The organism is Geodermatophilus sp. SYSU D01176, from assembly GCF_054050015.1.
In genome coordinates this window covers 225,848-283,518 of sequence record NZ_JBJGYN010000001.1, presented here as the reverse complement: position 1 = coordinate 283,518, position 57,671 = coordinate 225,848, and the positions used below count along the sequence as shown (strand labels likewise).

The following is a 57,671-nucleotide window of genomic DNA, read 5'->3' as shown; positions in this document are numbered from 1 at the left end:
ACGGGGGACGAGCCTGCCCGCATCGCCGCCGACACGCCCGGACCGGGCGCGTGGGAGCCGACGCGGACCTCCCGACGGAGCCGGCGGCCCTGGGCCCGGACTCACCGGGAACCGTGCGACCCGATCGCACAGCGGTGCAGCAGGACAGCCACCCCGATGACCGACGGCGCCTGGCACACGGCCGGACGCCGTCTGCACGTCCACGAGAGGAGACCCGCGTGTCCGAGCTGAGCGTGAGCCAGTGGGCGTCGGTGACGCCGGCCGCCGGGTGGGTGTTCGACGCCGGGCCCTTCACCGACGGAGCCGGGAGTGACCTCTTCGGTTACCACCCGGGCAACGGGACGCTGTGGGTCGCGGAGAACCGCGGGGACCGGTTCGCGTTCTCGGACCCGTGGGCCACCGTGCACCCCCCGGACGGGTGGCAGTTCGTCGTCGCCGACGTCACGGGTGACGGCCGGGCGGACGTCGTCGGCTACCACCCGGGCAACGGTGCCGTGTGGGTCGGCGAGAACCGCGGGGGGAGCTTCGCCTTCGCCCGGTGGGCGGACCTGGCCCCGGCGGCCGGCTGGCGGATCCACGGCGGCCTGTTCACGGGCCGGGCGCGAGCCGACCTGCTCGCCCACCACCGCGACAGCGGCTCGCTGTGGGTCGGGGAGAACACCGGCTCCGCGTTCGCCTTCCGGGGCACCTGGGCCACGGTGACGCCGGGCGAGGACTGGCGGTTCGCGACCGCGGACGTCATCGGCAACGGGACGACCGACGTGGTGGGGTACCGGCCGGACGACGGATCGGTGTGGGTCGGGGAGAACCGCGGATCGTCGTTCACCCTCACCCGGAGGGAGTCCCTGACACCGGCGCAGGACTGGACCATCCGCACCGGCCTGTTCACCGGACGGGACAAGGCCGACCTGCTCGGCTACCACCCCGGCAACGGGACGCTGTGGATCGCGGAGAACACCGGCGTCGGGTTCGCCCTCCGGGAGCTGTCGCCGCCCCTGCGCCCGGCCGAGGGCTGGCAGGTCGTCACCGGCAGTGTCAACGGCGACCTGTGGGACGACGTCATCGCCTACCAGCCGGGCAACGGGTCGGTGTGGGTCGGGGTGCTCCCCACCCGGCCGATCGAGGGGTACTGCTGGCCGCTCTCGGCGCGCCCGGGCGAGTCCATCTCGTTCCACCTCTCGCACGAGGGCGAGGCGGTCGCCTCGATCCGGCGGCACACCTCCACGTCGGAGACGGTCGACTCCCCCGAGGTCCGGTCGACGGCGTTCACCGCGGAGCACCAGGTGGCCCCGGCGGCGGCGTGGCGCGACGGGTGCGGCTGGGACGAGACCTTCAGCCTGACCGTGCCGCCGGAGTGGAGCTCGGGCATCTACTCGGCCGCCTGCACCGACTCCACCGGTGGACGCTGCGACATCACCTTCGTGGTGAAGCCGGGCGAGGACCGGCGCTCCCGCATCGCGGTGCTCGCGAACGTGAACACCTGGCTGGCCTACAACGGGTGGGGCGGCCGGTCGAAGTACTCCGGCGCTGCCCGCACGAGCTTCCTGCGCCCCATGCCGCAGTCGGCTCCGAACGGGGACACCCACCTGACCCGCGGCGAGCTCTGGGTCCTCGGGTGGCTGGAGAGCCAGGGCCACTCCCCCGACGTCGTCACCGACATCGACTTCCACGACGCCGGGTGCGACCCCGGGCAGTACCCCCTGCTGGTGGTCGGCACCCACCCCGAGTACTGGACGCCGCAGATGTACGACCGGCTGGCGTCCTACCTCGATGCCGGCGGCAGCCTCGCCTACCTCGGTGGCAACGGCGTCTTCGAGGCCGGGGAGTACGACGACGACCGGACGGCGATGGTCTTCCGGCTCGGCGAGGAGGGCGGGCACCGCGAGCACGCCCTCTTCCGGGTGCTGGGCAAGCCGGAGCGCTCGCTCCTCGGCGTCGCCACCGAGCGCTGTGAGGTGCCCGGGTCGGCCTACGTGGTGCGGTCCGCCGGTCACCCGTTGTTCGAGGGGACGGGCCTGTCGAACGGCGACACCGTCGGCGCCGTCGGCCTCAGCCGGGGGCACAGCGGCGGCAGGGGCAACGGCGCGGCGAGCGGATGGGAGGTCGACACCAGCCGCGGCCCCGGCGCGACCGGCGTCCCGGGGGCCTGCGACCTCGACCAGGCGAAGCTCCCACGGACGGGAGTGCCGCCCTCGGCCCTGCCCGCCGGCCTCGTCGTCCTCGCCCAGGGCGTGCCGGACGGGACCAGCCCGGGAGCGGACATGACGTACTACGACCACCCCGGCGGCGGTTTCGTCTTCTCCGCCGGCTCGCTGACGTTCGGCGGCAGTCTCGTCGTCGACGAGGCACTCAGCACGCTGGTGCACAACGTGCTCCACCGGGCGGGCATCCCCTGAAGCGCGGGCACGGCACGTCCGAGACCTCGTCACCTCGCCGACCGGCGGTGCACCGGTGGGCAGGCCGAGCCCGGGCCTGAGGACTCTCGACGGCGGTCGGTCGCTCCACGCCGGTCGAGCGGCTGAGGGGGGCGGCCCGAGGCGGATCGTCCTCCCGCGGAGGGGAGGTCTTGTCGACCCACGACCACGAGAGGAGAATTCCGATCGGAGAGGAAAGGCGATGACCGCGGACGTGTGGAACTTCCGTGATTTTCGGCCCATCTCCGCCGGGGACGTGGATCTCTCCGGTTTCGAGGTGATGGGTCGCGATGGTTCGATCGGTGTCGTGGACAGGGCGACCAACACGGTGAGTGCCAGCTATCTGGTCGTCGACACAGGTGACTGGCACCCCGATCACCAGGTCATCCTCCCGGCCTTCACGGTCGAACGGGTGGATCCCGAGAAGAAGGTCGTCTTCGTGGACCGCACCCGCAAGGACATCGAGGACGCGCCGGACGTCACGCGCGCGGACATGCGGACGGCCCGCTTCCAGGACCGACTGTCGGGCTACTACCACGGGTTGTACGACACCGGACTCTGACCATTCCCCCGTCAGGATCGGGATCGCCGGCGGGTCGATTCCTGATGACGCACGCCGTGCGACACCAGGGCGCGGGACGAACGGCTTCTCCCCCTTCCGGTTCGCTCCTCGACCGGACCGGCGGATCGGCTCCCACAACACGCAGTCGTGAGCGTGTGCAGCGAGTCGCCCGTCGGACCCCAGGAGGGCCCCGCGGTCGCCGTGACCGCAGGACCCTCGTCCCATGAGAGCTGCAGGGGGATCCGGAGTGCAGTCCCTGGTGGCGCGGCGCGCGTCATCGCACGAGCGGCCGACGTGACAGCGGCGGAGGACGACGACCACCGCCGTCGGCCTGCCATCATGACTGCCGACGGAGCGACCGTCGCCCGTCGCGGTGGCCGTGAGGCGGAGCGGCCAGGGACACACCATGGATGGGGCCATGGACGGCGCCGCGGACCCGGCTGCGGCCCCGGCGTCGTCGCAGGATCCGGGGACGGGCGGCCTGCGCGTGCGGCTGTTCGGGAGCCTCGACCTGCGCCTGGGCGAGACGCCGATGCCCGCACTGGGATCGAACCGCGCCGAGTCCCTCCTGGCGTACCTGGTGCTCCACCGGGAGCACCCCCAGTCCCGCGAGCACCTGGCCTTCCTCCTGTGGCCCGACTCGACCCGCTCCCAGGCACGGACCAACCTGCGCCACGTCCTGCACCGGCTGTCGCACACGCTGCCCGAGCTGGAACGGTTCCTCGACATCGGTCCGCGGACACTCCGGTGGCGCCGGGAGGCGCCCTGGTGGTCGGACGTCGCCGAGTTCGAGCGATCACTCGCCGAGGGCCGACTGCGGGAGGCGGTCGAGCTCTACTCGGGAGACCTGCTGGAAGCCAGCGACGACGACTGGCTGGGCGCGGAGCGCGAGCGCCTGGCCCAGCTGCACCGGGACGCCGTCGACCGGCTGGCGCGGACGCTCGGGGCGGAGCGCCGCTGGGCCGAGGCCCTCCGATACGCCGAGCGCCTGGTGCGCCTGGACCCGCTGCGCGAGGAGTCCTACGGCCTGCTCATCCGGCTCTGCGACGCCGCCGGCGAGCGCACCCGGGGCCTGCGCGCCTACCACGCGTGCGAAGCCACCCTGCAGCAGGAGCTGGGCATCGCACCGTCGGCCGCCACCCGCCGGGCCTACGAGACGCTGCTGCTCGCCGGCGCCCAGCCGGCGACACCGGGAGGGCGGCCGGCATCGCCCACTCGGCCGCCGCTGGTCGGCCGCGCGACCGAGCGGGCCCGGCTGACCACGGTGTGGCGCTCGGCGTGCAGCGGGCGGGCGCAGCTGGCCCTGGTGACCGGTGAACCCGGCGTCGGCAAGACCCGGCTGGTCGAGGAGCTGAGCGCCTGGTGCGCCCGGACCGGCGCAGTCACGGCGGAGGCCCGGGCCTATCCGGCCGAGGGCACGCTCGCCTACGGCCCGGTCGCCGCCTGGCTCCGCGCGGAGGGGATCGCCGCAGGCCTGCCGGGGCTGGACCGGACCGACCTGACCGAGCTCGCGCGGCTGCTGCCCGAGCTCCTCGCGGAGATCCCCGGCCTGCCCGCCCCCGGACCGCTCCCCGAGGGCGAGCAACGCGCCCGGCTGTTCCGGGCTCTGACCCGCGCCGTCCTCCCTCCGGGGACCCCGGTGCTCCTCGTCGCCGACGACCTGCAGTGGTACGACCAGGAGACGCTGCAGTTCCTCCACTACCTGCTGCGCACCCAGCCGGACGGCCGGCTGCTGGTGGCCGCCACGGTGCGGCACGAGGACGTCGATCCCGGCGATCCGGTCCGCCGTCTCCTGGTCGCGGTGCAGGCCCTCGGGCGATCGGTGGAGATCCCGCTCGTCAGACTGGGCCCCGAGGAGACGGCGACGCTCGGCGAGCGCGTCGCCGGCCGCCCGATGGCCGCCGCCGAGGCCGAACGCCTCTACGCCGTCAGCGAGGGGAACCCGCTGTTCGTCGTCGAGGCCCTGCGCGCGGATCCCACGGGCAGGCACCCCCCGCCGCCTGGATCGCGGGCGCACGCGGTGATCGCGACCCGGCTGGCGCAGCTCTCCGAGCCGGCCGCCGCCCTCGTCGGTGTCGCGGCGACCATCGGCCGGGAGTTCACCGCCCCGCTGCTCGCCCGGGCCGGTGGGATGGAGGAGGCCCAGTTCGTGCGCGGGCTGGACGAGTTGTGGCGCCGGGGCCTGGTCCGGGCCTTCGGCCCCAACGCCTACGACTTCAGCCACGGGCAGATCCGCGCCGCCGCCTACCGCGCCCTCAGCCCTGCGCAGCTGCGCGGCCACCACCTCCGCGTGGCCCGCGCCCTCCAGCACACCGCCGGGGACGGCGACGTCCCCAGCGGCCGCATCGCCGTCCACCTGGACCGTGCGGGCGCCGCCGCCGAGGCCGTCGCGGCGTACGAGCGGGCCGCTGCCGACGCCCGCCGCCTGCACGCGAACGCCGAGGCGGTCCGCCTCCTCGAACGCGCCCTGGAGCTGGCCACCGACCTGCCCGCGCGCCCCTCCACCGACGCCCTCCGGCTCCGGTTGCTGGCGGCACTGCCGCCGCCGCTCATCGCCACCGAGGGCTACCTGTCGCCGCGGGTCACCGACGTCCACGCCCGCGCCCTCCCGCTCGCGCGGACCCTGGGCGCCGAGCCGATGGCGCCCCTGGTGTGGTCGCTGGCGATGGCGACGCTCACCCGGTGCGACTTCGCAGGGGCCCGGCCCCTCGGCGAGGAGCTCCGCCGGCGCGCCGAGCGCGACGGCGACGACGTCCTGTGGGTCCAGAGCGCCTACCTGCTGGGCGTGGCAGCCTTCTGGCAGGGCCGGCTGGAGACCGCGCGGGCGGAGTTCGAAGCGGCGGTCGACCGCTACCGGGCCGATCAGCGTGCGACGCACGTGCAGCGGTACGGCCAGGATCCGGACGTCTTCTGCCGGATGCGCCTGGCCTACACCCTCTGGCTGCTGGGACACCCGACTGGAGCGGAGCGGGCGCGGGAGACCGCGCTGGCCATGGCCGAGCGGACCGAGCACCCGTACACCCGCTGGGTCGCGCACATCTGGAGCGGCCTGCTCGCCCTGGACCAGCGGGACACCCTCCGACTGCGGCACCACCTGCACGCCCTCCAGCCGGACGGGAGCGTCGAGCAGCCGGGGCAGGTGCTCCTCCCGGCCGCCGCCTTCGCCGGCCTCCTCGCCGTGCTCGACGGCCGGCCCGAGGCAGGGCTGGACCGTCTCCGCCGCACCCTGGCCGAGGCACGCGGCGGGCCCCCGACCGCTCCCGGCGTGAACGGCATCCTCGGGCTCGTCCTGGTGCAGGCCCTGGACGCTGCCGGCGAACCGCGGGCCGGCCTGGCCGCCGCCGACGAGGCGCTCGCCCTCGGCGAGGGAGCCCAGCTCTGGGAGCCCGAGCTGCGCCGGCTGCGCGCCCGGTTCCACCGCGCTCTGGGTGCCGAGCGGCGGGCGGTCGAGGAGCTGGAGCAGGCCCTGGCCGTCGCCCGCCGTCAGGGCGCGCGCACCGTCGAGACGCGCATCGAGGCCGCTCTCGCCGGGCTCCGCACCGCGGGAACGCGCTGAGGAACGCTCCGGGAACGGGCCGCCCGACACTCTCCGTCCCGTACCACCTCGGGGAGGAGACCGGTGATGTCGGTGGACCAGGTCGTTCCGTCCGGTGCCGTGCACGCGACGGCGTGGGCCCGGCTGAGGGCGCGGTTCCGCGGGGCGCTGCTGCGCCCCGGCGAGGAGGGCTACGACGACGGGCGCCGGGTCTGGAACGGGGCGGTGGACCGCCGGCCGGCGGGAATCGCCCGCTGCGCGGGCGCTGATGACGTCACCACCGCGGTGCGCTTCGCGCGCGAGCACGACCTGCCCGTCGCCGTGCGCGGCGGCGGTCACTCGATCGCCGGCCACGGCGTCTGCGACGGCGGCCTGACGATCGACCTCTCCCCCATGAAGGGCCTCCGGGTCGACCCGGCTGCGAGGACCGCGCGGGCCGCCGGCGGTGTCCTGTGGGGAGAGTTCGACCGGGCGACCCAGCCGTTCGGCCTGGCCACGACCGGCGGGATCATCAGCTCGACCGGCATCGGGGGGCTGACCCTCGGCGGCGGCCTCGGCCACCTCATGCGCCGGCACGGCCTGACCGTGGACAACCTGCGCGCGGTCGACCTGGTCACGGCCGACGGCACCCGGCTGCACGTGGACGCCGACAGCGAGCCCGAGCTGTTCTGGGGACTGCGCGGCGGCGGCGGCAACTTCGGCGTCGTCACGGCCTTCGAGTACGACCTGCACCCGGTCGGTCCGATGCTGCTCGGGGGACCGCTCTTCTGGCCGCTGAGCGAGGCCGGACGGGTCCTGCGCGTCCTGCGCGACTACGCGCCCGAGGCGCCCGACGCGCTGGGGATCACCGTCGGGATGGCGTCCGCTCCCCCGACCCCGTTCACCCCTCCGGACCGCTTCGGCACGCCCGCCCTCGGGCTGGTCCTGGTCTGGGCCGGGGACCCCGCCGAGGGCGAGCAGGCGATCGCGCCGTTGCGCCGGATCGCCACCCCGTTCGCCGACGGCATCCGCCCGACCCCCTACCTCGCGCTCCAGTCGATGCTCGACGGCGGCGCGCCGCACGGCCGGCACTACTACTGGAAGGCCCACCGGCTGCCCGTACTGGCGGACGCGGTCATCGACGTCCTCCTCGAGCGCATGAACGCGATGACGACCCCGTTCGCGCAGATCAACGGCTGGGCCGTGGGCGGCGCGGTCGGCCGCGTCGATCCCTCCGCGACCGCGGTCGGCGACCGCGAGGTGGGTTTCGAGCTCAGCCTCACCGTCGGCTGGCCGCCCGCCGACCCGGACGGTGAGCGGCACCGGCAGTGGGTCCGCGACGGCTGGTCCGCCCTGCAGCCGTACAGCAGCGGTGTCTACGCCAACTTCGTCTCCGACGAGGGAGCCGCGGGCGTCCGCGCCGCGTACGGCGACCGCATCCCCCGCCTGACCGCGCTCAAGGACCGGTACGACCCGACCAACGTGTTCCGGCAGAACGCCAACATCCCGCCGACCGAGGGAGGTCTGCGATGACCACCGACTTCGACGCCGTCGTCGTCGGCGCCCGGTGCGCCGGCGCCCCCACCGCCATGCTGCTGGCCCGGGCCGGCCACCGGGTGCTGCTGGTGGACCGCGCCCGCTTCCCCAGCGACACCCTGTCGACCCACTACATCCACCAACCCGGCGTCGCCGCCCTCGCCCGTTGGGGTCTGCTGGACCGGGTCGCCGGCTCCGGCTGCCCGCCCATCCGCAGCCAGGTCCTCGACGTCGGCCCGCTCGCACTCACCGGCGCGCCGCCACCGGTGGACGCGATCTCGCAGAGCTACTGCGTGCGCAGACAGGTCCTGGACTCCATCCTGACCGCCGCGGCCGCGGAGGCCGGCGCCGAGGTGCACCAGGGGCTCTCCGTGCAGGAGGTCCTCGGTGACGGCGGACGGGTCACCGGCATCCGCGGCCGGGTGGACGGCGGTCCCACGGTCACCGGGACCGCGCGCATCGTCGTCGGTGCCGACGGCGTCCACTCCCTCGTCGCACGGGCCGTCGCGGCCCCCACGTACCGCGAGCACCCCACCCTGACCTGCGCCTACTACTCCTACTGGGCCGGTGTCGAGATGTCCGCCGCGGAGCTGTACCCCCGCCCCGGCCGGTCGGTCATCGCCGCGCCCACCAACGACGGCCAGGTGATGGTCATCGTCTACTGGCCACGGGCGGAGTTCCCTGTCGTCCGCGCCGACGTCGAGGGTCACGTCCAGGCCGCGCTCGACGCGGTCCCGCAGCTCGGCGACCGGCTGCGCGCCGGCCGGCGCACCGAGCCGTTCCGCGGCACGGGGCACCTGCCCAACCACTTCCGGCGACCGCACGGGGAGGGCTGGGCGCTGGTGGGCGACGCCGGATACCACAAGGACCCCATCCTGGCGCTCGGCATCAGCGACGCCTTCCGGGACGCCGAGTTCCTGGCCGAGGCCGTCGACGCCGGACTCACCGGCCGCATGCCGATGTCGGCAGCCCTGGCCACCTACCACCGGCGCCGCGACGAGGCCGCGGGGCAGGGCTACGACAACAGCGTCCAGCTCGCCGCCCTGCAGCCGCCGCCTCCGGACGTGCAGCGACTGATGGCGGCCCTGCAGCACGACCCCGAACAGACGGGCCGCTTCTTCGGCACCCTGATCGGCACCGTGCCGGCAGCGGAGTTCTTCGACCCCGCCAACCTGACCCGGATCCTGGGGCGGCTGCCGGCGTCGCCCCGGGTCGCCGCGCCGGTCCCCTGAGCGGAGCCCCACCGGCAGCGGCAGTACAGCCCCGGTCGGGTCGGATGCCGGGGCCGCTCAGGACGTGTCGTCCGCCAGGAACCCGAGCACCTCGGCGGCGAACAGCTCCGGTGCGGTCAACATCGCGACGTGGCCCTGCCCCGCCATGGTCACCAGGCGGGCACGGGGCAGCGCCGCGGCCAGCAGGGCTGTCGACCTCGCCTCCGACGGCGGGCTCTCCGAGCCCGCCAGCAGCAGGACCGGCACGCGCAACGAGCTGAACCGCTCGGGTCGCAGCCGGTAGGCCTCGAGCGCGCGTCCCTCCCGGACGACGGTGTGGGCCGCGGCCACCCGGTTCGGCCAGGACGGCAGCGTCTTCATTCGGGCCAGCTGGTCCGCGGTCACCCCGGCGGCCACGGTGAGCAGTTCGCTCACGACCTCCTCACGCCTGCCCTCGGCCAGCAGGTCCGCCAGCTCGTCGACCAGGCGGGGATCGATCGACCCACCCGCGTCCGCTTCGTACAGGACCGCCCGGCGGACCCGGTCGGTCAGCACCAGGGCTTCCAGCACGCACGTGCCGCCGTAGGAGTGGCCGAGCACGTCGACCGGACCGCCGGTGGCGTCGGCGATCGCGTCGACGACGGCCGCCACGTCGGCACCCTCGTCCTCGATCCGGTGGTCCGCGGCGTCACCGCTGCCGCCCCGTCCCCGCCGGTCCATGGCGTGGACGGTGCGGTGCGGCTCGAACAGCGGGAGCACCGTCTCCCACCGGGAGTGGTCGGCCGTCACCCCGTGCACGAGGAGCAGCGCCGGCCCCTGTCCGCTGCGCCACCAGGCGATGCGGACCCCGTCCCGCGACGTGGTCGTCAGCGGGGTCGCCGTGTGGACGTCCATCCTGTCCCCCTCCCACCGATCCGATCCCGTGGGTGCAGGATGCTCGGTCGGCCGGCGCCACGGCAGCGGGCGATCGCCTCCGCCCCGGCCATCCGCCGCCGGGCGCTGCCTCCCGTGCGACGACGACCGTTCCAGGTCACCGGAGGTCGTGGGTCAGCTCGGCGTGGCGCTACCAGACGCTCTCTGCGCCGGATCGACCGGCGGTCCCCGCGGTCGGCCAAGGCGCCGCGACCGCCTCGCCGACCGGCGTCGATCAGGTCGCCGGGACCTCTTCGCCGGCGCGCTGCATCTCCGCCATGGCCTTGATCATCTCCGCGAACTGCTCGGAGTCCGGCGGGACGAAACGTTCCGCGGTGGGGACCTGCTCCAGCACGCGCAGGAACTCCTCGAGCGCCGTCCCACTCGCTGCCGGCAGGTGCGAGGAGAAGATCCGCCGAGGCTGGAGCCGGCGCACCCGATCGAGGATCTGACCGAACTCGGCCGGGTCGGTCATGTGCACCCACGGCGAATCCGACGTGGCCCAGCCGATCATGCCGCCGGCGAGGGCCTCCGGAGCGACGTCCGAAGCATCCTGCGTGGGCTCCGGCAAGAGCGCCCCGAAGGCATCGACGGTGAACAGCGCCCCGGTGGAGCGGTCCAGCACGCCGATGGACATCGGATTGTCGAACAGCGGCGGGGCGACCGCGGTGAGGGTGCGGTCACCGACGTGGATGTCATCGCCAGACCGGATGGCGTGCACCCGGTCCATCGGGACGGGCCACCACGTCGACATGCGCAACGCAGCGAACCCGTGGGTCACGAGCTTCGCGTTCGGCGCCAGGTCCATGATCCGTTGGATGTTCCCGGTGTGGTCAGCGTCGTCGTGGGTGAGCCAGACCCACTTGAGGGTCCCCAGGTCGATGATCGAGCTGACCGCGTCGACGAACTGGTCAGCGTCGACGGCCACGCCGCTGTCGATGAGAACGGGCTCCTCGGCCAGGATCAGGTAGGCGTTGATCGGCAGGACACCTATCCCCGGAAGGGAGATGTTGGTGGGCAGGACGTGGACGTCGGCCGATCCTCGGTAGGGGTTGTCCATCGGGAGCCTCCGGTGGTCGCACTCGTTGGCGCGCCGAAGCTAGGCGCGATGCACGGCGCCCGACCAGGGCCTTTGTCCTCCGAGTCGCGGGGTCCCCGACGACCGCGGGCGCGCCGGTGACGTGGGGCCGCCAGGCCTGACCTGACCGTCTCCCGTCGTTCCCGGACCGGAGGACCGGACGTGACACGAGGTCCACTGCACGGCCACACTCCCCCTCCATGGACCGCCGGGACCTGGAGCTCCGCAACCGGAGCTACCGGCTGTTCGTGGCGCTCGGGCGAGCTCCGTCGGCCGAGGAGGTCGCCGTTGCGACGAGGTCGACCGCCGCCGAGGTCCGTCAGGGTTGGCGGCGGCTGCACGATGGCCACGCGCTGGTGCTCGACGCCACGGGCTCGGAGATCCGCATGGCCAATCCCTTCTCCGCCGTCCCGACCGCGTATCGGGTGCGGGCGGCCGGGCGCTGGTGGTACGGGAACTGCGCCTGGGACGCCTTCGGCATCTGCGCTGCCCTGCACACCGACGGCCGGATCGACACCACCTGTCCCGACTGCGGCACCCCGGTCTCGGTCGGCGTCCGCGGTGAGGAACCGGACGAGCCGTCCCTGCTCTTCCACTGCCTGGTGCCGGCGCGTCAGTGGTGGGACGACATCGTCTTCACCTAGAGCACGATGAACCTCTTCCGGTCGGAGGAACACATCACGCGCTGGCTCGGGATCCGGCCCCCGGGCGAGACCCTGACGGTGACGGCGCTGAGTGCGCTCGCACATGCCTGGTGGGGCGACCGGCTCTCGCCTCGGTGGACCCCGCACACCCGGGAGCAGAACCAGGCCATCCTGGGGAGCCTGGGACTGGTCGGCTCCTTCTGGCAGCTCGGGTGACGGGGAAGCGGACGCTGATCCGGCCCCGGAGCCTGCCCGAGGCCGGTCCCAGCCGGCGGCCCGAAGCGGTGATCGCTACGTCAGCGACCCCAGTTCGGCAGGCGTGTGCAGGAGCGTGTCGCCCCTCGGACACGGCCTCCCCCCGGGAACCTGACGGTCAGGATCCCGGGGCATCCCCAGGTCCGGGTGACCCCCGCAGCGCGTCGGTCAGCAAGGCGACCAGAGCCTCGAGCTGCACGTCGGCCGACGAGGAGACCTCCTCGTCCGACCCGTCGAGGGCCCGGGCGGCGAGCCCGGCCTTGCCGTCGATCAGCTCGGCGATCCGGGCGTCGATGGTCTGCGCGGCGATGATGCGCCACGCGGTGACCGGCTCGGTCTGCCCGATGCGGTGGCTGCGGTCGATGGCCTGGGTCTGCTCCGCGTCGGTCCAGGACAGCTCGGCCAGCACGATGTTCGAGGCGACCTGCAGGTTCAACCCGACACCCGCCGCGGTCAGCGAGCACACGGCGACGGCGACGTCCGGGTCGTCCACGAAGGCGTCGACGTTCGCCTGCCGCGCCGTGGGCGTCTGGTCGCCACGGATCGACGAGAAGCGCACCCCCTGCCGGGCGAAGAGCTCCTCGGCGGCGTCCATCACGTCGACGTGCTTGGCGAAGAAGACGACCTTGCCGGCGCTGCGGGCGAGCTGCGCCGCGTAGTCCGCGGCGAGCTCGGCCTTCGCGCGGCCGATGCGTCGCATCATGCTGAACACGTTCTCGCCGGACTGCGCGGCCGTCGCGTCCTTCAGCTCCGACCGGGCCACCCGGCGGACGAGGTCCGGGTCGATGCCGCCGTCGATGCCCTCGGCGACGGCGTCGGAGGACCGGTTCGCGAGCGCGGTCTCGTACCGGGCCACCATCCGGCGGGCCAGGTCCCGCTCGGCCGCCCGGATCGACCGGCCGACCGGTCCGTCCAGCTCGACGGGGAGGTCGGCGATGCGGCGGGCGGGGATGTCGGCGGCCACGTCGACCTTGCGGCGGCGCACGATGCCGAGGTCGATCACGCACTGGCGAGCCGCGGCGGAGAAACCCCGGTCGGCGGGCGTCAGACCGGCGTCCTCGAGCGCGTCCATCAGCTCGTCCGTGGGCGTGTCGTCGTCGATCCAGCCGAGGAACTGCCAGATCGCCCGGAAGTCCTCGATGTCGTTGATCAGCGGGGTGCCGGTCAGCGCCATCAGCAGGGGCCGCGGGGTGCGGAACCGGATGCGGTCGGAGAGCGCGAGGACGTGCTGGGAGCGCTGGGAGGTCTTGTTCTTGATGAAGTGGGCCTCGTCCACGACCATGCCGCGGAACCCGAAGTCGCCGAGCCAGCCCACGTGGCGGTCGAGCACGTCGTAGTTGACGACGACGACGTCGGCGAAGCCGTCGACCGTCTCGCCGTCGCCCTGCACCACGGTGGCCCGGCGCTGCGGCGTCCAGCGGGCCGCCTCACGGGCCCAGTTGGTCTTGACGACGTTCGGCACGACGACGAGCAGTGGATAGGCGTGCGCCGCCTCCGCGGCGAGCAGGGCCTGCGCCGTCTTGCCCAGACCCGGCTCGTCGGCGAGCAGGAAGGTCCGGTGGCCGGCGGCGGCCGCGGCGACCAGCCGCCCCTGGTGCGGCATCAGCTCCAGGCCCGCCGGGGTGAACCGCTCCGTCGCCGCCGGGAGCGCCATGCACGCCGGGGCTCCCGCACCGGCGCGCTCGAACGAGCTCAGCAGCGGGCCGAGCAGCTCCCAGCCGGCGAGGCGGCGCGGCCGGGACGTGGCCTGCGGAACGGCGGAGAAGTCCGGGGCGAGGAAGGGGTTGGCCAGCTGCCGGGAGACCACCGACTGCGGCACGACCCGCCGGTCCGGCCCGGCGGGAACGGCCGCGGGCGCTGCCTGCGGGACCTCGTCGGGCGTCGGCTCGATGCCGGCGTCCCGCAGCAGCTCCCGCTTGAGCGACCGGGCCGCGTCGGAGACGACGGCGTCCTCGGCGAGCAGGGCCAGCAGGCCGGCGTCCCGGACGGCGGTCGTCGCGAGGATGGTCGCGATGCCGTCCAGGCGCTTGAGCTGCTCGGCCCGCTGACCGTCGCTGCCGGCCGCCGCCTGGACGCGGGCGCGCTCCTCGCGCAGCAGCAGGGCGACGGCCTGGAAGGTCGTGCGCACGGTCGGCGTCACGCGGCCGTGCCGGGCGGCCGCCTCGACCTCACGGACGGTGCGGGCGAGCACCGAGACGACGTCGCCGCGGTGGCGGACACGTCGCTGCCTCCGCGGGGCGGTACGGCGAGCGCCCGTCTGGCGCTGGCCTGGTCGGACCACAGACTCCTCCTCTGGTGCCGGGCACGGTGGCCGCGGCCGCATGCTGCACGGTCCCGCGCACGGGGCGGGGAACGTCCCGGGCGTCCGGCCCGGTGCTCGGACGTCGAGCCGGCTCGCGGATCACCCGGGTCGACGTCGCCGGGCTCGGCACGACGCCCTCGGGGACCCCGAGCCGCCGGTGGACGGGCCGGTACACGGCAGTGGATGCCACGGTCCGAGGACCGGGCGCGGTTGCCGGGTCGGTGCCTCCCCTGTGTCAACGCGTCCGAGGCTGCACGATTCCCGGCCCGTTGCCCGCTCCGACGGAGCCGGCGCCGGGGGCGGTGAGGGCGACGCGACCCGGGCACTCCGGTGAGTCGAACGGATCGGCTCACACGGCGAACCCACGGCCGGGTGCGAATGTACCGGGTCGCTCCTCCGGACGTGGCCGTCGAGGAGCGCGGCGGGGCGGTCAGCCGCCCGACCGCCCCGTGCCGGGGCCGCGCGTGCTGGTGGGCGGCCGGCCGCACCGGCCTCCAGGTCACGGCACCGCGGCCCGACCGGTGCCCGGACGTGTGCCCCGCTGCAGGTCGGCCGTGATGGCACGCAGCGCTCCGCCCAGAGCGGCGATGTCCGCCGGCGAGGTGGCCGAGCTGCAGCTGACGCGCACTGCTCCGGGGAGCCGGTCGTGCAGGCCGGCCCGAGCGTCGCGGTGGAACTGCGCCACCTCGCCCGGGCCGAGTCCGAGCAGGCGGGTCATGTAGGGGTGGGCGCAGAAACACCCGCTCCGCACCCCGATGCCGTGCTCCTGGGCCAGCCGGGCGGCGACGACCCCGTGCGGCACCCCGCGGACGACGAAGGCGGCCACGGGGAGGCGGTCGCCGCACGCCGGCCCCAGGCGACGGAGTCCGGGGACGGTGGCCAGTTCGTCGTCCAGCGCGCGGACCAGCGCCGCTTCCCGGACCCGCTGCCGTCCCCGGTCGGTGCGGCGCAGCTCCTCGGCGGCGGCGGCGAGGGCGACGACACCGACGACGTTGGGCGAGCCGGCCTCGTCCCGGTCGGGGGTGTCGGCCCAGACGACCTCCTCGTAGGACACCGCCGCCACCGACCCGCCCCCGACGAGGAAGGGCTCACCCTCCGCGAGCAGGCGTCGGGGCGCGACCAGGCACCCCGCGCCGAAGGGCGCGTGCATCTTGTGGCCGGACCAGGCGAGCACGTCGATCCCGAGTGCCGCCATCTCCACCTGCCGGTGCGGCACCAGCTGCGCGCCGTCGACCACGACCTGCACCCCGCGTTCGCGGGCCGCGGCCGCGAGCGCCCGCAGGTCGGGCTGCCAGCCGGTGACGTTGGACGCACCGGTCACCGCCAGGACGCGCGGGACCGGTCGCTCGTCCAGGGCGGTGACCACCGCGGCGATGTCGAACGTGCCGGACTCGTCGACGTCGACGACACGCAGCCGGGCATGGCGCCGCCAGGGCAGCAGGTTGGCGTGGTGCTCGACCGCGGTGGTCACGACGACGTCGTCCCGGGTGAGACCCAGCCGGAAGGCGATGAGGTTGAGGGCCTCGGTGGTGTTCCTCGGGAACAGGGCCACGTGGGTCGCGGCGTCGGCTCCCACGAACCGGAGCAGGGTCTCGCGCGCCTCCTCGTACCGGGCGCTGGAGAACTGCGACTTGGCCCCGGCTCCCCGGTGGACGCTGGAGTACCACGGCAGGAACTCCTCCACGGCACGCAGCACGGCCTCCGACGCCGACGTGGTGGCCGCGGCGTCGAGGTCCACGTAACGGCGTGGCTGGCCGCCCACGGAGACGTGGAGGTCGGCGCCGATGAGGTGCTCCCGGCGAGGAGCGGGCACTGCCCCGCGTGACGACGTCATCGCCATCAGGCTCCAGTTCCGGCCCCGGTGCGGCGTCCGTCCGGCTGCTCCGGCTCCCGGCCGTTCCTCGGGAGGGGTTCGCGACCGGGTGGGGGTGGGGCTCCGTCGACTCAGAGGCCCGACTCGCGGGCCCTGATACCCCCGCGTGGCCGCCAGGGGATCCTGGGCGGGTGACCACCCTGCGTGTCCCCTCCCGTGCCCGGCTCGTCACCGAGGCGCCCCGGGCCGGACTGGACCTCGCCGCCCTCCTCGCCACCTGGCCGCTGCTGGCGACCGCACGCCGAGGCGACGGCCATCCCGTGCTCGTCCTGCCGGGGCTGCTCGCCGGTGATCCCGCCACGCTGCTGCTGCGCAACGTCCTGCGCGCCCTCGGGCACGACGTCTCCGGTTGGAGCCTCGGCACCAACCGGGGCAGCACGGTGCGGGTCGTCCGGGAACTGCGCTCGCGCGTGGACGAGTTGCACCGGGCCTCGGGGCGGCGGGTGAGCCTGGTGGGCTGGAGCCTCGGCGGCCTGTACGCCCAGCAACTGGCCAGGATGGCCCCAGGGAGCGTCCGCGGGATCGTCACCCTCGGGAGCCCGGTGGTCCGCGGGGCTGCGTGGCTGCGGGCCGCGTCGCGGATCGTCGACCGGGCGGCCCCCCTGGTGCCCAGCGTGGCGACGCTGCCACGGCCGTGGGCCGAGGCGGGTCCCCTCCGCGTGCCCGCGACCTCGGTGTACAGCCGGGCCGACGGCATCGTCCACTGGTCGTCGTGCACGTACGACCTCCGACCGCGACGGGAGAACGTCGAGGTGCGCGGCAGTCACCTGGGCCTGGCACACAACCCGGCGGTGCTGTGGCTGCTCGCCGACCGGCTCGGGATGCCCGAGACGGCGTGGCGCCCCTTCCGCCCGCCCCTGGCCCTGCGCCCCTTCTTCCCGGGCCGCCGCTAGCCCGCGGAGGTCGATGTCGACCGCACGACGGCGACCGGCCGGGCCGCCGAGCGGCGACCGGAGCCGAACCCCTGGTCAGGACTGTGACCCGGGTCACACCATGACGGGATGACTCAGCCCTCGCCCGCGGTGCCCGGCTGGGCGACCCGCGCGCTCTCCACGGTGTTCGACCCCTGCTGCCGGGAGAAGGGCATCTCCGTCGTCGACATGGGCCTGCTCCGGTCGGTCGCCGTCCACGACGGGCATGCCCGGGTCGAACTGCTCCTCACCTCGGGCTGGTGCCCGTTCGCCGCCCGGGTGGTCGCCGACGTCGAGACGGCGATCCGCCGGCAGCCCGGCGTCGAGACCTGCGAGGTCGAGGTCGTCTGGGACGAGGTCTGGACGACCGACCGCCTCTCGCCCTCGGCCGCCCGCCGGCTGCGGTTCCTCCCCGACCCCGTCGCCGTCCCCGACCGCGACGCGTTCCTCTCCGCCCACCGCCCCTAGCCGCTCCAGCTCCAGCCCAGGAGGACGACCATGATCGGCGACGCATTCGTGTTCGACGGGGTCGCACACCCGTTCAACTTCACGCCCAAGAACGCGTTCGGGTCAGCGGGGCAGATGTTCGCCAACCACCTGTACGCCTTCCACGCGACGCTGACCCCGGACGGCGAGCCGAAGCTCTCGGCGGAGGAGTTCCTCAAGGAGTGGACGCCGGCCGACATCCGGCAGATGGTCTACGACCAGTCCGACACCGACATGCTGGTCGCGATGCCGCTGCCGCTGACCGACCTCTTCCGCGACGGGCTCTCGCCGTGGGAGACGTGCGCGGAGCTGGCCCAGCGGGACCCGGACCGGACGGTGTTCTGGGGCTCGGTCAACCCGCTCGAGGGACGGCGCGCGCTGGACCTGATGGAGCGCCAGGTCGGCGAGTTCGGCGCCAGGGCGTTCAAGTTCTACAACGTCCGCTACGACTACGGCTCACCGTTCCCGTGGCGCATGGACGACCCCAAGGTGGCCTTCCCCGTCTTCGAGAAGGCGCAGGAACTCGGCGTGAACCTGATCGGCGTGCACAAGGGCGTGCCGCTGGGGCCGCAGCCGATCGAGGCCACCCAGACCTGGGACATGGACGGCGCGGCGGCGAACTTCCCCGACATCAACTTCGTGATCTTCCACGTCGGGCTGCCGTTCCTGGACGAGACCTGCTGGCAGCTGATCCGCTACCCGAACCTGTACGCATCGCTGGCCGCCACCATCAACTTCGTCGTCCGGGCGCCGCGGCTGTTCGCGGAGATCCTCGGCAAGCTGCTGTTCTGGTGCGGCGAGGACAAGATCGTCTACGGCTCGGAGGCGCCGATCTTCCACCCGCAGTGGGCGCTGCGGGCCTTCAGGGACTTCTCGATCCCGCAGGACCTGTGCGAGGGCTACGGCTATCCCCAGCTCACCGACGTCGCGAAGCGGAAGATCCTCGGCGAGAACCTGCTCGGCCTGCACGGGATGGACGTCCGGGAGACCACGGCGCGGCTGGGCCGCCCCCAGGCGCACTGACCCCGGACCGTGGCCAGGGCCGGCGGGTGGAGCACCCGCGCCGTCGGCACCCGCGGCGCTCCGGGCCCGCCGGTGGATCGTGCGGCGGGGGCGCGTCGTCACCCGCCCCCGACCGGGGTCCGCGGGCCGCACCGCCCGGCACGGCCGTCCGGGATCCTCGCGGTGAGGAGGCAGAGGTCCACCGGGCCGTCGAGTGGCCGGGTGCTCAGCTCACCGAAGCCGGCCGCCTGCGTCCACGCGCTGTAGTCCTCGGTCGAGTACACCCGGCCCCGCTCGGTCCGCAGCAGCAGCCCCAGCTCGTAGAGCGCCAGCCGGGCCCGGGCCGCCGGGTCCGCGGACGGGAGCACGTCGATGACCGCCAGCGTCCCGCCGGGCGTCAGGACGGGGCGGAGCCGCCGCAGCAGGGTCTCGTTCGTCGCGGGGTCGAACAGGTGGCACACGTTGCCGACGAGCACGAGGTCGTAGACCGATTCCGGGAGGGTCGCCGTGAAGACGTCCCCGGGGAGGTAGTCGAACCTCCCCGACAGCCCCGCGGCCGCGACCGACCGGCGCGTCTGCGCCAGCACCTGCGGCAGGTCGAGGCAGGTGACGCGCACCCCGGGCGCCGCTGCCGCCAGGGCGGTGCTCCACGGGGCCGCGCCGGCACCCACGTCCAGCACGCGTCCCGCGGACGGGGCGAGCAGCCGGGCGGCCGACGCGGCCGCCGTCGAGAACACGTCCGCGAGGCGGGGGACGACCGCGGGGTAGAGCTCGGCGGCTCCCGCGGCCGTGTCGGCACTGACCATCGGCCGACCGGTACGGAGGCAGACCTCCAGCGACGCCCACGGGGCCGCCATCGCCGTCGGCCACCGCGCCACGTCGGCGACGGGTCGGAAGCGATCGGGCGGGACCGGCGCGAGGACCCCCAGCTCCGCCAGGGCCGTGAGCAGCCGGCCGGTCGGTTCCGGCGCCAGCCCGCACGCGGTGGAGACCTCCTCGGCCGACGCAGCCCCGGTCCGGGCGAGGAACGCGGCCACGCCGGTCCGCTCGGCGGCGCGGACCACCTCGACGGTCGCGAAGGCCTCGAGGAGCCGGGCGATCACCGCCCCGGCGGAGGCCTGCGGCGAGCCGTCGTCCGCCGGAGCGGTCCCGGCGCCCGCGCGCGCGGCCGCGGTCACGACAGCACCCGCACGGTGCCGGTCCCGCCGTCCACCGTCACCAGCTGGCCGTCCCGGAGCAGCGAGGTCCCGTCGCCGGTGGCCACGACGGCCGGGACGCCGAACTCCCGGGCGATGATCGCCGGGTGGGACAGGGTCCCGCCGGCGTCGGTGACCAGGGCACCGACGAGCGGGAAGAGCACCGACCAGACCGGCGAGGTCATGGGGCAGACCAGCACGTCCCCGCCCCGCAGCCGGTCGAACTCCGCCTCCGTCCGGATCACCCGGACCGGCCCGGTGTAGGTCCCCGCGGACGCCGGGATGCCCTGGACAGCGGTGGCCGGGCCGCGCCGGGTCCACTCGCCGTCCTCGGTCCCCATGATGCGGTCCAGCGTCCACAGGAAGCGTTCCATCGTCCGCCGGGCCGGAGCGGGCAGGGCCGACAACGGCGGCGGTCCCGCCGGGGCCCGGCCGTAGCTCGGCGGTCCGGGATGGGCCAGCACCCACGCCCGCTCGCCACGCCGCCGGGCCACGAGGGCCCGCCGGTCGGTGCCCTCCCGCAGCGCCTCGAGCAGCTCGCCGGGCTCCAGGTGGAAGACGTGGTCCGGGCGGTCGAGGAGGCCGCGCCGCGCCAGCCGCGAACCGGCCTCGAGCACGGCCCGCCGCACCAGCGCGAAGGGGGCGCTGATCGTGAAGAACTCGTTGTCCTCGCGCACCGGGTAGGCCGCCAGCCCGCGCCGCAGCGCCGACTCGAAGCGGTCCCGGTCCGCCGGCAGGCGGCCGGTCAGCCGGGCGCGCGCCTCCTCGGCCGCCGCGGCCCGTCGCCGCGCCGCCGCCTCGTCGTGCCGGGCCGGGTCGTACCCGGTCGCGAGCTGGTCGCGGAGCAGCCCCAGCACGAGCTCGGGCCGCTCGTCGAGCGACTCCTCGGCCAGTTCGTAGCTGAGCGCCCGGCAGCCGAACTCGCGCTGGTAGTCCGCGAACCCGGCGGCGACCTCCGGATCGGCCGCGAGCAGCTGCGCACCGGCCGCTCCCCCGGTGATCGACCGGCACAGGTCCGGGTGCCCGGCCACGGTCGCGGCGAGCCGGGCCAACGCCCGCCCCGGGGCCGTCGAGGTGGCCGACGTCCCGGCGACCAGGTCGAGCCACCGCCCCTCGTCGGTCCAGCCGAGCAGCTCCCGGCAGGTGGCGGCGAGGTCGCCGAGCACCATCATCAGGGCCCCGTGCAGCCGGAAGTGGACCAGGTAGCCCTCAGCGGTGAGGTCGGTCGTGGCCTGCACGTGCGCCTCGAGCGCCGCGTCGTCGAGCGCCGGCAGGTCCACCCCGCGCAGCGCCGCGAGCCGTCCGGCGAACTGCGGTCGCCACTGCTCCGACCAGCGTCGGACCAGCTGCATCGGGACGTCGTCCCGGGCGGCGGCGGCCGCCTGCCGGTTCCGGCGGCGCACCGCCGGGACCACGCGGAACGCGACGGGGAGCGCCCGGCGCGGCAGGGGCGGCGGCTCCCTGCCGCCGAGCGGGACGATCCGCAGGTACTCCCACCCGCCGATGTCCCGCACCGCCACCCCGTCGCTGAGCAGGCCGAGGTCGTCGACCATGGCCCGCAGCGCGGCGTTGCGCGGCTGCAGGACCTCGCGGGTCATCCTGGTCCAGGGCAGCGGCGCGTGGCTGGACTCGCGCACCCAGTGGCCCTCGGGGACCTCGACCGGCACCTCGACCGGGGTCGGCGGGGGGTCGGGCAGCCCGGTGACCGGGCGGGCCTGGAGCAGCCAGACCCGGTCCCCGACGGCCGCCCACTCGACGTCCTGCGGCCGGCCGCCGCGGGCGGCCTCCACCCGCCGCGCGAGATCCGCGACGGCCGCGGCCAGGGCGGGGGTGAGCACCGGTCCCGGAGCGCCCGGCCGCGGACCGGAGTGCTCGGGACCGCCGCCACGGACGGTCCAGCGCTCCGGTGTCTCCGCCCCGGACACCAGCGCCTCGGCGGTACCGGGGACGGCGTCGATGACGACCACGCCGCGCTCCCCGGTGACCGGGTCCGCGGTGAAGGCCACGCCGGAGGCGACCGGCCGGAGCATGGGCTGCACGAGCACCGCCATGACCGGCCGGTGGCGCTCCTCCCGCACCTGGCGGTAGGCCGCCACCTCGCGGGAGGACGCCGACTCCCAGCACCGGCGCACGGCGTCGAGGAGTGCGGCCCTGCCGCGGACGTCGAGGACGGTGGTGTAGAGGCCGGCGCAGGACCCCTCGGCGCCGTCCTCGTCGACGGCGGAGGAACGGACGGCGAGCGGCACGTCCCCCCACCCGGCCACCGCCGACGCCAGCGCCGCGCCCACGTCGTCGGGCACGCGCACGCCGCCGGGGTCCGGCTCGGCTCCGGCCGCGGCCCGGCGGGAGGCGGTGGTGGGCAGGACGACGCCGGGCGGCACGGGGAACCCGGCCGCGGCGAGGACCCCCAGGGTCGCGGCCTTGCGGCCGGCCAGCCGGGGGTCGGTGGCCTTCTCCAGGGGGAGGACCGGGTCGGGTCCGCCGGTCGCGGGGACGCCGTCCTCCTGCGTTCCCGCCGGCCGGCCGGTCGTCGTGGTCATGGTGGCACCTCCGGGTGGGTGCGCCCACGATGGCCCGTTACGTAGGGGCTCCGACATCGGCGGAGTTACGTATCCCGTCCGCCGTCGCGTCCGGCTCGGCCAGCTCCCGGTCGACGTAGCGGGTGAGGGCCGCCCTCGACCGGAGGCCGAGACGGGCGTAGACGTGCTGCAGGTGGGTGGTGACCGTCCGCTGGCTGATGAACAGGCGTCCGGCGATCTCGGCGTTGCTCAGTCCGGCCGCGACGAGCCGCGCCACCTCCTCCTCCCGGCGGGTGAGCCGGCCGGTGCCCTGCGGACCGGCGGCGGGCGGAGGGGTGCGGTGGCCCTGCGACCGCAGCAGCCTGCGCGCCCGGTCGGCCTGGGGCTTGGCCCCCAGGCGGTCCAGCAGGCCCAGCGCCGCCGCGGCCTCCGCGGCGACCTCGGCACCGGCCGGGGTGCCGGGGCCGGCGGCCGAGCCGGCCAGGAGCTCCGCCCGGTCCACCCGTGCCACCGCCGCCTCGTAGTGGACCCCGAGGCGGGTGAGCGCGGCCACCGCCGACGCCAGCAGGTCCGGGTCGCCGCGGAGCCGCCCCCCGGCCCAGTCGGCCAGGGCACGCGGGTACGGCGCAGCGGGATCGACGTCGGCCAGCTCGGTCACCGCGGTCCGTGCCGCGTCCCGGTCGCCGGCCGCCGCGCTCGCCCTGGCCAGCACGAGCAGCGCCGGCAGGCGGGTGAAGACCGGCTGCGCGCTGCGGCGTGCGTGCTCGGCCGCCCGCGCGTACCGCCCACCGGCGAGCGCGATCTGCGCCTTGGCGAGCTCCAGCAGGTCGACGACGTGGACGTCGGGGGTCGGCCTGGAGCCGAGGCGATCGGTCGCTTCCGCGGCCCGGCGGGCGGCCTCGTCGAGTCGACCGCGCTGGGTCAGGACCATCGCCTCCACGGTGAGCGAGATGGTGGCGCCGCGGGACAGGCCCGTGCGCTCCGCGAGCTCGAACGCCCGGGCGAGGTCGTCCAGCGCCTCGTCCCAGCGGCCGGCCAGGAAGCCGGCGTAGCCGCGGTCCACTAGGTGCATGACCTCCAGGGTCGGCACACCGGTCGACCGGGCGAGGCGCACGCCGGCGTCCGCGTGCCGGCAGGCGGCGGCCACGTCGCCCCCGGTCAGCGCCGTGAGGGACGCCAGTCGGTGTGCCGCGCTGCTGACCACCGGGTCCCCCAGCGCCTCGGCCTGCGCCAGCATCCGCGGCAGCTGGTCCATGGCGTACCGCAGGCGTCGCTCGGTCCCGGCCAGCTGGAGGTCGAGCATGCCGGCGACCACGCGGGCCCGCGGCGAGCCGGTCACCGCCACGATCTCGGCCAGCGCGGCGGCGTAGCGCCGCTGGGCGGCTGCGTCGCCGCGGCGGAGCGCCAGCCGGGCCCTGGTCTCCAGCACGGACACGTGCACGGGACCCGGTGGGTGACCCGCGAGCGCCGCATCGGCCTCATCGAGGTCACGCAGGGCCTCCTCGAACCGCCCCAGGTCCCAGCCGGTGAGCGCGGCACGGTGCAGCCGCCGTGCCCGCTCGACGCCGCCCTCCCCCGCGGCCCCGGTGTCCGCCGCCTCCGCGGCGGCACGCCAGGCGGTGCGGGCCTGCGCCAGCCGGCCGGCCAGCTCCTCGCCCTGCGCCACCCGCTCGAGGAGGGGCCCGCGCAGGTCGTCCCGGGAGAACGCTGCGGCGACGGGGAGCGCCGCGCGGGCAGCGGCGACCGCCTCCTCACCGGCGCGCCGGGACAGCGCCTCCCCGCTGGCGCGGAGCAGGACGTCGAGCGCGTACCCCGCCTCGAGTTCGTCCCCGGCACCGCAGACGTGGAGGGCGATGGTGCCGAGGTCCTCGGGGGCGGCCTGCTGCCAGGCGCGCGCCGCCGCCGCGTGTCGCCGTCGTCGTGCGGCCGCAGGAAGCAGTTCCAGGCCGACCTCGGCGAGCATGGGATGGGTCACGCGATGGCCCACCCCCCTGTCCGTGAGCTCCTGGTCGGCCAGTCCCCACTGGGAGAGCACGTCGAGGCCGGTGGACATCGCGGCCCCGTCCACGACGGCGGCGAGGACGCCGACCGGGGCCCGGCCGCCGCAGACGGCCAGGGCGTCGAACGCGGTCCGCGCCGGCCCCGGCAGCCGCTCGATCCGCGCGCCGAGCAGCGACCGCACCGCGGCGGGTACCGCGTCGTCGGTGTCCGGTCCCAGGACCCACCGGCCTCCGGAGCGGAACAGGGTCCCCTCCTCGACCAACCTGGTGATGACGGCCCCCACGAACAGCGGCACCCCGCCGGTCCGCTGCGTCAGCACCGCCACGAGCCCGCCGGGCACGGCACCGCCGAGCGTGGCCCGGGCCAGGGCGTCGACCGCGTCCCCGTCCAGGGGGCGGAGGGGGAACTCCGTGACGCCGACGCCGCACCGCAGGGCCGCGGCGAGGTCGCGCAGCGGGGTGTCGGCCTCGGCCTCGCGGAAGGCCAGGAGGAACAGCACGGGTCGCCCGGTCAGGCCGCGGACGGCGTAGTGCAGGAGAGCCAGCGACGCCGGGTCGGCCCAGTGCAGGTCGTCGACCACCAGCGCGAGGGGGCGTTCGGCAGCCGCACGGTCGAGCAGCCTGGTGACGGCCTCGAACAGGCGGGTGCGCTCGAGCCCCAGGTCGGCCAACGGCGGGGGCGGCACGAGCGGCAGCCCGTCGAACAGCCGCGCCAGGTCCGACAGGCCCTCCACCAGGGCCTCGATCCGGGCCCGCCCGCTGGGGCCGGCTCCGCGCAGCAGCGGGCGCAGCGCCTCGACCAGGGGTGCGTAGGAGAGGTCGCGCTGCAGCGGACCGGCCGTGCCGTGCAGGGTCAGCACCCCACGACCACGAGCGACGGCCACGGCCTCCTGCAGGAACCGTGACTTCCCCAGGCCGGCCTGGCCGGTGACGAGGACGACGGCGGGGTGCCGGTCGACGAGCACGCCGTGCAGGACCTCGGCGAGGCGGCGCAGGTCGTCGGCACGCCCCACGAGAGGCGCACCCGTCGGCAGGACGCTCACCGGGTCCGACCCCTCCCCTCCGCCGTCCCCACCGTGGCGGGCGGGAGGACGACGGTCGGCCTGTGGGCACCGCTCCCGGGGCTGGGGGCACCGGGTGGATCGCCGCGTCGAGATCCACGGGCGCGCGGACGTACGCCGTGACGTGACCACGGAGGGCGCCTGCGGGACAGGGCCCGAGGTCCGGGACGTCCGGTGCTCGCGAGCTCTGGGTGGGCTCGCCCTGCCCGGGCTGTTCCGCCGGTCCTGGTCCACCTCACGCCGGCACCCCCGCGCAGCAGTCCGGGACGTCGACCACAGGGGCCCCGGAGCGTCGCCCCGGTGCGGTCCCTGGTCCGCTGCCCGTCATCTCGCCTGGTCGCCGGCGGCGTCGAGCAGCCGGACGGTGCCGTCGCCGTAGTTGGTCACGAACAGGCGGCGTCCGTCCTGGGTGGCCGAGACGCTCGTCGGGTCGACACCGGTCGGGATCCGCGCCGTGACGACGCCGGACTGCACGTCCACCACCGCCACGGTGCCGTCGTCCACGTTGGCCGTGTAGACGTGGCGGCCGTCCGGGGCGTAGGTGACGTCCTGCGGCCCGGCTCCCACCGCCGGCACGGTGCCGACCACGGTGTTGCTCGCCGGGTCGATGAACATGACGTCATCGCTGATGTAGTTGACCAGCGCGATCCGCGTTCCGTCCGGCGAGACCTCCAGGCTGTGCGGGCCGTCCCCCACGGGGATCGTCGTCACGAGCCGGTTCTCCCCGAGCTCCAGGACCGTCACCACGTCGGAGAAGTGGTTCGCGATGTAGACGAACCGTCGGTCGTGCGTGAAGGCGACCCAGTGCGGTGACGGCGAGACCGCGATCCGATCGACCAGCACGCCCGAACCCGTGTCGAAGACGTCGAGGTGGTCCTCGTCGAAGTAGGGCATGTAGAGCAGACGCCCGTCGAGGGTGGTGGCCGCGGCGTAGGGGCCTCTCCCGACCGGCACGGCGCCGATCTTCGTGTCGCTGGCGGTGTCCAGCGTGACGAGGAAGTTGACGGTGAAGCCCTCGTCGTAGGCGGAGACGTATGCCCGCGTGCCGTCCGGCGCGAACGTCACCAGCTGCGGCGGCGCCTCGGGGACGGGGATCGTGGCAACGGCCGTGCCCGAGGCCGCGTCGAACCGGATGACGGCACCGGCGGCAGGATCGGCGACGTAGGCGAACCGGCCGTCGGGTGAGATCTCCAGGTGGTGCGGCGCCTGGCCGACGGCGACCGCGGGCCCCGTCCCGGGGATCGCGGCGCTCGACCACGAGGCCGGTGCAGCCGGGCTCGACGGCGTGGCGGCGGTGTGCTCCTCGTGCGCGGCGTCCCCGGTGTCCGGCGACGCGGGAGCCGCACCCGCCGGCCCCTCGGAGGAGGCCGAGCCGCCGAGCCAGGCGAACACGCCGACGGCGGCTCCGGCGAGGAGCACGAGCGCGATCCCGATCGCGATGCTCCACGGGCGGGTTCGCCTCCGGCGGTGCCGACCGTGGGCGACCGTGTGGTGCTGGTCCATGGCGCCTCGGTCCCGTCCACTGTTCGGAGGTGCATCGTCGAGTGGTCCGCGGTCCGGGACAAGGGGGCGCCGCCCGACAGGTGGGGAGCCCCGGCCGGGGGTGGGTCCGGTCGCTGCGGCAGGTACCCCTGCGCACCGTCCGCTGCCGGAGGTCGGCGAGGGCCGGGTGGTGCCGGCCGAGTCGGGTGACCGCGCAGCGCAGCACCGGGCAGCCGCCGGCCCGGGCCGCTCCGGTGGCGACTGCCGCCCCGTCGGCGGCCACCCAGGTCGCCGGCACGACCCGTGCCCGGCGTGCCGCGTGGGGGCGGTGTGCAACGGAGGGCCCGATGGGGGCGGGTCGTGCACCGCACGGCCTGCCTCCCACGCCCGCGCAGCGACGGCCGTCACACTCCGGGGCATGCGCTTGGCCGTGTGCTCCTCCAAGGGAGGTGTCGGCAAGACGGCGACCGCCGCCAACCTGGCCGTCGCCCTCGCCCGTCGCGGTCGGGTCCTCGCGGTCGACACCGATCCGCAGGACAGTCTCGGCCGGGCGTTCGGGGTCGTCGCCAAGGGCCGGGACGACAGCCTGGCGGCGCTGCTCGAGGAACCGGTCACGGAGGGGCGGGCAGCCATCCGCCACGACGTCGTGCCGGGCCTGGACCTGCTGCCCGCCCACCCGGCCCTGGAAGCGGTGTCGGTGCAGTTGGCCGGCACCGGTGGCCTGGTCACCAGCATCCGGCGCGCACTGCGCCCGCTGCTCGCCGAGTACGACCACATCGTGCTCGACACCCGGGGAGACCTGGGCGGGCTGACCCTGGCCGCGGTGTGTGCCGCGGACAGCGTGCTGACCGTCTTCACCAGCGACCCGGGCTCGGCTCTCGGCGTCGTCCGCGTCGCCGCGTTCCTCGACCAGCACCGCACCTACGAGAACACCTCGGCCGTCCTCGTCGGCGTGGCCTGCGCGGCGTGGGACAGGGGCGGACGTGCTGCCAGGGAGGTGGCCGGGGCCCTGGAGGGAACCGGGCTGCCGCTGCTGGAGACCCGCGTGCCGATGTCGCGACGGGTACCGACGAGCACGCTGGCCAAGCGCCCCGTCGTCCTGTCCACTCCCTCCAGCCCGGTCGCCCGCGCCTACGTGGCGCTGGCCGACGAGGTGCTCGCCGCCGCAGAGAGGCTCCCCGCATGACGACCGACGACCGACCTCCCGCCCTGCGCGGGTCCCGCCGGCGCACGATGCAGGACGACCTGCTGGACGACCTCCGCCAGGCCACCCCCGTGCCCGTCGCCCCGACGGCCGGGGAACGGGCGCCGGAGGACCCGGTGGCCCCTGGCGGGCAGCCGTCGCTGCACCTCGAGGTGACGCTGCAGCGGTGGTCGTGGCCCCGCCTCCGGGTCCTGCCCGGCGGGTCGGGCCTGTCCGTGGGCATCGGTCCGGTCCGCGTGTCCTGCGCTCTGCGCGGACGCTGACCCCGGCCGGGCGTCACCGGGAGCCCGGTGCCCGGTCCCCGGCGCGCGGCGGTGGCGACGGGGCGCCCGCCGGTCCGGCCGGTGCGCACCACGTCCCTCCCCCGGACCTGCACCGCCGCGTGCGCGCAGCCGCCCCGGGCGCCCCCTGCCCTCCCTAGCATGGACGGCCGTGCGGGCCCGGGGCACGTCGCAGCAGGTCGGCGCTCTCGCCGGCCGGCTGGGCCGGGCCGGGGAGCGGACCTTCGTCGGTCGGGCCGAGCAGCGGGAGCTGCTCGCCGGGGCGCTGGCCGCCGGGCAGCCGGGGTTCGCGGTGCTGTTCCTGCACGGTCCCGGTGGCATCGGCAAGACCGCGCTGCTGCGCCGCCTGTGCCGGGATGCCGAAGCCGCCGGCGCGGCCACCGTGCTCGTCGACGCACGCACCGTCCCCGCCACCCCGGCCGGCTTCACGGCGGCCGTCGGCGCGCAGCTCGGCGTGCCGCCGGGCGGGGACCCGGTGCCGGCGTTGCTCGGCGGCCCCCGCCCGGTGCTGGCCGTGGACACCTTCGAGCAGTGCGCCGGGCTGCAGACCTGGCTGCGGCGGGACTTCCTCCCGCGGCTGCCCGCCGACACCGTCACCGTCGTCGCGGGCCGGGAGCCGCCGGAGGACGCATGGCGCTTCGACCCGCTCTGGCAGGACGCGCTCCGCGTCGTGGCGTTGCGGAACCTGGCACCGGCCGAGGCGCGCGCGCTGCTGGCCGCCCGCGGTGTGCCGGAGGCGACGCACGAACGGGTGCTGGCCTTCACCGGCGGCCACCCGCTCGCCCTGTGCCTGGTCGCGGAGACGGGCGCGCACCAGGGCCGGCCGGAGACCCTGCTCCGGCCCGGCACGCCCGACGTCGTCCGTGTGCTGCTCGAGCGGTTCGTCGACGAGGCCCCCTCGCCACGGCACCGCGCCGCCCTGGAGGTCAGCGCGCACGTGCGGGTGACGACGGAGTCGCTCCTGCGCTCGGTGCTCGGGGACGACGCGGGAGAGCTGTTCCGGTGGCTGCGCGCACGGTCCTTCGTCGAGGAAGGCACCGAGGGGCTCTACCCCCACGACCTCGCCCGGGAGGTGCTGGACACCGACCTCCGGTGGCGGGACCCCGACCGCTACGCCGACCTGCACCGGCGGATCCGCGAGTACCTGCTCCCGCGCCTGTCCGTTCCCGACACCGACCGGTCGCGGGCCTGGCGGGACCTGATGTTCCTGCACCGACGGAATCCGGACTTCGCGCCGTTCGTCAGCTGGGAGACGGAGTGCAGCGTCTACGAGGACGTGCTGCGGCCGGACGACGTGGACGCCGTGCTCGCGGCGGCCGAGGAGGAGGAGGGCCCCGAGTCACGGGCCGTGGTCCGGCGCTGGCTGGACCGGGACGCCGATGCCTTCCGGGTCTACCGGCGGCCGGGGCGCGCGGAGGCGGCGGGCTTCTCCGTCTGGCTGCGGTTGTCCGCACCGCGGTCCGCCGACCTGGAGGCCGATCCGGTGGTCGCCCGCGCCTGGCAGCACGTGACCCGCTCCGGCGGCCTCCGCTCCGGCGAGCACCTCGGGGTGCTGCGGACGTTCATCGTCCCCGGGGCCTACCACCGGCCCTCCCCCGCCATGGACCTGGTGCAGGTCCGCTGCTCGATGGAGTGGACGTCGCCCGGCGGGCCCGCGGTCTCCGTCCTCGCGATCGCCGAGGGCGCCTTCTGGGCACCGCAGATGGCCTACATCGACCACGCCCGGGTCGGCGAGGTGGCGTTCGGTCGGCGGGTGTTCACGCTGTTCGCCCACGACTGGCGGGTGGCACCGCCCGCCGCCTGGTTCCGCATGATGGCCGAGCAGGAGCTCTCGGGCGGCGCGGGCACCGGCCTCCGGCGTCCGGTCGCGACGGAGCGCCAGGTGCTCTCCGCACCGGAGTTCGAGGCCGCGGTGCGGGATGCGCTGCGCAGCTGGCGGCGCGCCGACGACCTGGCGCGCAATCCGCTCTGCCGCTCGCGGCTCGTGACCGAGGCCGGCGCGGCGGCGGATCCGGCGCGGACGCTCGCCGATCTGCTGGTCGAGGCAACCGACACCCTGGCCGCCGATCCGCGGGACGCCAAGCTGCACCGCGCCGTGGCGACGACCTACTTCCGCGGGGTGGCCACCCAGGAGGCCGCGGCCGAGCGGCTGGGGCTGCCGTTCTCCTCCTACCGCCGCCACCTCGCCGCCGGGACCGCCCGGCTGACCGCCTGGCTCTGGGACCGCGAGCTGCACGGCACCGGGCGGCGGATGAGCACCACCTGACCTGTCCGGTGAGCACCCGATCGCCGCACCGTGACCTCCCCGACCACTGCCAGGGAGGCACCGGATGTCCGAGCACACCGAGCACGCCGTCGTCGTCGGGGCCAGCATCGGCGGGCTGCTGGCCGCACGGGCCCTCAGCGAGGTCTACGACCACGTGACCGTCGTCGAGCGGGACCTGCTGGAACCAGGACCGGTGTCCCGCCGCGGCGTGCCGCAGGGACGGCACCCGCACGGGTTGCTCGCCCGGGGACGGGAGGTCCTCGAGGACTTCTTCCCGGGGCTGACCGACGAACTCGTCGGCCTGGGCGCCGCGACGACGGACCTGCAGTCGGGGTTCCGCTGGTTCAACGGTGGGCGGCTGCTGTGCCAGGAGCCATCCGGCCTGCTGGGCCTGGGCGTCAGCCGGCTGCTGCTCGAGTCGCAGGTGCGCGCCCGGGTACTGGCGGTGCCCGCCGTGTCGCTGCTCGACGGCTGCGACGCCACCGGCCTCGCCGCCACCGCCGACCGGGGCCGGGTCACCGGCCTGCGGCTGATCCGCCGTGCCGGCGACGGCACCGAGGAGGTCCTCCCGGCCGACCTGGTGGTCGACGCCAGCGGCCGCGGCTCCCGGTCCCCGCAGTGGCTGGAAGCGCTGGGCTACCGGCCGCCGGAGGCTGAGTCCGTCCACATCGGTCTGGCGTACGCATCGCGCTCCTTCCGTCGCGACCCGGACGGGCCCGCGGGCGCGTCGGTCGCCGGCACCGCCGCCAACCCCCGCGGCGGCATCATGATCGCGCAGGAGGGCGACCGGTGGATCGTCGCGGTGGGCGGGATCCTCGGCGACGCCCCGCCGCTGGACCCCGAGGGCTGGACGGCGTTCGCGGCGTCCCTGCCCTCACCGGCGATCCACGACGTCGTCCGGGACGCCGAGCCCCTGTCGGACGCGGTGCGCTTCCGCTACCCGGTCAGCACGCGCCGTCGGTACGAGCGCCTGTCGCGCCTCCCCGATGGCTGGCTGCCCTTCGGTGACGCGATCTCCAGCTTCAACCCGGTCTACGGACAGGGGATGAGCGTCGCGGCGATGGAGGCCGTCGCGCTGCGCGACGCCCTGGCGCACGGCACCGGGCAGCTCCCCGGGCGGTTCCTCCGCGCGGCCGCGCGGCTGGTCGACAGCCCCTGGGACGTCGCCGTCGGCGCGGACCTGCGCTTCCCCGGGGTGGAGGGCCCGCGGACCGCTCGGGTGCGGATGGTCAACGGCTACCTGGAGCGGCTGCACGTCGCCGCCCAGCACGACCCCGCGGTGGGCCGCGCCTTCCTGCGGGTGGTCAACCTGCTCGACCCGCCGCAGCGGCTGATGGCGCCGTCCGTCGTCGCTCGCGTGCTGAGGGGCAGCCGTCCGCACGAGATCCCCGTCCCACGCCGGGCGCCCGTCGGGGTGGGCGTCGGCTGACCGGGAGCTCACGGCCGGACACCGACGAGCCGGGGTCCGGAGCGGGCGCACGACGACCGCGCTGCGTCCGGTGCTCGGACCGAACGGTCCCTCGGTGGACCTGCTCGCCGTCTCCCCCTCGCGCATCCACGCCTCCGCCGGCGTCGGGGAAGGCCTGGCGATCCGCCCCGTCGTGATCGACGACCGGACCGGTGCGGGCGACGTCCCGCCGTGCTCCCGGCCGGCCCACCCGACACAGGGGCGCCGGTCCGGCGCCGTCGGCCCTGGAACCGGCGGACGGCGTCCCCGAGGATGGGGGCACGCCGGCCGCGGGCAGGACCCGGCCGCGGAGGGGACGGGGCGAGGGCGATGGACGAACTGGCGCGCAGTGCGGTCCGCTGGGCCACCACCCACGGAGCGATGCGGGTGGCCATCCGGGCACGCGCCCGCGCGGGCAACCCCGACGCCCGGGTCATGACCGACCCGGCGCTCCGCGCGGACCCGTACCCGCACTACGAACGGCTGCGGACGGCGGCCCCCTTCACCGATGGGGCCCTGGCCCGGATCAGCGTCCACCACGACGTGTGCACCGACGTCCTGCGCAGCGAGGACTTCGGGCAGATCGGTGCGTACCGGACCGAGCGGCTGCCGGCCGCGTTGCGGCTGGCGCTGCGGCTGGCCGGCCCCCGGCCGGGGGTGAGCCCCATCGACCCGCCGTCGATGGTCGCCGTCGACCCGCCCGACCACACGCGCTACCGCCGGCTGGTCAGCCGGGCGTTCAGCGCCCGGGCCGTCGCCGGGCTGCGCGAGCGCACCCGTCAGATCGCCGACGAGCTCCTCGACGGGCTCGAGCGCGAGGCCGCGGCGCACGGCGGGCGGGTGGACCTGGTCGCCCGCTACGCGAGCCTGCTGCCGGTCACGGTCATCTCCGAGGTGCTCGGCGTCCCGGTGGCGATGCGCGAGCAGTTCCTCGCCTGGGGCGACCGGGCCGCGCCGGTCCTGGACATGGGCCTGGACTGGTCCACCCACCGCGACGTCGAGCGCACCCTCGGCGAGCTCGACGCCTGGTGGCGGGGGCACCTGGAGCAGCTGCGCCGGGAGCCGGGCGCGGACCTGCTGTCCACCCTGACCACCATGGTCGACGACGACGGTGGCGGCCTGACCGGGACCGAGCTGCGGGCCACGGCCGCGCTGGTCGTCGGCGCCGGGTTCGAGACCACCGTCAACCTCATCGGCAACGGAGCGGCCCTGCTGTTCGCCCACCCCGACCAGCGCCGGCGGCTCGCCGAGGACCCGTCGCTGTGGCCGAACGCCGTGGACGAGGTGCTCCGCGTCGACCCCCCGGTGCAGCGGACCGGGCGCCGGGCCAGGCGGTCCACCACCGTCCACGGGGTCCCCGTCGCCGAGGGCGAGTGGCTGGTCCTCCTGCTCGCCGCGGCCGACCGGGACCCCCGGGTGTTCGCCGATCCGCACGTCTTCGACGTCGCCCGCCCGAACGCGCGCGACCACCTCGCCTTCGGCGGCGGCATCCACTTCTGCCTCGGGGCCGCGCTCGCGCGGATGGAGGGCGAGGTCGCGCTCCGGGCGCTGTTCGAGCGCTTCCCCGACCTCGCCCCCGCGGGCCCCGGGCGCCGCCGCGGCACGGTCATCCTGCGTGGCCACGAGTCCCTGCCCGTCGTCCTCGGGCCCACCGCACCGCGAGCCCGGTCGGCGTCCGGAGGAACCCGGCCCGGCCAGGAACCGGTCGGGACGAGCCCGGCCTGACGCGCGGCGGCCGGTCCGGCCGCACACCGGCGCCCTGGCCCGGACGGGCGCCGAGCCACCGCGCGACCGCTGTCCCCATGCGGTGTCGTCGGCCGGTAGACACGCACGAGGAGGCGGTCCGGTCGTCGCGGGCGCCCGGCGGTGCTGGAGGACCCGTGGACGAACAGCAGCTCCTGTCGGAGGCACAGCACGTCGTCGGCCAGGACGACGTCCTGCTCGCTGCCGGGGTCTTCCAACCGCGCGGCACCCAGGCCGGGATGGGCGGTGGGGCCGCGGTCGCGGGGAGCCTCGCGCGGGGGGTGGCCGGGATGGCCCTCACCGCGGCGGGGATGGCCGTCGGCGGACTCGCCGGGCAGGCGACCGCCGGCGACCTCCCCACTCCCCGGTGGACCGTGCTCGCGGTCTCGGCGGAACGGATCTACGGGATGACCGGCCACGGGGAGGGCTTCGCCATCCGGCCGGGTGCGGTCTTCGCCGTGCTCCGGCGCGACGAGGTCGAGACGACCGTGCACGAGCGCGTGGGCGTGCGGGTCCTGGAGATCCGCGACACCCGCAGCGGCGCTGCCCTGGAGCTGGAGACGGCGAGGCTGGGTGGCTGGCACGGGACCGACGTGCTCCGACTGCTCGGTTAGGACCCCCGCCGGCCGGGGCGGCTCGGGGGCCGGTGGCGCGCCGCCCCTGTGCACCCCTGGTGCTCGTCGTCGGTGTCCTACTGGACGACCGTGGCCTCCACCATGGGCGCGGCCTGCGCGCCCGCCACCTGCTCGGCGGCCGGCTCCGCGTGCGCCGGCACCATCGGGCCGTCGCCCGCGGGGTCGAGCACGTCCTGCTCGAACCACTCGTAGCGGCCGGAGAGCACCTGCCGTGCGACGTCGTACTGGGCCTCGTCGTCGTTGGCCCACAGCTCGGTGAACAGCCGGTCGGCCCGGCGCCGGGCCTGGCGGCAGAACAGGTCGGCCAGCTCGACGGCCTCCTGCCGGCGGTCGGGGTGCTCGCGGGCGAGGGTGTCCGCGTAGACGCAGGCGCAGGCCATCACGTACAGCTCGGCGCCGATGTCGACGATCCGGCCCAGGAGCTGCCCCTTCCGCTCGAGACGAGCCTGGTAGCGGCCCATCGCGTAGAAGGTGGCGCGCGCGAGCTTGCGCGCGTGGCGCTCGACGTAGCGCAGGTGCCCGGCCAGGTCGCCGAACTCCGCGAAGGAGCCGGGGCGCTGGCCGGCGCCGGTCGTCAGCGTCGGGAACCACGTGGCGTAGAACGCGCCGGCCCGCGCGGCGGCCTTCGCCCGGCCGGCCAGGCCGGAGTCGCCGAACACCACGTCGCCCGCGACCTTCAGGTGCTGGTCGACGGCCTCACGGGCGATGAGCAGGTGCATGATCTCCGTCGAGCCCTCGAAGATGCGGTTGATGCGCATGTCGCGCAGCATCTGCTCGGCCGGCACGGGCTTCTCCCCGCGCCGGGCGAGCGACTCGGCGGTCTCGTAGCCGCGCCCGCCGCGGATCTGCACCATCGTGTCGACGGCGGTCCAGCCGAGCTCCGAGCCGTAGAGCTTCGCCAGCGCGGCCTCGATGCGGATGTCGTTGCGCTTGTCGTCGGCCAGCCGGCTCGACACGTCGAGCATCGCCTCGAGCCCGAACGCCGTGCCCGCCAGCCAGGCGAGCTTCTGGGCGATCGGGTCGTGCTCGCCGATGGGCCGGCCCCACTGCGTGCGCTCCCCCGCCCACTCGCGGGCGATCTTGAGCGAGTACTTGACCGCCGACAGGCAGAACGCCGGCAGCGACAGGCGGCCGGTGTTCAGCGTGGTGAGCGCGATCCGCAGACCCCTGCCCTCGCCGCCGACGACGGCGGAGTGCGGGACGTGGACGTCGTCGAAGCGCGTCACCGAGTTCTCGATGCCCCTGAGCCCCATGAACTCGTTGCGGTGCTCCACCGTGATGCCCTCGCGGTCGGTCGGGCAGATGAAGGCGGTGATGCCGCCCTCGTGGCCCTCGGACTCCGGGACGACGGCCATGACCACCACGACGTCGGCGATCGCGCCGTTGGTCGCCCACAGCTTGGTGCCGCTGATCCGGTAGCCCGTGCCGTCCTCGGTCGGGACCGCGGTCGTGCTCATGCGCGCCGGGTCCGAGCCGACGTCCGGCTCGGTCAGCAGGAACGCCGAGATGTGGTCCTTCGCGAGCCTGGGCAGCCACTCGCGCTTCTGCTCCTCGGAGCCGAAGAGGCGCAGCGGCTCGGGGAGGCCGATCGACTGGTGCGCCGACAGCAGTGTGGAGATCGACGAGTGCCACGTGCCGGCCATCGCCAGCGCCTTGTTGTAGTGGACCTGACTGAGGCCCAGCCCGCCGTACTCCTCGGGGATCTTCATGCCGAGGGCGCCCAGGTCCGCGAGGCCGGCGATGACCTCCGCGGGGATCCGCGCCTCGCGCTCGATCCGGCGCCGGTCGACGCGTCCGGTGAGGAAGGCGCGGAGGCGGCCGAGGAACGCCTCGCCCTTGTCGACGGCGGCCGGATCGAGCTCCGGCTGGGGGTGGATCAGGTCGAGACGGAGATTGCCCAGGAACAGTTCCCTGCCGAACGACGGCTTGGTCCACTCGGTCTCGCGGCTGGCCTCGGCGAGCTGCTTCGACCGTTCGTACGACGGATTCGACGCCATGGGTCAGCATCGCCCTCCCCGCGTCGTCGGACAACGGACGTCGCGCCGGCGAGGTCGGGACGGCGTCCCCTGCCGCGCGGCCGTCACCGCACGGCGGGGGACGCCATCGCGAGCAGCAGGTCCCGGGCGAGGGCGGGGCGGTCGATGAACGGGTTGCGGTTGCCCTGGCGCTCGGCGATCGCGGCGTTGCGGTGCCGCTCCCACTCGGTGACCGGATCGTCCTCGTGCCAGGCCAGCAGCATCGGCAGCCGCTCGGGCGGCATCTCCCGCGCGTCGACCGCCCCGGGGTAGCGCAGCAGGAAGTAGAGGACCGCCCGGGAGGCGGGCCCCTTGCCGTGGACGGGCTCGAACCCGTTCCCCTCGCTCTTGCCGCACTCCCCCCGCACGACCTCCCGCACCGGGCCGGGCGACCGCGGCACGGGGAAGTCGCCGAACTCCACGTAAGGGGTGTTGCCGCGGAAGCTGTTGCACCGGGACTCGCACGCGAACAGGTGGTGCAGGTCCCCGCGCATCGGCTCGTCCCTGGCGAACCAGCTCTGCGGCACCACGTGCTCGCAGTTGAACGGCAGCGCCGCCTCGACCTCGGCCGCCACCTCGCCGGCGTCCCGCGCTCCCGGGGCCGCGAGGCGGACGGTCACCTCGTGCACCCGGGCCTCGGCGGTGGCCAGGTCCTCGCGGATCAGCTGCTCGGGATCCCACTCGTGGCCGGTGTACAGGCTGCGGAGCACCCCGCTGGGCTGCAGGTCCACCCACGGGTACAGCTCCGTGGCCGGCTTGTACCGCGGCGTGCGCACGTGGGTGCGCCGCACGAGGTCGGCGACCCGGTCGGGAGCCACCCCGTCGTAGTAGGCCTCGGCCGCCGCGGCGTCGGCCTCGGCGTCGTAGTAGACGCGGTCGCCGGCGCGGGCCAACTCGGCCAGCGCGAGCTCCACGTCGGCCGTCGCCAGCCCCGGCAGTCCACGGATGAGATCGGTGTCCACGGCCGAAGACCTACTTCGCCCCCGTCACCGGAGCGTCAACGACCGGTCGGCCCGCGGAACGCCTCCGTCGCGCGGCGCCTACCGCTGCCCGAGGGGCTGCAGGTCCAGCGCGGCGAGGCGCCCGGGGTCGGCGAGGAGGTCGATCGCGGTCACGACGCCGTCGTCGACGGTGAAGGCGAAGACCACCTGCGGGGTGCCTCGCAGCGACCACACCGCGCCGGGCGCGCCGTCGACGAGCACCAGCCGCGCGGCCCGCGCCCGCCCGGAGAGGAACCGGGCGACCTCGGTCGCCCCGCGCACCTCGGCGGCGGCGCCCATCCGCGCGGCGACGGCGTCGGACCGCAGCACCGCCTCGGGGTGGAGCAGCTCGAGCAGGGCGGCGAAGTCCCCGTTGCGCGAGGCGTCGAGGAAGGCGGCGACCACGCCCCGGCGCCGCTCGGTGGCGTCGGGCAGCTCGGCCCCGCGCACCCGGCGCCGGGCCCGGCTGGCCAGCTGCCGGGCGGCGGCAGGAGAGCGGTCGACGATCGGCGCGATCTCGTCGAAGGGCACGTCGAACAGGTCGTGCAGCACGAACGCCAGCCGCTCGGCGGGCGCGAGCTGGTCGAGGACGGCGAGCAGCGCTAGCCCGACGGAGTCGGCGAGCACCGCCTCCTCGGCGGGGTCGGCGACGGCGTGCAGCCGGGCCGGCGGCGCGTCGTCGAGGGGGTCCTCGCGCCGGTGGGCCCGGGCCCGCAGCTGGTTGAGCGCCACCCGGGCCACCACCGTGGTCAGCCAGCCGCCGAGGTTCTCCACCTCGGCGGCGCCGGCCCGGCTGACCCGCAGCCAGGCCTCCTGGACGGCGTCCTCGGCCTCGGCGCGCGAGCCGAGCAGCCGGGAGGCCACGGCGGTCAGCCGGTCCCGGTGCTCCTCGAACCGCGCGGCGAGGACGTCGCTCCCACTCATGACGGTCACATCTCCCGGTCGGCGGGTGTCAGAGAGGTGTCAGACCCGGACCCGACGACCCGAGGAGCCCATCATGACGACCGGCATCCACACCGTCATCTACCCCGTGACCGACCTGGCCCGCGCGACGGCGCTGTTCGGCGTGCTGCTGGGCGCCGAGCCGGTGGTGGACGCGCCGTACTACGTCCAGTTCGACGTCGGCGGCCAGGCGATCGGCCTGGACCCGAACGGCCACCGGTTCGGCCAGTCCGGACCGGTGGCCTACTGGCACGTGGACGACGTCGCGACGAGCCTGGCCGCGCTCGTCGCGGCCGGCGCCGAGACGGTGCAGGAACCCACCGACGTCGGTGGCGGCATGCGGATCGCGGTGGCGAGGGACGCCGACGGCAACCTCATCGGCCTGCGGCCGGCGGAGAGCGCCGGCCGGTAGTGGGCGTCGAGCCCCCTCCCGCGTGGCCCGCCGCACGCGGCCGACCTCGTGCTGGACGGAGAACTCCGTCGGGGGACGTCCCGTCGACGGACCAGCCGGGCGCGGGAGGTGACGGCACGGAGACCGGTCGCCGCTGCCGCACGTTCGCACCCGTCGGGCGCTCTGGTCCGCCGCCGGGCAGCGGACCAGGGCCTTCCACGGGCGCGACGGACCGCCCGAGGGCGCGACGTTCCCGTCGCGTGACCCCCTCGGGAAGGACGACGACCATGACCGCGACGACGACCACGCCACCCATCGACACCACACGCGGCGACCCGACCGCCGCGATCCGCCCCTTCCGGGCGGACGTGCCGCAGGAGGACCTCGACGACCTCCGCCGGCGCCTCCTGGCGACCCGGTGGCCCGACCGGGAGACGGTCCCCGACCGGTCGCAGGGCGCCCGGCTGACCGACCTGCAGGAGCTCGTCCGGTACTGGGGCACGGACTACGACTGGCGGAGGGGCGAGGCACAGCTGAACGCCTGGCCGCAGTTCATGACGACGATCGACGGGGTCGACGTCCACTTCTTCCACGTCCGCTCCCGGCACGAGGACGCGCTGCCGCTGGTCATCTCCCACGGGTGGCCGGGCTCGGTGTTCGAGCAGATCAAGGTCATCGGCCCCCTCACGGACCCGACGGCGTACGGGGGTCGGCCGGAGGACGCCTTCCACGTCGTCATCCCGTCCCTGCCCGGCTACGGGTTCTCGTCCCGCCCGACCGACACCGGCTGGGACGTCGAACGCATCGGGCGGGCGTGGGCTGTGCTCATGGAGCGGCTGCGCTACGACCGCTACGTCTCCCAGGGCGGCGACTGGGGGGCGGGCGTCGTCGAGGCGATGGGCCGGCAGGCGCCGGACGGTCTGCTCGCCATCCACACCAACCTGCCGGCGGTGTTCCCGCCCGACGCCGCCGCGGCGATCGCCAGCGGCGGACCGGCACCGGACGGGCTCTCGGAGGAGGAACGGGCCGCCTTCGACGACGTGCGGACGTTCCTCCAGAGCGGGGGCTGGGGCTACTACCAGATGATGACCGCGCGACCGCAGGCCGTCGGCTACGGCCTGACCGACTCCCCCGCCGGGCTGGCCGGGTGGATGCTCGTGCACGGCGGGTTCGGGAACTGGACGTACGGCCAGGACCCCGGCCAGGCGCCGACCGTGGACGAGGTGCTGGACAACTTCTCGCTGCACTGGCTGACCAACACGGTCGCCTCCGGGGCGAGGCTGTACTGGGAGAACCGCGCACAGAGCCTGATCAGCGCGGCTGCCCAGCAGACCGACACGATCAGGATGCCCGTGGCCATCACGGTGTGCCCGGACGACGACCTCTTCCGGGCCCCCGAGACGTGGGCCCGCCGGGCCTTCCCCACCCTCGTCTACTTCCACGAGGCAGAGCGCGGCGGCCACTTCCCCGCCTGGGAGGAGCCGCAGGTCTTCGCCGAGGAGATGCGCGCCGCGTTCCGGTCGCTGCGCTGATCCGGACGGGGGACGGCGGCACCGCCCGTCCGCCGTCCCCCGGTCCCGGCGGAGCACCGCCGCACCGCCCGGCCACCCGGGACGACCAGGGACATCCACGGGCGCGAGCCGACGGCGAGGCCGCCACGCTTGGCGGCCTCATCGACACAGGAGGCGCACGTGGCCACCACCACCGAGCGGTCTGCAGCCACCGCAGCTGTCCGCCCCTTCCGGATCGAGGTGCCCGAGGAGGCGCTGGTCGAGCTGCGCCGCCGCATCGCCGCGACGCGCTGGCCCTCCAGGGAGCTGGTCGCGGACCGCTCGCAGGGCGTGCAGCTGGCGACGATGCAGGAGCTCGCCCGCTACTGGGCGACCGAGTACGACTGGCGCCGGTGCGAGGCGAGGCTGAACGCGCTGCCGCAGTTCGTCACCGAGATCGACGGGGTGGACGTCCACTTCCTCCACGTGCGGTCGCCGCACCCGGACGCGTTGCCCCTGGTCATGACGCACGGCTGGCCCGGCTCGGTCGTCGAACTGCTCGAGACGGTCGGCCCGCTCACCGACCCACCGGCGCACGGGGGACGCGCCGAGGACGCGTTCGACCTGGTGCTGCCGTCCCTGCCCGGCTACGGCTTCTCCGGCGAGCCGACCGAGCTCGGCTGGGACGTCGGCCGCGTCGGGCGGGCCTGGGCGGAGCTGATGCGGCGCCTCGGCTACCCCCGCTACGTCGCCCAGGGCGGCGACGTGGGTGCCGGCGTCACCGACGCGATGGGCCGCCAGGCACCCGAGGGGCTGCTCGGCATCCACGTGAACCTGCTCGTCACCGCCCTGGGCAGCACGCTGCCGGGCGACACCGAACAGGAGCGGGCGGCTCTCGACGCGATCGCCACGTTCCGGGCCAGCGGCTTCGCGTACTTCCTGGAACAGGCCACGCGGCCGCAGACCATCGGCTACGGCCTGCTGGACTCACCGGCCGCCCTGGCCGCCTGGATGCTCGACCACGACACCGACGCCTACTACAAGATCTCCCGCGCCTTCGTCGACGGGCAGCCGGCGGGCAACCTCACCCGGGACCACGTCCTCGACAACATCACGCTCTACTGGCTGACCGGCACCGGCACCTCGGCCGCCCGGTCCTACTGGGAGAGCTACGGACCCGACGCTCCCGCGGCCGCGGGCGGCCAGGCTCCTCCGCCGGTCTCGCTCCCGGTCGGCTTCACCACCTTCCCCGGCGAGATCTGGCGGACACCGCGCAGTTGGGCCGAGATGAGCTACCCCACCCTCGCGTACTTCAACGAGGTGGACCGGGGCGGCCACTTCGCCGCCTGGGAGGAGCCCGACCTGTTCACGACCGAGGTCCGGGCCGCATTCCGCCCGCTGCGCGCACCCCGGGTCCCCGAACCGCGTCGCTGAGCACCTGCTCGACGGCCCGGGGCACCGACGCTGCTCCCGGAGCTGCCCCGACCGGCCATCCACGTCCCCTGCAGATCGCGAGGAGAAGGGCAGATCACGTCATGACGGCTGTCGCACAGGAGACCGGCCAGGCCATCCGCCCGTTCCGGGTGGACGTGCCCGAGGAGGCGCTCACCGAGCTGCGCCGGCGCATCGCCGCCACGGTCTGGCCGGACCGCGAGACGGTCCCGGACTCGTCGCAGGGCGTACCGCTGGCGACGATGCAGGAGCTCGCCCGCCACTGGGCGACCGGCTACGACTGGCGCCGGTGCGAGGCGCGACTGCAGGCCCTGCCGCAGTTCGTCACCGGGATCGACGGGCTGGACATCCACTTCATCCACGTCCGGTCCCGGCACGACGACGCGCTGCCGCTCGTCGTCACCCACGGCTGGCCCGGCTCGATCATCGAGCAGCTCAAGATCATCGACCCGCTCGTGGACCCCACGGCGCACGGCGGGAGCGCCTCGGACGCCTTCCACGTGGTGATCCCCTCGATGCCCGGCTACGGGTTCTCGGGCAAGCCGACCAGCCCCGGGTGGGGTCCGGAGCGCATGGGCCGGGCCTGGGCCGAACTCATGCAGCGCCTGGGCTATCCCCGCTACGTCGCCCAGGGCGGCGACTGGGGTGCCTTCGTGGTCGACCAGATGGGCCTGCAGGCGCCGGAGGGCCTGCTCGGGATCCACACCAACATGCCGGCCACGGTCCCGGCCGACGTGGACCAGGTCCTCGTGGCGGGCGGCCCGCCGCCGTCCGGTCTCGCGGACGAGGAACACCGGGCCTGCGAGCAACTGCTGCGGACGTACCAGCAGGTCGAGTACGCCCGGTACATGGCGGCGCGCCCGCAGACCCTGTACGGCATCGCGGACTCGCCCATCGGGCTGGCCGCCTGGCTGCTCGACCACAACGACGCCGACGGCCAGCCGGCCGCGGCGGTCGCCGAGGCCCTGCAGCGGACCACGAGCGCCACGGGCGAGCTGACGCGGGACGAGCTCCTCGACAACATCACGCTCTACTGGCTGACGAACACCGGGGTGTCGGCGTCCCGGCTGTACTGGGAGTACAAGGGCGGCTTCTTCAACGCCAAGGGCGTCACGATCCCGGTGGCCGTCAGCGTCTTCCCCGGTGAGCAGTACGAGGCCCCGCGCAGCTGGACGGAGCGGGCCTATCCCGGCCTGGTCCACTACAACCGGCTCGACCGGGGCGGGCACTTCGCCGCATGGGAGCAACCGCAGCTGTTCGTCGAGGAGCTCCGCGCGGGCTTCCGCTCCCTGCGCACACCGCAGGTCCCCGGTCCGCGTCGCTGACCGGCGGACGGTCCGCCACCGAGCCGCGCCGGTGTCCTCCACCGACGCGGCTCGGCTCCGTGCCCAGCGGAGGAGGCCCGGTACCGCCCCGGGGACGAGGCCCGGAGCATGAGTCACTCGACCCGGGTCCGGCTCGTCCGGCTGTGGACCGCCCCGCAACGGGGCGGCCCCGCGGGTGGAGCGGCGGGACGGAGTGCCTGCTCGGACGCCTGGCCCGTCCGGGGACCCGACCACGCTGACCCGGCCTGGTCGATCGACGCATGACCGCCGTCGCCCGCCGTCCTAGCGTGGCTGTCTCGGGGATGTCCGGTGCCGCTGGCCCCCTGCAGCGACCAGGTGGGGACCGCCGCGCGCGCCGTCCGACGACCTCTGGCGGTGTGGCGCATGTCCGGTACCAGAGCCTGGCCCGGCCTGCTGGGACGGCGGATGGAGTGCGAGACGCTGAGCACCCTGGTGGCGGCGGCGAAGGCGGGCCGCAGCCAGGTCCTGGTGCTGCGCGGCGAGCCCGGGATCGGCAAGACCGCGTTGCTGGACTTCCTGCTCGAGCGTGCAGCGGGGTGCAGCGTGGGGCGCGCGGCCGGCGTCGAGTCGGAGATGGAGCTCGCGTTCGCCGGCCTGCACCAGGTGTGCAGTCCCCACCTGGACCGGCTGACCAAGCTGCCGGAGCCGCAGCAGGAGGCGCTCGGGACGGCGTTCGGCCTGCGGCCGGGGGGCCCACCGGACCGCTTCCTCGTGGGCCTGGCGGCCCTCACCCTCCTGTCCGCGGTGGCCGAGGAGCAACCGCTGGTCTGTGCCGTGGACGACGCCCAGTGGCTGGACCGGGCGTCGGCGCAGGCGCTCGAGTTCGTCGCACGCCGACTCGTGCACCACCGCGTGGCGATGGTCTTCGCGGTACGCGAGTCCGACGAGGAGCCCACGCTCACCGGGTTCCCGCAGCTCGTGGTCCGCGGCCTGCCCACCCGTGACGCCGCCGCGCTCCTGGAGTCGACGGTGAACGGCGCCCTCGACCCCCGGGTCCGTGACCGCATCCTGGCCGAGAGCCACGGCAACCCGCTCGCCCTGCTGGAACTGCCGCGCGGGCCGTCGGCAGCCGAGCTGGCCTTCGGGGGCGATGCCGGCTCCGGCGCGACGCCGCTGGCCCAGCGGCTCGAGCAGGGGTTCCTGCGCCAGGTGGCACTGCTCCCGCACCCGTCCCGTCGACTGCTGCAGGCCGCGGCCGCCGAACCGGTCGGCGACGTGGCACTGCTGTGGCGCGCGGCCGGGCGCCTGGGCATCGGCCCCGAGGCCGCGGCTGCGGCCGAGGCCTCGGGCCTGGTCGAGCTGCGCGACCGGGTCCGGTTCCGGCACCCGCTGGTCCGTTCCGCGGTCTACCGCTCGGCGACACCGGCGGACCGGCGGGACGTGCACCGCGCCCTCGCGGACGCCACCGACCCGGACGTGGATCCCGACCGTCGGGCCTGGCACCGGTCCCGTGCCGCGGTGGGCCCGGACGAGGACGTCGCCGCCGAACTCGAGCGCTCTGCCGAGCGTGCGTCCGGGCACGGCGGGCTGGCGGCCGCGGCCGCGTTCCTCGAGTGCGCGGCAGCGCTGACGCCCGATCCGGTGCGGCGGGTGGGGCGCTCGCTGCACGCCGCGGCGGCCAAGGTGCGCGCCGGGTCGTTCGACGACGCCTCCGCGCTCCTGGCGACGGTCGAAGCAGGACCGCTCGGGGTGGCCGAGCGGGCACGGGCCGATCTCCTGAGGGCGGAGATCTCCTTCGCCGGGAACCGTGGCAACGCATCGCTGCCGCTGCTCCTCCCCGCAGCGCGTCGGCTGGAACCGCTCGACGCGCGACTCGCCCGGGACACCTACCTCGACGCGCTGTCCGCCGCACTGTTCGCCGGGCGCCTGGCCGCCGGTCCCGGCGCGCGACAGGTCGCCGAGGCCGTGCGGCAGGCGCAGTCGCCGGATGCGTCCCGCACGGAGGATGCGCTGCTCGCCGGGCTCGCCGTGCTGTTCACCGACGGGTACGCGCGGGCGGCGCCGCTCCTGCAGCGGGCGGTGCAGGCCCTCGTGGCGGAGGAGCCTGCGCTGGACGAGGCGCTGCGGGCCGGCTGGCTCGCGGCGGCCACGGCGGCCTCCCTGTGGGACGACGCCGGCTGGGACGTGCTCACCCGCAGGTACCTGGACACCGCGCGCGAGGCCGGAGCGCTCGCGGCACTCCCCCTGGCCCTCCACACCCGCGCCGTCGCGCTCCTCCTCACCGGCGACCTGGCCACCGCGGCGTCCCTGGTGGAGGAGACGCGGTCCGTCCTCGAGGTGACGAAGACCAGCCTCGCGCCCTACGGAGAGGTCGGCCTGCTGGCCGTGCGCGGGGACGCCGAGCAGGCGGAGCCACTGATCCGGAGCTGCCTCGAGGACGTCACCGCCCGCGGCGAGGGGGCCGGCGTCACCATGGTGCAGTGGGCCCGGGCCGTGCTGTGCAACGGCCTCGGCCGCTACGCGGAGGCCCTCCCTGCGGCCCGGGACGCGGCCGCGTGCCCACCCGAGCTCGGCCCGGCCACGTGGGCGCTCCTCGAGCTGGTCGAGGCGGGCGCGCGCACGGGGGACACCGGGCCGGCGGCGGCCGCGCTCGAGGAGCTCTCGGGGATGACCCGCGTCAGCGGCACGGACTGGGCACTCGGGACCGAGGCGGCGGCGCGCGCCCTGCTGAGCGGGGGATCCACCGCCGAGGACCTCCACCGGGAGGCCGTCGACCGGCTCGCCCGCACCTCCGTCCGCGTCGACGCCGCCCGAGCCCGGCTGCGCTACGGCGAGTGGCTGCGGCGGGAGGGGCGCCGCGTCGACGCCCGCGCGCAGCTGCGGACCGCCCACGGTGCACTGACCGCGATGGGCGTCGGTGCCTTCGCCGAGCGTGCGCGACACGAGCTCCTGGCCACCGGGGAGACGGTGCGCAAGCGCACGGCCGACACGGTCCGGGAGCTCACCCCGCAGGAGGCCCACATCGCTCTGCTGGCCGGGCAGGGGCTCACCAACCCCGAGATCGGGGCCGCGCTGTACCTCAGCCCCCGGACGGTCGAGTGGCACCTCCGCAAGGTCTTCGACAAGCTCGGCGTCCGCACCCGCCGGGAGCTCCGGCGGTCCGTGCCGGACGTCCACCACCCGGCCGGCTGATCGCGGGTCTGCGCGCTCGAGTGGGAGCCGGCGTCCCTCAGATCGAGGCGAGTGGGGTCCCGGCCGGACGGTCGCGCCCGTGGTAGACCGACCAGTCGCCGGCGGCCCATGCCGAGCGCAGCCCCGGCGCGCTCAGGTCCCAGTCCGGGCGGATCTCGGCCGTGGCCGCGCGCAGGTCGTGCCACAGGTCGTGGACCGACGGGCGGCCCCAGAACCAGTAGCCGTTGTAGACGCTGTGGACCACGAGTCCCGGCTTGAGGACCAGCGTGTGCGGGATCATCGGGTCGTGCTCCGGGTCGGTGTACTCCTGGATGTCGAGGTCCGCCTGGACCCTCCGCCCGGGGTCCGACAGGAAGGTCCACCCCGCGCCGACCGACGTGCGGAACTCCCCCAGCTCCGGGTCCCCGTCGGTCGTGATCGTGACCACCTGGGTGCAGGCCACCGCGACCTCCGCGGAGAACGCCGCGAGCTCGAGGTGCTGCCGGCGCTCCGCGGGGCAGTAGTGGCCGCGCGCCAGCAGGAGGACCAGCGGGTCGCGGCCCTGCAGCTCGCCGATCGTGCGGACGGTGCCGGTGTGGTCGGGCAGCGCGTAGTCGGGGAAGACGCCGCCGGGCACGATGTCGGACCGCATGGCGTCACCGCCTCTCCTCGGGCGCCGGGGGACGGCGACCCCCGCCGACCGGTCCCCCGGGTCGACCGTCGCAGCAGGGGGCGCCCGTCGACCCAGGGGGATGCCCTGGTCCCTCCCGGGTCCACGGACCCGCAGCGGGGGGCGGACGGAGGCGGCAGACCAGGGAGTCTCCCTGGGGCGACCCGTGCGTGACCGGGCGAGGGTCGGTCGGGCCGGCACCCGCCTCGCGGCACGAGCGCGGACCACAGGGAGGAACGCCGACCATGGCACCCGACGACCTGCTCTCCTCCGCCCGCCGTCTCGCCCGGCGGTTCCACCACGACGCCGTCCGGGCCGAGGACCGCGGGCCGGCCGACGGCACCGACGCCCTCTGGCCGGCCGAGGAGGAGTTCTCCCTCGCCGGCGCCACGGACTGGCTCAACTCCCCGCCGCTCACCGGCGCGGATCTGCGCGGCCGCGTGGTGCTGATCGACTTCCGGACCTACACGTGCATCAACTGGCTCCGGTCGCTGCCCCACGTCCGCGCCTGGGAGGAGGCCTACCGCGACCACGGGCTCGTCGTGGTCGGCGTGCACTCCCCGGAGTTCTCCTTCGAGCACGACGTGGACGCCGTCCGCCGTGCCGCACGGGACCGGTCGATCGGCCACCCCGTCGCGATCGACAACCACTTCGCGGTCTGGCGCTCCTTCCACAACCACTTCTGGCCGGCTCGCTACCTGGTCGACGCCGCAGGACGCCTCCGCCACCACAGCGTCGGCGAGGGCGGCTACGAGGAGGACGAGACGGTCCTCCGGCAGCTCCTCGGCGAGGCCGGAGCCGGGGACCTCGGGCCCGAGCCCGCGCCGGTCGACGCCCGCGGGATCGAGGCCCCCGCCGACTGGGCCGCGCTGCGCTCGGCGGAGACGTACCTCGGCTACGACCGGACCGCCGGGTTCGCCTCGACCCCTGACGTCGTGCCCGACCGGCCGCAGGCGTACACCGCCCCGGCGCGGTTGCGGCTCGGGCACTGGGCCCTCTCGGGGGGCTGGACGGTCGGCGCGGAGTCGGCGGCGTCCTCCGAGTCCGGCGCGCGGCTGGCCTGCCGCTTCCACGCCCGGGACCTCCACCTGGTCGCGGCGCCGGCGACACGGGAGCGACCGGTCGGCTTCCGCCTGCTGCTCGACGGTTCCGAGCCGGGCGCCGACTCCGGTCTCGACGTCGACCCCCGCGGACACGGCGCGATCGCCGAACCGCGCCTCCACCAGCTCGTCCGCCGGCGCGGCCGGGTCGACACCGGCACCGTCGAGGTCGAGTTCCTCGAGCCCGGCGTCGAGGTCTACGCCTTCACCTTCGGATAGGGCCCTCACCTCCGGATGGGCCGCCCGCGAGTCCGGATGGGCCGCCCGCGAGCGGTCAGCGCGCCGGCGCGGCGGCGTCCTCGGGAGGCAGCCCCGGCGCGCGGTCGCTGCCGGGGACCTCCCCGCGGGCGACGGCGGCCGGCGCCGTCTCCCGGCGCACGCCGGCGGCGGCGTACGCCTCGTCCTCGTCGAGCGTCTCCCGCTCCAGCAGCCTGCGGGCGAGCCGGTCGAGCCGCTCGCGGTTGCCCCGCAGCGTCTGCACCGCTTCCCCGTAGCAGTCGTCGACCAGGCGCCGGACCTCGGTGTCCACCAGCGCCTTGGTCTCCGGCGCGACGCCGTCCAGGCCGAACGGCTGCTCCTGGCCGGGCGGCGGCAGGACCGTGACCGGTCCGATCGCGGGCGACATGCCCCAGCGGCCGACTATCTGGCGGGCGAGCCGGGTGGCCTGCTCGAGGTCGCTCTCGGCGCCGGTCGTGACCTCGCCGTACACGACGTCCTCGGCGGCACGGCCGCCGAGCGCCCCGACGATGCGGCCCCTGAGGTACCTCGCCGTGTAGCCGTACCGGTCCGCCTGGGGCGTCTGCACGGTCACGCCGAGCGCCTGCCCCCGCGGGATGATCGACACCCGGCGCACCGGGTCCGCTCCCGGGGTGAGCATGCCGAGCAGCGCGTGGCCGGACTCGTGGTACGCGGTGCTCAGCTTCTCCTCGGGCGAGAGCACGATGCCCCGGACCGTCCCCAGGAGGACCTTCTCCAGCGCCTCGCCGACGTCGGCGGCGGTGACCTGCTCGTGGCGGTGCCCGGCGGCGGTCAGCGCCGCCTCGTTGACCAGGTTGGCCAGGTCCGCCCCGACCATGCCGGGCGTCGCGGCAGCCACCGCGGCGAGGTCCACGTCCGGGGCCAGGGGCACGCGCCGGGTGTGCACCCGGAGGATCTCCAGCCGCCCGCGCAGGTCCGGTGGGCCGACGCTCACCCGGCGGTCGAAGCGACCCGGCCGCAGCAGGGCCGGGTCCAGGATCTCCGGGCGGTTGGTGGCGGCCAGCACGACCACGCCCTCGTCACCCCGGAACCCGTCCATCTCGGTGAGGATCTGGTTCAGCGTCTGCTCGCGCTCGTCGACCCCGCCGGCCGAGAAGGAACCGCCACGCGCCCGGCCGATCGCGTCGAGCTCGTCGATGAAGACGATCGACGGGGCCACTCCCATGGCCTGGCCGAACAGGTCGCGCACCCGGCTCGCGCCGACCCCCACGATCGCCTCGATGAACTCGGAGGCCGAGATGGAGAAGAACGGCACACCGGCCTCCCCGGCGACGGCCCGGGCCAGCAGCGTCTTGCCGGTGCCGGGCGGGCCGGAGAGCAGCACGCCCCGCGGGATCCGCGCCCCGAGCCGGCCGTAGCGCTGCGGGTCGCGGAGGAAGTCGACGATCTCGCGCACCTCGCGCTCGACCTCGTCGATGCCGGCGACGTCGGCGAACGTCGTCCGCGGCCCGGCGTCGGGCTGGTAGAGGGTCGCCCGGGACCGGCCGAACCCGCCGAGCCCGCCCAGGCCCGAGGCGCTGCGCCGCGCGAACCACAGCAGCAGCCCGACGATCAGCAGGGTGGGGCCGAACCCCAGGAGGAGCCGCTGCCACAGCGCGGCGGGAGCGTCCGGTGGGTCGGCGTTGACGGTGACGTCCTGGCTCTCCAGCGTCCCGAGCAGGTCGTCCGTGGCGAACGACGGGCGCTGCGTGGTGAACCTGTCGACCGGGACGGCGTCCGCCGACCCCGGCGGGTGGTCCACCGCCCTGCGGAACTCGCCCTCGATGGTGTCCGCCGTCGACGTGACCGTCTCGACGTTGCCCGCGTCCAGCTGGTCGGTGAAGAAGGTGTAGGACACGTCGGTCCGCGACGGCGGCCCCATCACGACCGACATGACGCTCCAGTTGACCACCAGCGCGGCGACGAGCAGCCACCAGATGCCGCCGGTGCGCGGCCGCTGCTGCTCCGGCGTGCGGGGGGAGGCGTCGTCCGGCACACCCTCCACCCGCCAGGGCCCGGTCCGGCGGGACCCGTTCCCGCTCCGCCGCCGGAGCCGGTCCAGGAGGCCCGGTGGGCCTCCTCCGCCGGGACCCGCCGGGCCTCGACCGCCGCTGGGGGCGGGCGGTGCGGGCGGGGGGACGGCGCCACCGCGGTCGGAGGGCACGGGGAACCACCTCCGATCTCGTCGGCGGCATCCGCCGATGCCGCCGGTCCACCCTGGCGTCGCGGTGTCGCCGGTCGCGCCCGGGCAAGTCCCTGGCCCGCACCCCGTCCCGGCCGGGTCACTCGCCCCCGACGGCCAGGCCCGCGGTCACCTCCCGCAGCTGCACCAGCGTCTCCCGCATGGCCGCCACCAGCGATCCCCCGCCCTGCGCCCGCCACGATCGGAGGGCGACACGGAGCACGACGATGCCGACGCCGGCCTCCAGCAGCGCCGCCGGGTCGGGCGCCGGCAGGCCGCGCAACCGCGCGAGACCCGACGCCAGCGCGGCCTCCATGTCCCGCTGGACGGTCAGGGTCCGCTGCAGGAGCCGCGGGTGTCCGAGCACGATCTGGTCGCGCAGCGCGAGCAGGTCCTGCTGGGACTCCAGGAACTCCGCGAACCGGCCGAGCACGACCGGCAGGCGCATGCCGCTGGGGAGGTCGGCGGCCTCGGCGAGGGCGGTCTGCAGCGCCGCGGCGAAGGCGTCCCGGTAGGCGAAGACCACCTCCTCCTTGGTCCCGAAGTGCCGGTAGAAGGTCGCCGGGGCCACGCCGGCCGCGGAGCAGAGGTCCTCCACGGTGACCTGGTCGAACCCCCGCGTCCGGAACAGCTCCAGCGCCGTCTGCTCGATGCGGGCCCGCCGCTGCTCCCGGGAGCCGGCGCCCGGACTCCTCGGAGCCATGCCGCCGCCCTCCTGTTCCCGCCACCGGACCGATCCCGGACGCGGGGGAGTCTGTCACCCCAGCGCGTCAACGGCTTGCGGACCTGCGCGTTCTCCAGGGAGCAGTCACCTGACGGATGCGGCACCGGCCGCGTCGGAGGCACGCTCCACCGTCGCCGTCGTCAGCATGCTGCCCCGGGGAGGAACCGGTGTCCGCGCCTGCCGGGAACCCGAGCGACGGCGTCTTCCGGACGGGTTCGACGGCCTCCGCCTCACCCGCACCTCCGTCGGGGAGGTCACCCTGCGGGTCCGGGACGGCGGCTCCGGACCACCTCTCCTCCTCCTGCACGGCCACCCGGAGACGCACCTGGCGTGGGGCCTGGTGGCGGGCGGGCTGGCGCGGGACTCCACCGTCGTCCTCCCCGACCTGCGCGGGTACGGGGACAGCTCCAAGCCGGCCGCGGTGCCCGGTCACGAGAGCTACGGCAAGCGGGCCATGGCGGAGGACTGCATCGCGCTGATGGCCCGGCTCCGGTTCGGCACCTTCGACGTCGCCGGTCACGACCGGGGCGGCCGGGTCGCCCACCGGATGGCCGTCGACCACCCCGAGGTGGTCCGCCGGCTCACGGTGCTGGACGTCATCCCGACGGGCGAGGTGTGGGCCCGGGCCGACGCCCGCTTCGCCCTCGGCTACTGGCACCGGGCCTTCCTCGCCCAGCCGCACCCCGTCCCGGAGCGGCTGATCGAGCCCGATCCCGACTTCTCCTTCCTCGACGCCGAGTTCGGCGGCGCCATCCGCCGGTTCCGCCGGCGGCGGTGGCCGACCACGCCCGCTGTGCGCGGGATCCGGCGGCCATCGCGGCGATGTGCGAGGACTACCGGGCCGGGGCCACGTGCGACCGCCGGTGGGACGACGAGGACCGCGCCGCCGGGCGGAGGGTCACGTGTCCTACGCAGGTCCTGTGGGCGGGCGGGGGAGCCCTCGAGAGCTGGTACGACCCCCTCGCGGTCTGGCGCGGGTGGGCGGACGACGTCAGCGGGCGCGCCCTCGACTGCGGCCACTTCCTGATGGAGGAGCGGCCGGACGAGGTCCGCGCTGCCATCCGCGACTTCCCCACGCGGCCCACCGGCGCGAGCCCGTCGGCCGTGCCGCCCTCCGCAGCGGGCGAGGGCACGGTCAGCTGACCGATGCGGCGCCGGCGGAGGCCGGGGCAACGTCCCTGCCCACGCCACCCCACCCGGAGGAGATCACGATGACCGAGGCACCGTCCGCGGACGGCCGCGGACCGACCGTCGCACTCGTCCACGGCGCCTTCGCCGACAGCTCCGGCTGGAACGACGTGGTCGCCCGGCTGCTCGCCGGGGGCGTCCGCGTGCAGGCCGTCCCCAACCCCCTGCGCGGCATCGCCCACGACGCCGCCTACGTGGCCAGCGCGCTGGCGCAGATCGAGGGGCCCGTGCTCGCCGTCGGGCACTCCTACGGGGGAGCCGTCATCACCAACGCCGCGCTGCGGGCGGGCAACGTCGTCGGGCTGGTCTACGTGGCCGGCTTCGCCCCGGACGAGGGCGAGACGCTCCAGGACATCGAGGCCGACTCCCGGGACAGCGTCCTGCTCACGGCCCTGCTCCAGTGGCGGTACCCGACGGGGGACTCCGGGTCGGAGACCGAGTTCGCGATCGCCCCGGACAGGTTCCACGACGCCTTCGCCGCCGACGTGCCGGAGGAGCAGGCCCGCGTCATGGCGGCCACCCAGCGGCCCGTCTCCGCCCTGGCCTTCGGCGAACCGACCACGGCCCCGGCGTGGAAGAGCCTCCCGTCCTGGGCCGTGGTCCCCACCGGCGACAAGGCGGTCGGCAGCGACGTCCTGCGCACCATGGCCGCACGCGCCGGCGCCACGGTGACCGAGGCGGAGGGCTCCCACGTGATCATGGTCTCGCAGCCGCAGGTGGTCACCGACGTCATCCGCCAGGCGCTGACGGCCGTCCCGGCGTAGCCATCCGGTCCGAGGCGTAGCCATCCGGTCGGGCCGGCGGGACCGTGACACGGTCACGTCGGCTCGACCGCCCCCGGCTCAGCCGGAGGCCTGCTCCGCAGGAGCGATCCGCAGCAGCCGCACCCCGCTCATCTCCAGGCGGAGCCCCGCCGCGTCGGAGGCGCAGCGGAGGACGACCTGCATGCAGCCCGGGCACCGGACGACGAGCGCAGGGGCGTCGGCGTAGACCAGGTGCCGCCCCAGCGGAGCCGGGTCCCCGCAGTGCGCGCAGGTCGACACCGCCGTGGTGAGGTCCACCGCGAAGACCTCACGCAGGACACCGCCCGCCGCGTTGCCGTCCAGGCGCCGATCGCCCACCTGCGGGACATCGGTCACGGGACACCCCTCCCATCGCGCGCACCGGCCGGGCTCGTCATCGATCCGTCCAGCCGGTCGACCAGTTGCCTTCCTCGTCGGGGACGATGTGCACCGCCCCCTCCTCCGCGGAGGCCGCCCCCGAGTCGATGCCCACGTCGAGGGCGTACAGCTCCGGTTCGACGTCCCCCCAGCGCTCGACCGTCTCCACCAGCCGCCCCGCGCGGCGGCCGCCTACCTCGTCGTCGATGAGCTCGCCGTCGGTGTCGGAGGCGTCGCCCAGCCCGTCCCCCTCGGGCTCCCCCGGCTCCGGGACCTCACGGGCGAGCCGACCCGCCAGGTTCTCACCGGCCAGCTCCTCGCGCTCGGTGGTCCCCCAGTCGGTGACCGCCCACGGGCGCTCGGCCGGGGACCAGCCGGTGTCGAGCACGTCGGTGACGCCGCCGAGGTCCTCGAGGGTGTCCTGCGGTTCCAGGACGCCGGAGTCCTCCTCGGGATCGGTCCCGTCGGAGCCGAAGGCGAAGGGGTCCACCGCACACCTCCTCGGGCCGGGCGGGAGCAGGGGACGTCGCCCACCGCGTCGACCCGGTGCCCGGGCCCCGGTGACCGTGGCGCCCCGGTGCGGCGACCGTGGCAGCAGGGCCGGCACCGGTGCATCCGTCATCCGACTGGAGGCCGAGGTCCCTGGTGGCCCCTCCCTGAGTGAGAGACGCTCTCACCCGCACGCGGACGACCGAACCACGGGACCCCTCCGAGGAGGGCCCGACAGCCCGGCACCCCGGGTACGCGCGGGAGGGAGCTCCGTTGCCAGACGTGCTCGCCTCCGTCCGGACCGGGAGCGGAGGGCTGATCGGCCGGTCACCCGAGTCCTCGGCACTCGCCTCGTTCCTCGAGCAGGCGTTGGGCACCGGCGCCGTCCTCGTGGTGACGGGCGAACCCGGCGTCGGCAAGACCGTCCTGCTGGAGACGGCCGCGCGGGCAGCGGCCGTCTCCGGTGCCACGGTGGTGCAGGCGGCCGGGGTCGCGTTCGAGGCGGAGGTCGGCTTCGCGGGCCTCAACCAGCTCCTGCTGCCCCTCCTCGACGACATCGAGACGCTGCCCGAGCCGCACCGGGAGGCGCTGGTCGTGGCCCTGGGCCTGGGCGCGGGTCCCTCCCCCGACCGCCTGCTGGTCTCGGCCGCCGTCCTGGGCCTGCTCCGGCGGGCGGCGGAGTCCCGGCCGGTGCTGCTCGTCGTCGACGACGTGCCGTGGCTGGACCAGCCGAGCGCCCGGGTCCTCGGCTTCGTCGCCCGCCGGCTGGACCGCAGCCGGATCGGCCTGCTCGCCGCGGCCCGGACGGGCAGCGACTGCATCCTGCTCCAGGCGGGCCAGCCGCAGCTCGAGGTCCCGCCGCTGGACGAGGACGCCGCCGCGGAGCTGCTGCAGAGCCGCTTCCCCCTGCTCGACCCGCAGCTCTCCCGGCGGGTGCTAACCGCGTCCGAGGGCAACCCGCTCGCCCTGCTGGAGCTGCCTCGTGTCATGGCCCGGGCACAGCGCGACCGGGCCGGTCCGCTCCCCCCGGCGCTGCCGCCGGGCAGCTCCCTGCAGCGGGTCTTCGCCCAGCAGCTCGCCGACCTGCCCGACCCGACCAGGAGGCTGCTGCTGCTCACCGCCCTCGAGGGGTCGGGGGACCTCCGGACGGTGCGTGCGGCGGCGGCCGACGACGGGTGGCTGGAGGACCTGGCACCGGCCGAGCGGGCCCGGCTGCTGCGCGTCGACCTCGCTGCCGAGCGCGTGACCCTGCGGCACCCGCTCATCGGGTCCGCGGCGGTCGCGCTGTCGACGAGCGGCGAGCTCCGGCGAGCGCACCGGGCCCTGGCCGACGCGCTGGTCGACCGACCGGAGGAGTGCGCCCGGCACCTCGTCGAATCCGTCGTCGGTGCCGACGCCCGCGCCGCCGACCTCCTCGAGACCGCGGCGCGGCACGCACGGCGCCAGGGCGACGCGGTCCGCGCGGTCGAGACCCTGCTCCGCGCCGCGGACCTCACCCCGAACGGTCCCGACCGGGCCCGACGGCTGGCTGCCGCCGCCTTCGTGGGTGCCGACACCACCGGCGACCTGGGCAGCGTCCCCCGGCTGCTGTCCGCGGCCCGCGCGGCCGATCCCCGGGCGGCGGGGTCCCTCGAGGCCGCGGTCGCCGCCGCCCACCACCTCGTCAACGGCGAGGGCGAGGTCGATGCGGCGCACCTCCTGCTCGTGCGGGCCGTCGAGCAGGCGCTCGACCAGGACCCCGACCGGGCCACGCTCGAGGACGCCCTGCACGGCCTCATGCTGGTCTGCCACGTCGCCGGCCGCAGCGACCTCTGGCGGTCCTTCCGGCGGGCGCTCGAGGCCGCGGGGCCCGACGTGTCGCCGGTGCTGTCGGTGTCGAGCACGGTGCTGGTCGACCCCGTCCGGGCGACACCGGGGGTCCTCGAGCAGCTCGACGACCTGGTCACCGCGGCGAACGCCGCCGTCGATCCGGCCTACGTCGTCCGCGTCGGCGCGGCCGCCGGCCACGCGGACCGCCTCCCCGGCCTCCGCCAGGCGCTCCGGAGGGTGGTCCGGGACGGGCGGGCGGGCGGAGCGGCGGCCTCGGCCGTGCAGGCGCTCACGATGCTGTGCCACGACGCGTTCGACAGCGGGCGTTGGCACGAGGCCGGGCGCACCGCCGAGGAGGGCCGGGCCTGGGGTGAGGACCTGGGCTACCGGCTCGTCACCCTGTCGGCTGTCTACTGTTCGGCCCTGCTGGCGGCCGCGCGGGGGGACGACGGGACGGCGGAGGCCCTCGCCGGCGAGCTCGTCGCGTGGTCGGCGCCGAGGGGGGCCGGTCTCCCCGTGGACTTCGCCCGCCGCGTCCGCGGACTGGCCGCGCTGGGCCGGGGTGACGTCGAGGACGCCTACCGGCAGCTGAACGCCATCAGCCCGGCCGGGAGCTTCGCCCCGTACGCGCCGGTCGGGCTCCCGGTGGCCATGGACCTGGTCGAGGCGGCGGTGCGCACGGGCCGTCGTCCCGCGGCCGCGGCACACGTGGCGGCCATGGAGCAGGCGGACATCTTCGGCGGCCGCCCGAAGCTCGCCCTGATGAGGGCCGGCTCGGCAGCACTCGTCGCGTCGGGGGACGAGGCGTGCCGGCGCTTCGAGCAGGCCCTGTCCGTCCCCGGAGCCCCGGGGTACCCCTTCCACCACGCGCGGGTCCGGCTGGCCTACGGCGAGCACCTGCGCCGCAGCCGCGCGACGAACGCCTCCCGCGTGCAGTTGACCGCAGCGCTGGAGACCTTCCAGGACCTCGGCGCGCGACCGTGGGCCACGCGGGCGTGGCACGAGCTCCGGGCCACCGGCCTGACCCACCGGGTCGCCGCCGGCGACCGGGGAACCGGCGCACTGACCGCGCAGGAGCACCAGATCGCCATGCTGGCTGCGTCCGGCCTGTCCAACAAGGAGATCGGCAGCCGGCTGTACCTGTCGCCGCGGACGGTCGGCGCCCACCTCTACCGGGTCTTCCCCAAGCTCGGCATCAGCTCGCGGGCGGCCCTCCGGGACGCCCTGAACGGCACCGCCCTGAACGGCAGCACCCTGAACGGCACCACCCTCGACGGCAGCACCCTGAACGGCACCGCACGCGAGGCGGCCGACCGGGCGGCGGGAGCCGGCGGCCGCTGACCGCGGTGGGCAGATGGGGTGACGGTTCCTGCCCCCGACCGACCCGAGAACCGCGGTGCGGGGCGGGCCGTGGTCCTTTGACTGATGCCCCGGCCCTCGCCGGCGGAGAGGGTTGGCACCGACGGAGGTGCCGTCCCGGAGGAGCCGCCATGTCCGTGATCTCTCGAGGGTTCGGCCGCCGGGAGCAGCGCAGGGACGAGCGACTCCCCCCGGGCCAGTACGACGCCGGCGACCTCTTCCCCGTGCTGTCGGCCGGTCCCACCCCGCGCACGCCGGTGAGCGACTGGGACCTGACCGTCCAGGGCGAGGTCGACGGCGTGCGGCGCTGGAGCTGGGAGGACTTCCGCCGGCTCCCCCGCGAGGCGATCTCGGTGGACATCCACTGCGTGACCAAGTGGTCCAAGTTCGACACCCGCTGGGAGGGCGTCTCCGTCGACACCCTGCTCGCCGACTCCGGCTCCGACGCGTCGTTCCTGGTGGCCTTCTGCGACGGCGGCTACACGACGAACC

42 protein-coding genes (1 of these 42 cut by a window edge) are annotated in these 57,671 nt (G+C 75.5%); 26 read left to right on the top strand and 16 right to left on the bottom strand.

Going from position 1 to position 57,671, the window contains the following annotated elements:
- The first annotated feature begins 218 nt into the window (after positions 1-218).
- From ACI78Z_RS01285 to ACI78Z_RS01265, 5 genes are all read left to right on the top strand, one after another.
- A complete protein-coding gene (locus ACI78Z_RS01285; RefSeq protein ID WP_457034701.1) occupies positions 219-2,396 on the top strand; it encodes a N,N-dimethylformamidase beta subunit family domain-containing protein in 2,178 nt (725 codons plus the stop codon).
- Between the two features lie 220 nt (positions 2,397-2,616).
- Entirely contained in the window at positions 2,617-2,976 is a 360-nt protein-coding gene (locus ACI78Z_RS01280; protein ID WP_457034700.1) for a hypothetical protein, read from the top strand.
- A 418-nt stretch (positions 2,977-3,394) separates the two neighbouring features.
- Positions 3,395-6,532, top strand: a complete 3,138-nt coding sequence (locus tag ACI78Z_RS01275) for an ATP-binding protein (protein WP_457034699.1) — start codon at positions 3,395-3,397, stop codon at positions 6,530-6,532.
- Positions 6,533-6,604: 72 nt separating this feature from the next.
- Positions 6,605-8,023 carry an FAD-binding oxidoreductase gene (locus ACI78Z_RS01270; protein WP_457034698.1) on the top strand — a complete coding sequence of 473 codons (1,419 nt, stop codon included), beginning with the start codon at positions 6,605-6,607 and terminating at the stop codon, positions 8,021-8,023.
- The gene (locus tag ACI78Z_RS01265) at positions 8,020-9,258 is read left to right on the top strand and encodes an FAD-dependent oxidoreductase (RefSeq protein ID WP_457034697.1); all 1,239 of its coding nucleotides are present in this window, start codon (positions 8,020-8,022) and stop codon (positions 9,256-9,258) included. Before ACI78Z_RS01270 ends, ACI78Z_RS01265 begins: the two co-directional genes overlap by 4 nt.
- A gap of 57 nt (positions 9,259-9,315) precedes the next feature.
- Here ACI78Z_RS01265 and ACI78Z_RS01260 read toward each other — a convergent pair whose 3' ends face one another.
- Complete coding sequence (locus ACI78Z_RS01260) at positions 9,316-10,131, bottom strand: alpha/beta fold hydrolase (protein ID WP_457034696.1); 816 nt, start codon at positions 10,129-10,131, stop codon at positions 9,316-9,318.
- Between the two features lie 253 nt (positions 10,132-10,384).
- Positions 10,385-11,209, bottom strand: coding sequence for an oxygen-binding di-iron domain-containing protein (locus tag ACI78Z_RS01255; protein WP_457034695.1), 825 nt, complete (start codon positions 11,207-11,209; stop codon positions 10,385-10,387).
- A gap of 218 nt (positions 11,210-11,427) precedes the next feature.
- Here ACI78Z_RS01255 and merB point away from each other — a divergent pair, with 218 nt between their 5' ends.
- Both merB and ACI78Z_RS01245 read left to right on the top strand, forming a co-directional pair.
- Positions 11,428-11,871, top strand: coding sequence for an organomercurial lyase (gene merB / locus ACI78Z_RS01250; RefSeq protein WP_457034694.1), 444 nt, complete (start codon positions 11,428-11,430; stop codon positions 11,869-11,871).
- 6 nt (positions 11,872-11,877) lie between these two features.
- Positions 11,878-12,087, top strand: a complete 210-nt coding sequence (locus ACI78Z_RS01245) for a hypothetical protein (protein ID WP_457034693.1) — start codon at positions 11,878-11,880, stop codon at positions 12,085-12,087.
- A 157-nt stretch (positions 12,088-12,244) separates the two neighbouring features.
- Here the strand turns inward: ACI78Z_RS01245 and ACI78Z_RS01240 are convergent, their stop codons facing one another.
- Both ACI78Z_RS01240 and ACI78Z_RS01235 read right to left on the bottom strand, forming a co-directional pair.
- Positions 12,245-14,407 (bottom strand): DEAD/DEAH box helicase, encoded by a 2,163-nt coding sequence (locus tag ACI78Z_RS01240; RefSeq protein ID WP_457034692.1) that lies wholly within the window; start codon positions 14,405-14,407, stop codon positions 12,245-12,247.
- Positions 14,408-14,927: 520 nt separating this feature from the next.
- Entirely contained in the window at positions 14,928-16,262 is a 1,335-nt protein-coding gene (locus tag ACI78Z_RS01235) for an aminotransferase class V-fold PLP-dependent enzyme (RefSeq protein ID WP_457034691.1), read from the bottom strand.
- 170 nt (positions 16,263-16,432) lie between these two features.
- Between ACI78Z_RS01235 and ACI78Z_RS01230 the strand changes: the two genes are divergently transcribed.
- From ACI78Z_RS01230 to ACI78Z_RS01220, 3 genes are all read left to right on the top strand, one after another.
- Positions 16,433-17,194 (top strand): esterase/lipase family protein, encoded by a 762-nt coding sequence (locus ACI78Z_RS01230; RefSeq protein WP_457034690.1) that lies wholly within the window; start codon positions 16,433-16,435, stop codon positions 17,192-17,194.
- A gap of 108 nt (positions 17,195-17,302) precedes the next feature.
- Positions 17,303-17,680 (top strand): metal-sulfur cluster assembly factor, encoded by a 378-nt coding sequence (locus ACI78Z_RS01225; protein WP_457034689.1) that lies wholly within the window; start codon positions 17,303-17,305, stop codon positions 17,678-17,680.
- A gap of 30 nt (positions 17,681-17,710) precedes the next feature.
- Complete coding sequence (locus ACI78Z_RS01220) at positions 17,711-18,721, top strand: amidohydrolase family protein (RefSeq protein ID WP_457034688.1); 1,011 nt, start codon at positions 17,711-17,713, stop codon at positions 18,719-18,721.
- Between the two features lie 98 nt (positions 18,722-18,819).
- Here ACI78Z_RS01220 and ACI78Z_RS01215 read toward each other — a convergent pair whose 3' ends face one another.
- The 4 genes from ACI78Z_RS01215 to ACI78Z_RS01200 form a co-directional block, all read right to left on the bottom strand.
- A complete protein-coding gene (locus ACI78Z_RS01215) occupies positions 18,820-19,878 on the bottom strand; it encodes a methyltransferase (RefSeq protein WP_457034687.1) in 1,059 nt (352 codons plus the stop codon).
- Complete coding sequence (locus tag ACI78Z_RS01210) at positions 19,875-22,436, bottom strand: PEP/pyruvate-binding domain-containing protein (RefSeq protein WP_457034686.1); 2,562 nt, start codon at positions 22,434-22,436, stop codon at positions 19,875-19,877. Before ACI78Z_RS01210 ends, ACI78Z_RS01215 begins: the two co-directional genes overlap by 4 nt.
- A 37-nt stretch (positions 22,437-22,473) precedes the next feature.
- Positions 22,474-25,458: an ATP-binding protein gene (locus ACI78Z_RS01205; protein ID WP_457034685.1), complete on the bottom strand. Its 2,985-nt coding sequence runs from the start codon at positions 25,456-25,458 to the stop codon at positions 22,474-22,476.
- A 342-nt stretch (positions 25,459-25,800) separates the two neighbouring features.
- Entirely contained in the window at positions 25,801-26,979 is a 1,179-nt protein-coding gene (locus tag ACI78Z_RS01200) for a beta-propeller fold lactonase family protein (RefSeq protein WP_457034684.1), read from the bottom strand.
- A gap of 397 nt (positions 26,980-27,376) precedes the next feature.
- On the opposite strand from ACI78Z_RS01200, the gene ACI78Z_RS01195 reads away from it, so the two are divergent.
- The 6 genes from ACI78Z_RS01195 to ACI78Z_RS01170 all read left to right on the top strand — a co-directional run bounded on the left by ACI78Z_RS01195 (position 27,377) and on the right by ACI78Z_RS01170 (position 34,513).
- Positions 27,377-28,144, top strand: a complete 768-nt coding sequence (locus ACI78Z_RS01195; protein WP_457034683.1) for a ParA family protein — start codon at positions 27,377-27,379, stop codon at positions 28,142-28,144.
- Positions 28,141-28,425 carry a hypothetical protein gene (locus ACI78Z_RS01190; RefSeq protein WP_457034682.1) on the top strand — a complete coding sequence of 95 codons (285 nt, stop codon included), beginning with the start codon at positions 28,141-28,143 and terminating at the stop codon, positions 28,423-28,425. The genes ACI78Z_RS01195 and ACI78Z_RS01190 overlap by 4 nt, the downstream gene beginning before the upstream one ends.
- A 169-nt stretch (positions 28,426-28,594) precedes the next feature.
- Positions 28,595-30,709 carry an AAA family ATPase gene (locus ACI78Z_RS01185; protein WP_457034681.1) on the top strand — a complete coding sequence of 705 codons (2,115 nt, stop codon included), beginning with the start codon at positions 28,595-28,597 and terminating at the stop codon, positions 30,707-30,709.
- A 64-nt stretch (positions 30,710-30,773) separates the two neighbouring features.
- Complete coding sequence (locus ACI78Z_RS01180) at positions 30,774-32,138, top strand: FAD-dependent oxidoreductase (RefSeq protein WP_457034680.1); 1,365 nt, start codon at positions 30,774-30,776, stop codon at positions 32,136-32,138.
- A gap of 348 nt (positions 32,139-32,486) precedes the next feature.
- Complete coding sequence (locus tag ACI78Z_RS01175; RefSeq protein WP_457034679.1) at positions 32,487-33,881, top strand: cytochrome P450; 1,395 nt, start codon at positions 32,487-32,489, stop codon at positions 33,879-33,881.
- A gap of 155 nt (positions 33,882-34,036) precedes the next feature.
- Positions 34,037-34,513: a hypothetical protein gene (locus tag ACI78Z_RS01170; RefSeq protein WP_457034678.1), complete on the top strand. Its 477-nt coding sequence runs from the start codon at positions 34,037-34,039 to the stop codon at positions 34,511-34,513.
- Positions 34,514-34,590: 77 nt separating this feature from the next.
- Here ACI78Z_RS01170 and ACI78Z_RS01165 read toward each other — a convergent pair whose 3' ends face one another.
- The 3 genes from ACI78Z_RS01165 to ACI78Z_RS01155 form a co-directional block, all read right to left on the bottom strand.
- A complete protein-coding gene (locus ACI78Z_RS01165) occupies positions 34,591-36,531 on the bottom strand; it encodes an acyl-CoA dehydrogenase family protein (RefSeq protein ID WP_457034677.1) in 1,941 nt (646 codons plus the stop codon).
- An 83-nt stretch (positions 36,532-36,614) separates the two neighbouring features.
- A complete protein-coding gene (locus ACI78Z_RS01160; protein ID WP_457034676.1) occupies positions 36,615-37,511 on the bottom strand; it encodes an endonuclease I family protein in 897 nt (298 codons plus the stop codon).
- A 78-nt stretch (positions 37,512-37,589) separates the two neighbouring features.
- Positions 37,590-38,453, bottom strand: coding sequence for a sigma-70 family RNA polymerase sigma factor (locus ACI78Z_RS01155; RefSeq protein ID WP_457034675.1), 864 nt, complete (start codon positions 38,451-38,453; stop codon positions 37,590-37,592).
- A 73-nt stretch (positions 38,454-38,526) separates the two neighbouring features.
- Between ACI78Z_RS01155 and ACI78Z_RS01150 the strand changes: the two genes are divergently transcribed.
- The 5 genes from ACI78Z_RS01150 (at position 38,527) to ACI78Z_RS01130 (ending at position 46,282) form a co-directional block, all read left to right on the top strand.
- Entirely contained in the window at positions 38,527-38,883 is a 357-nt protein-coding gene (locus ACI78Z_RS01150) for a VOC family protein (protein WP_457034674.1), read from the top strand.
- Between the two features lie 266 nt (positions 38,884-39,149).
- Entirely contained in the window at positions 39,150-40,394 is a 1,245-nt protein-coding gene (locus tag ACI78Z_RS01145) for an epoxide hydrolase family protein (protein WP_457034673.1), read from the top strand.
- Positions 40,395-40,553: 159 nt separating this feature from the next.
- Positions 40,554-41,786, top strand: coding sequence for an epoxide hydrolase family protein (locus tag ACI78Z_RS01140; RefSeq protein WP_457034672.1), 1,233 nt, complete (start codon positions 40,554-40,556; stop codon positions 41,784-41,786).
- Between the two features lie 101 nt (positions 41,787-41,887).
- Entirely contained in the window at positions 41,888-43,129 is a 1,242-nt protein-coding gene (locus tag ACI78Z_RS01135) for an epoxide hydrolase family protein (RefSeq protein WP_457034671.1), read from the top strand.
- A gap of 384 nt (positions 43,130-43,513) precedes the next feature.
- The gene (locus tag ACI78Z_RS01130; RefSeq protein ID WP_457034670.1) at positions 43,514-46,282 is read left to right on the top strand and encodes an ATP-binding protein; all 2,769 of its coding nucleotides are present in this window, start codon (positions 43,514-43,516) and stop codon (positions 46,280-46,282) included.
- Between the two features lie 37 nt (positions 46,283-46,319).
- Here ACI78Z_RS01130 and ACI78Z_RS01125 read toward each other — a convergent pair whose 3' ends face one another.
- A complete protein-coding gene (locus tag ACI78Z_RS01125; RefSeq protein ID WP_457034669.1) occupies positions 46,320-46,913 on the bottom strand; it encodes a redoxin domain-containing protein in 594 nt (197 codons plus the stop codon).
- A 263-nt stretch (positions 46,914-47,176) separates the two neighbouring features.
- Here ACI78Z_RS01125 and ACI78Z_RS01120 point away from each other — a divergent pair, with 263 nt between their 5' ends.
- Positions 47,177-48,250: a thioredoxin gene (locus ACI78Z_RS01120; protein ID WP_457034668.1), complete on the top strand. Its 1,074-nt coding sequence runs from the start codon at positions 47,177-47,179 to the stop codon at positions 48,248-48,250.
- Positions 48,251-48,305: 55 nt separating this feature from the next.
- Here ACI78Z_RS01120 and ftsH read toward each other — a convergent pair whose 3' ends face one another.
- Together ftsH and ACI78Z_RS01110 are read right to left on the bottom strand one after the other, a co-directional pair.
- Positions 48,306-50,264, bottom strand: coding sequence for an ATP-dependent zinc metalloprotease FtsH (ftsH, locus tag ACI78Z_RS01115; protein WP_457034667.1), 1,959 nt, complete (start codon positions 50,262-50,264; stop codon positions 48,306-48,308).
- A gap of 286 nt (positions 50,265-50,550) precedes the next feature.
- Complete coding sequence (locus tag ACI78Z_RS01110; protein WP_457034666.1) at positions 50,551-51,153, bottom strand: TetR/AcrR family transcriptional regulator; 603 nt, start codon at positions 51,151-51,153, stop codon at positions 50,551-50,553.
- Positions 51,154-51,319: 166 nt separating this feature from the next.
- On the opposite strand from ACI78Z_RS01110, the gene ACI78Z_RS01105 reads away from it, so the two are divergent.
- Together ACI78Z_RS01105 and ACI78Z_RS01100 are read left to right on the top strand one after the other, a co-directional pair.
- Complete coding sequence (locus tag ACI78Z_RS01105) at positions 51,320-52,201, top strand: alpha/beta fold hydrolase (RefSeq protein WP_457034665.1); 882 nt, start codon at positions 51,320-51,322, stop codon at positions 52,199-52,201.
- A gap of 184 nt (positions 52,202-52,385) precedes the next feature.
- Positions 52,386-53,126, top strand: coding sequence for an alpha/beta fold hydrolase (locus tag ACI78Z_RS01100; RefSeq protein ID WP_457034664.1), 741 nt, complete (start codon positions 52,386-52,388; stop codon positions 53,124-53,126).
- 78 nt (positions 53,127-53,204) lie between these two features.
- On the opposite strand, the gene ACI78Z_RS01095 is transcribed toward ACI78Z_RS01100, so the two are convergent.
- Together ACI78Z_RS01095 and ACI78Z_RS01090 are read right to left on the bottom strand one after the other, a co-directional pair.
- The gene (locus tag ACI78Z_RS01095) at positions 53,205-53,501 is read right to left on the bottom strand and encodes a DUF6510 family protein (RefSeq protein WP_457034663.1); all 297 of its coding nucleotides are present in this window, start codon (positions 53,499-53,501) and stop codon (positions 53,205-53,207) included.
- A gap of 37 nt (positions 53,502-53,538) precedes the next feature.
- Positions 53,539-54,012, bottom strand: a complete 474-nt coding sequence (locus ACI78Z_RS01090; RefSeq protein ID WP_457034662.1) for a DUF5709 domain-containing protein — start codon at positions 54,010-54,012, stop codon at positions 53,539-53,541.
- A 281-nt stretch (positions 54,013-54,293) separates the two neighbouring features.
- Between ACI78Z_RS01090 and ACI78Z_RS01085 the strand changes: the two genes are divergently transcribed.
- Positions 54,294-57,161, top strand: coding sequence for an AAA family ATPase (locus ACI78Z_RS01085; protein WP_457034661.1), 2,868 nt, complete (start codon positions 54,294-54,296; stop codon positions 57,159-57,161).
- 149 nt (positions 57,162-57,310) lie between these two features.
- Positions 57,311-57,671: the 5' portion of a molybdopterin-dependent oxidoreductase gene (locus tag ACI78Z_RS01080; protein WP_457034660.1), read on the top strand. Its footprint extends 242 nt past the window's final position; 361 of the gene's 603 nt are visible here — the first part of the coding sequence; it begins with the start codon at positions 57,311-57,313; its stop codon lies beyond the right edge, outside the window.

Coding starts and splice junctions, on each gene's coding strand:
- ACI78Z_RS01225 (WP_457034689.1), top strand. CDS start 17,303: ATGACTCAGCCCTCGCCCGCGGTGCCCGGCTGGGCGACCCGCGCGCTC.
- ACI78Z_RS01210 (WP_457034686.1), bottom strand. CDS start 22,436: ATGACCACGACGACCGGCCGGCCGGCGGGAACGCAGGAGGACGGCGTC.
- merB (WP_457034694.1), top strand. CDS start 11,428: ATGGACCGCCGGGACCTGGAGCTCCGCAACCGGAGCTACCGGCTGTTC.
- ACI78Z_RS01135 (WP_457034671.1), top strand. CDS start 41,888: ATGACGGCTGTCGCACAGGAGACCGGCCAGGCCATCCGCCCGTTCCGG.
- ACI78Z_RS01105 (WP_457034665.1), top strand. CDS start 51,320: ATGCTGCCCCGGGGAGGAACCGGTGTCCGCGCCTGCCGGGAACCCGAG.
- ACI78Z_RS01245 (WP_457034693.1), top strand. CDS start 11,878: ATGAACCTCTTCCGGTCGGAGGAACACATCACGCGCTGGCTCGGGATC.
- ACI78Z_RS01235 (WP_457034691.1), bottom strand. CDS start 16,262: ATGACGTCGTCACGCGGGGCAGTGCCCGCTCCTCGCCGGGAGCACCTC.
- ACI78Z_RS01260 (WP_457034696.1), bottom strand. CDS start 10,131: ATGGACGTCCACACGGCGACCCCGCTGACGACCACGTCGCGGGACGGG.
- ACI78Z_RS01280 (WP_457034700.1), top strand. CDS start 2,617: ATGACCGCGGACGTGTGGAACTTCCGTGATTTTCGGCCCATCTCCGCC.
- ACI78Z_RS01220 (WP_457034688.1), top strand. CDS start 17,711: ATGATCGGCGACGCATTCGTGTTCGACGGGGTCGCACACCCGTTCAAC.
- ACI78Z_RS01100 (WP_457034664.1), top strand. CDS start 52,386: ATGACCGAGGCACCGTCCGCGGACGGCCGCGGACCGACCGTCGCACTC.
- ACI78Z_RS01275 (WP_457034699.1), top strand. CDS start 3,395: ATGGACGGCGCCGCGGACCCGGCTGCGGCCCCGGCGTCGTCGCAGGAT.
- ACI78Z_RS01125 (WP_457034669.1), bottom strand. CDS start 46,913: ATGCGGTCCGACATCGTGCCCGGCGGCGTCTTCCCCGACTACGCGCTG.
- ACI78Z_RS01150 (WP_457034674.1), top strand. CDS start 38,527: ATGACGACCGGCATCCACACCGTCATCTACCCCGTGACCGACCTGGCC.
- ACI78Z_RS01155 (WP_457034675.1), bottom strand. CDS start 38,453: ATGAGTGGGAGCGACGTCCTCGCCGCGCGGTTCGAGGAGCACCGGGAC.
- ACI78Z_RS01130 (WP_457034670.1), top strand. CDS start 43,514: ATGTCCGGTACCAGAGCCTGGCCCGGCCTGCTGGGACGGCGGATGGAG.
- ACI78Z_RS01110 (WP_457034666.1), bottom strand. CDS start 51,153: ATGGCTCCGAGGAGTCCGGGCGCCGGCTCCCGGGAGCAGCGGCGGGCC.
- ACI78Z_RS01145 (WP_457034673.1), top strand. CDS start 39,150: ATGACCGCGACGACGACCACGCCACCCATCGACACCACACGCGGCGAC.
- ACI78Z_RS01175 (WP_457034679.1), top strand. CDS start 32,487: ATGGACGAACTGGCGCGCAGTGCGGTCCGCTGGGCCACCACCCACGGA.
- ACI78Z_RS01255 (WP_457034695.1), bottom strand. CDS start 11,209: ATGGACAACCCCTACCGAGGATCGGCCGACGTCCACGTCCTGCCCACC.
- ACI78Z_RS01190 (WP_457034682.1), top strand. CDS start 28,141: ATGACGACCGACGACCGACCTCCCGCCCTGCGCGGGTCCCGCCGGCGC.
- ACI78Z_RS01180 (WP_457034680.1), top strand. CDS start 30,774: ATGTCCGAGCACACCGAGCACGCCGTCGTCGTCGGGGCCAGCATCGGC.
- ACI78Z_RS01265 (WP_457034697.1), top strand. CDS start 8,020: ATGACCACCGACTTCGACGCCGTCGTCGTCGGCGCCCGGTGCGCCGGC.
- ACI78Z_RS01195 (WP_457034683.1), top strand. CDS start 27,377: ATGCGCTTGGCCGTGTGCTCCTCCAAGGGAGGTGTCGGCAAGACGGCG.
- ACI78Z_RS01165 (WP_457034677.1), bottom strand. CDS start 36,531: ATGGCGTCGAATCCGTCGTACGAACGGTCGAAGCAGCTCGCCGAGGCC.
- ACI78Z_RS01200 (WP_457034684.1), bottom strand. CDS start 26,979: ATGGACCAGCACCACACGGTCGCCCACGGTCGGCACCGCCGGAGGCGA.
- ACI78Z_RS01120 (WP_457034668.1), top strand. CDS start 47,177: ATGGCACCCGACGACCTGCTCTCCTCCGCCCGCCGTCTCGCCCGGCGG.